42 protein-coding genes and 1 riboswitch are annotated in these 48,389 nt (G+C 71.8%); of the genes, 25 read left to right on the top strand and 17 right to left on the bottom strand.

Features of this window, described 5'->3' with window-relative positions; genetic code table 11:
* Positions 1–104 precede the first annotated feature (104 nt).
* On the bottom strand, positions 105–2,561 hold the full coding sequence (locus tag ACZ7GJ_RS24245; RefSeq protein WP_470754616.1) for a DNA gyrase/topoisomerase IV subunit A: 2,457 nt from the start codon (positions 2,559–2,561) through the stop codon (positions 105–107).
* 308 nt (positions 2,562–2,869) lie between these two features.
* Between ACZ7GJ_RS24245 and ACZ7GJ_RS24250 the strand changes: the two genes are divergently transcribed.
* The 4 genes from ACZ7GJ_RS24250 (at position 2,870) to ACZ7GJ_RS24265 (ending at position 7,642) form a co-directional block, all read left to right on the top strand.
* Positions 2,870–4,222: a M16 family metallopeptidase gene (locus ACZ7GJ_RS24250; RefSeq protein ID WP_470754617.1), complete on the top strand. Its 1,353-nt coding sequence runs from the start codon at positions 2,870–2,872 to the stop codon at positions 4,220–4,222.
* Between the two features lie 20 nt (positions 4,223–4,242).
* Positions 4,243–5,610: a M16 family metallopeptidase gene (locus ACZ7GJ_RS24255; RefSeq protein WP_470754681.1), complete on the top strand. Its 1,368-nt coding sequence runs from the start codon at positions 4,243–4,245 to the stop codon at positions 5,608–5,610.
* Positions 5,611–5,819: 209 nt separating this feature from the next.
* Positions 5,820–5,979: riboswitch (cyclic di-AMP (ydaO/yuaA leader) on the top strand.
* A gap of 12 nt (positions 5,980–5,991) precedes the next feature.
* On the top strand, positions 5,992–6,783 hold the full coding sequence (locus ACZ7GJ_RS24260; RefSeq protein WP_470754619.1) for a M23 family metallopeptidase: 792 nt from the start codon (positions 5,992–5,994) through the stop codon (positions 6,781–6,783).
* Between the two features lie 193 nt (positions 6,784–6,976).
* A complete protein-coding gene (locus ACZ7GJ_RS24265) occupies positions 6,977–7,642 on the top strand; it encodes a GntR family transcriptional regulator (RefSeq protein WP_470754620.1) in 666 nt (221 codons plus the stop codon).
* A 267-nt stretch (positions 7,643–7,909) separates the two neighbouring features.
* Here the strand turns inward: ACZ7GJ_RS24265 and ACZ7GJ_RS24270 are convergent, their stop codons facing one another.
* A complete protein-coding gene (locus tag ACZ7GJ_RS24270) occupies positions 7,910–8,191 on the bottom strand; it encodes an HPr family phosphocarrier protein (protein ID WP_266783732.1) in 282 nt (93 codons plus the stop codon).
* A 185-nt stretch (positions 8,192–8,376) separates the two neighbouring features.
* Between ACZ7GJ_RS24270 and ACZ7GJ_RS24275 the strand changes: the two genes are divergently transcribed.
* The 4 genes from ACZ7GJ_RS24275 to ACZ7GJ_RS24290 are packed head-to-tail and all read left to right on the top strand — an operon-like array spanning position 8,377 to position 13,794.
* A complete protein-coding gene (locus ACZ7GJ_RS24275; RefSeq protein WP_470754621.1) occupies positions 8,377–11,238 on the top strand; it encodes a bifunctional acetate--CoA ligase family protein/GNAT family N-acetyltransferase in 2,862 nt (953 codons plus the stop codon).
* Between the two features lie 47 nt (positions 11,239–11,285).
* Positions 11,286–11,882, top strand: a complete 597-nt coding sequence (locus tag ACZ7GJ_RS24280; protein WP_470754622.1) for a DUF5998 family protein — start codon at positions 11,286–11,288, stop codon at positions 11,880–11,882.
* Complete coding sequence (locus ACZ7GJ_RS24285) at positions 11,882–13,087, top strand: alkaline phosphatase family protein (protein ID WP_470754623.1); 1,206 nt, start codon at positions 11,882–11,884, stop codon at positions 13,085–13,087. The genes ACZ7GJ_RS24280 and ACZ7GJ_RS24285 overlap by 1 nt, the downstream gene beginning before the upstream one ends.
* Before the next feature lie 56 nt (positions 13,088–13,143).
* A complete protein-coding gene (locus ACZ7GJ_RS24290) occupies positions 13,144–13,794 on the top strand; it encodes a thymidine kinase (RefSeq protein WP_470754624.1) in 651 nt (216 codons plus the stop codon).
* A 78-nt stretch (positions 13,795–13,872) separates the two neighbouring features.
* Here the strand turns inward: ACZ7GJ_RS24290 and ACZ7GJ_RS24295 are convergent, their stop codons facing one another.
* The 5 genes from ACZ7GJ_RS24295 to ACZ7GJ_RS24315 form a co-directional block, all read right to left on the bottom strand.
* Entirely contained in the window at positions 13,873–14,121 is a 249-nt protein-coding gene (locus ACZ7GJ_RS24295) for a hypothetical protein (RefSeq protein ID WP_470754625.1), read from the bottom strand.
* A 432-nt stretch (positions 14,122–14,553) separates the two neighbouring features.
* On the bottom strand, positions 14,554–16,644 hold the full coding sequence (locus ACZ7GJ_RS24300) for a DUF11 domain-containing protein (RefSeq protein WP_470754626.1): 2,091 nt from the start codon (positions 16,642–16,644) through the stop codon (positions 14,554–14,556).
* 72 nt (positions 16,645–16,716) lie between these two features.
* Positions 16,717–18,813, bottom strand: coding sequence for a hypothetical protein (locus ACZ7GJ_RS24305; protein WP_470754627.1), 2,097 nt, complete (start codon positions 18,811–18,813; stop codon positions 16,717–16,719).
* A 45-nt stretch (positions 18,814–18,858) separates the two neighbouring features.
* Positions 18,859–20,145 (bottom strand): DUF11 domain-containing protein, encoded by a 1,287-nt coding sequence (locus tag ACZ7GJ_RS24310; protein WP_470754629.1) that lies wholly within the window; start codon positions 20,143–20,145, stop codon positions 18,859–18,861.
* Positions 20,146–20,288: 143 nt separating this feature from the next.
* Positions 20,289–21,074, bottom strand: coding sequence for a VOC family protein (locus tag ACZ7GJ_RS24315; RefSeq protein WP_470754633.1), 786 nt, complete (start codon positions 21,072–21,074; stop codon positions 20,289–20,291).
* Between the two features lie 242 nt (positions 21,075–21,316).
* On the opposite strand from ACZ7GJ_RS24315, the gene ACZ7GJ_RS24320 reads away from it, so the two are divergent.
* Positions 21,317–22,123, top strand: coding sequence for a sulfurtransferase (locus ACZ7GJ_RS24320; protein WP_470754683.1), 807 nt, complete (start codon positions 21,317–21,319; stop codon positions 22,121–22,123).
* A gap of 97 nt (positions 22,124–22,220) precedes the next feature.
* On the opposite strand, the gene sepH is transcribed toward ACZ7GJ_RS24320, so the two are convergent.
* Complete coding sequence (gene sepH, locus ACZ7GJ_RS24325; protein WP_365919603.1) at positions 22,221–23,234, bottom strand: septation protein SepH; 1,014 nt, start codon at positions 23,232–23,234, stop codon at positions 22,221–22,223.
* Positions 23,235–23,774: 540 nt separating this feature from the next.
* On the opposite strand from sepH, the gene ACZ7GJ_RS24330 reads away from it, so the two are divergent.
* Positions 23,775–24,590 (top strand): hypothetical protein, encoded by an 816-nt coding sequence (locus tag ACZ7GJ_RS24330; protein WP_470754634.1) that lies wholly within the window; start codon positions 23,775–23,777, stop codon positions 24,588–24,590.
* Between the two features lie 25 nt (positions 24,591–24,615).
* Here the strand turns inward: ACZ7GJ_RS24330 and ACZ7GJ_RS24335 are convergent, their stop codons facing one another.
* Positions 24,616–25,947, bottom strand: a complete 1,332-nt coding sequence (locus ACZ7GJ_RS24335) for a D-arabinono-1,4-lactone oxidase (protein WP_470754636.1) — start codon at positions 25,945–25,947, stop codon at positions 24,616–24,618.
* Positions 25,895–27,151 (bottom strand): MFS transporter, encoded by a 1,257-nt coding sequence (locus tag ACZ7GJ_RS24340; protein WP_470754638.1) that lies wholly within the window; start codon positions 27,149–27,151, stop codon positions 25,895–25,897. The genes ACZ7GJ_RS24335 and ACZ7GJ_RS24340 overlap by 53 nt, the downstream gene beginning before the upstream one ends.
* A 182-nt stretch (positions 27,152–27,333) precedes the next feature.
* On the opposite strand from ACZ7GJ_RS24340, the gene ACZ7GJ_RS24345 reads away from it, so the two are divergent.
* Positions 27,334–28,503, top strand: coding sequence for a ferrochelatase (locus ACZ7GJ_RS24345; RefSeq protein ID WP_470754641.1), 1,170 nt, complete (start codon positions 27,334–27,336; stop codon positions 28,501–28,503).
* 19 nt (positions 28,504–28,522) lie between these two features.
* The gene (locus ACZ7GJ_RS24350; protein WP_470754642.1) at positions 28,523–29,326 is read left to right on the top strand and encodes an inositol monophosphatase family protein; all 804 of its coding nucleotides are present in this window, start codon (positions 28,523–28,525) and stop codon (positions 29,324–29,326) included.
* 95 nt (positions 29,327–29,421) lie between these two features.
* Here ACZ7GJ_RS24350 and ACZ7GJ_RS24355 read toward each other — a convergent pair whose 3' ends face one another.
* Positions 29,422–29,589, bottom strand: a complete 168-nt coding sequence (locus tag ACZ7GJ_RS24355) for a hypothetical protein (protein WP_365919594.1) — start codon at positions 29,587–29,589, stop codon at positions 29,422–29,424.
* A gap of 246 nt (positions 29,590–29,835) precedes the next feature.
* On the opposite strand from ACZ7GJ_RS24355, the gene ACZ7GJ_RS24360 reads away from it, so the two are divergent.
* The 4 genes from ACZ7GJ_RS24360 (at position 29,836) to ACZ7GJ_RS24375 (ending at position 33,365) form a co-directional block, all read left to right on the top strand.
* Entirely contained in the window at positions 29,836–30,489 is a 654-nt protein-coding gene (locus ACZ7GJ_RS24360; protein ID WP_030008767.1) for a response regulator transcription factor, read from the top strand.
* A gap of 5 nt (positions 30,490–30,494) precedes the next feature.
* A complete protein-coding gene (locus tag ACZ7GJ_RS24365; protein ID WP_470754644.1) occupies positions 30,495–31,739 on the top strand; it encodes a sensor histidine kinase in 1,245 nt (414 codons plus the stop codon).
* Between the two features lie 384 nt (positions 31,740–32,123).
* Complete coding sequence (locus ACZ7GJ_RS24370; protein WP_365919590.1) at positions 32,124–32,420, top strand: DUF4193 domain-containing protein; 297 nt, start codon at positions 32,124–32,126, stop codon at positions 32,418–32,420.
* 12 nt (positions 32,421–32,432) lie between these two features.
* Complete coding sequence (locus tag ACZ7GJ_RS24375) at positions 32,433–33,365, top strand: hypothetical protein (protein ID WP_470754647.1); 933 nt, start codon at positions 32,433–32,435, stop codon at positions 33,363–33,365.
* A 64-nt stretch (positions 33,366–33,429) separates the two neighbouring features.
* Here the strand turns inward: ACZ7GJ_RS24375 and ACZ7GJ_RS24380 are convergent, their stop codons facing one another.
* Complete coding sequence (locus tag ACZ7GJ_RS24380; RefSeq protein ID WP_470754648.1) at positions 33,430–33,885, bottom strand: DUF3093 domain-containing protein; 456 nt, start codon at positions 33,883–33,885, stop codon at positions 33,430–33,432.
* Between the two features lie 58 nt (positions 33,886–33,943).
* On the opposite strand from ACZ7GJ_RS24380, the gene ACZ7GJ_RS24385 reads away from it, so the two are divergent.
* From ACZ7GJ_RS24385 to ACZ7GJ_RS24415, 7 genes are all read left to right on the top strand, one after another.
* Complete coding sequence (locus ACZ7GJ_RS24385; protein WP_365919584.1) at positions 33,944–34,528, top strand: PaaI family thioesterase; 585 nt, start codon at positions 33,944–33,946, stop codon at positions 34,526–34,528.
* Positions 34,528–35,061, top strand: coding sequence for a dUTP diphosphatase (gene dut, locus ACZ7GJ_RS24390; protein ID WP_470754651.1), 534 nt, complete (start codon positions 34,528–34,530; stop codon positions 35,059–35,061). The genes ACZ7GJ_RS24385 and dut overlap by 1 nt, the downstream gene beginning before the upstream one ends.
* A 1-nt stretch (position 35,062) precedes the next feature.
* The gene (locus ACZ7GJ_RS24395) at positions 35,063–35,842 is read left to right on the top strand and encodes a DUF3710 domain-containing protein (RefSeq protein ID WP_470754652.1); all 780 of its coding nucleotides are present in this window, start codon (positions 35,063–35,065) and stop codon (positions 35,840–35,842) included.
* A gap of 184 nt (positions 35,843–36,026) precedes the next feature.
* A complete protein-coding gene (locus tag ACZ7GJ_RS24400) occupies positions 36,027–38,639 on the top strand; it encodes an ATP-binding protein (RefSeq protein WP_470754654.1) in 2,613 nt (870 codons plus the stop codon).
* Positions 38,636–39,322, top strand: coding sequence for a response regulator (locus ACZ7GJ_RS24405; protein WP_365919576.1), 687 nt, complete (start codon positions 38,636–38,638; stop codon positions 39,320–39,322). The genes ACZ7GJ_RS24400 and ACZ7GJ_RS24405 overlap by 4 nt, the downstream gene beginning before the upstream one ends.
* A gap of 24 nt (positions 39,323–39,346) precedes the next feature.
* Positions 39,347–39,766, top strand: coding sequence for an OB-fold nucleic acid binding domain-containing protein (locus ACZ7GJ_RS24410; RefSeq protein ID WP_365919574.1), 420 nt, complete (start codon positions 39,347–39,349; stop codon positions 39,764–39,766).
* Positions 39,767–39,770: 4 nt separating this feature from the next.
* Complete coding sequence (locus tag ACZ7GJ_RS24415) at positions 39,771–40,496, top strand: DUF3159 domain-containing protein (protein ID WP_470754657.1); 726 nt, start codon at positions 39,771–39,773, stop codon at positions 40,494–40,496.
* Positions 40,497–40,563: 67 nt separating this feature from the next.
* Here ACZ7GJ_RS24415 and ACZ7GJ_RS24420 read toward each other — a convergent pair whose 3' ends face one another.
* A complete protein-coding gene (locus tag ACZ7GJ_RS24420; RefSeq protein ID WP_266783666.1) occupies positions 40,564–41,226 on the bottom strand; it encodes a potassium channel family protein in 663 nt (220 codons plus the stop codon).
* A complete protein-coding gene (locus ACZ7GJ_RS24425) occupies positions 41,223–41,891 on the bottom strand; it encodes a potassium channel family protein (protein ID WP_470754659.1) in 669 nt (222 codons plus the stop codon). Before ACZ7GJ_RS24425 ends, ACZ7GJ_RS24420 begins: the two co-directional genes overlap by 4 nt.
* Positions 41,892–42,110: 219 nt before the next feature.
* On the opposite strand from ACZ7GJ_RS24425, the gene ACZ7GJ_RS24430 reads away from it, so the two are divergent.
* Positions 42,111–44,159: an APC family permease gene (locus ACZ7GJ_RS24430; RefSeq protein ID WP_470754660.1), complete on the top strand. Its 2,049-nt coding sequence runs from the start codon at positions 42,111–42,113 to the stop codon at positions 44,157–44,159.
* A gap of 127 nt (positions 44,160–44,286) precedes the next feature.
* Complete coding sequence (locus ACZ7GJ_RS24435; protein WP_470754662.1) at positions 44,287–45,618, top strand: class I SAM-dependent RNA methyltransferase; 1,332 nt, start codon at positions 44,287–44,289, stop codon at positions 45,616–45,618.
* A gap of 77 nt (positions 45,619–45,695) precedes the next feature.
* Here the strand turns inward: ACZ7GJ_RS24435 and ACZ7GJ_RS24440 are convergent, their stop codons facing one another.
* From ACZ7GJ_RS24440 to ACZ7GJ_RS24450, 3 genes are read right to left on the bottom strand one after another with little or no spacing between them, the layout of a single operon-like run.
* The gene (locus ACZ7GJ_RS24440) at positions 45,696–46,433 is read right to left on the bottom strand and encodes a thioesterase II family protein (RefSeq protein WP_470754663.1); all 738 of its coding nucleotides are present in this window, start codon (positions 46,431–46,433) and stop codon (positions 45,696–45,698) included.
* Positions 46,430–47,680, bottom strand: coding sequence for a cytochrome P450 (locus ACZ7GJ_RS24445; protein ID WP_470754664.1), 1,251 nt, complete (start codon positions 47,678–47,680; stop codon positions 46,430–46,432). The genes ACZ7GJ_RS24440 and ACZ7GJ_RS24445 overlap by 4 nt, the downstream gene beginning before the upstream one ends.
* On the bottom strand, positions 47,677–47,988 hold the full coding sequence (locus tag ACZ7GJ_RS24450) for a phosphopantetheine-binding protein (protein WP_470754665.1): 312 nt from the start codon (positions 47,986–47,988) through the stop codon (positions 47,677–47,679). The genes ACZ7GJ_RS24445 and ACZ7GJ_RS24450 overlap by 4 nt, the downstream gene beginning before the upstream one ends.
* Positions 47,989–48,389: the final 401 nt, after the last annotated feature.

Raw genomic sequence — 48,389 nt, forward strand, 5'->3', positions numbered from 1 at the left:
CCCCTCCACACCCCCCCCCCACCCCCCCCCCCCCCCCCCCCCCCCCCCCTGCCCCCCCCCCCCCCCCCCCCCCCCCCCCCCCCCCCCCCCCGCCGGTGTACGTCCTACAGCGCGGCCCCCGCCAGAGCCGCCACGGAGGCGGGCAGCGCGGCGCCCGATCCGTCGCGCCGCGGGTCCACGGCCGGCAGCTCGGCCGGCGTGCCGTTCGCGCTCGCCGCCCGGACCGGGGATGCGCCCGCCCAGGCCAGCACCAGCAGGTCCTCGCCCTTCAGGAACCGCTGGCAGCGCACGCCGCCCGTGGCCCGGCCCTTGCGCGGGTACTGGTCGAAGGGGGTCAGCTTCCCGGACAGCATCGAGTCGTCCAGCGTCCCGTGCGAGCCGGCCACGGTGAACACCACGGCGTCCCGGGCCGGGTCGATGGCCGAGAAGTGGATCACCTTCGCGTTGTCGGCGAGCTTGATGCCCGCCATACCGCCCGCCGGGCGGCCCTGCGGGCGCACCTGGCCCGCCGGGTAGCGCAGCAGCTGGGCGTCGTCGGTGATGAAGACCAGGTCCTCCTCGCCCGTGCGCAGCTCGACCGCGCCGACGATCCGGTCGCCCTCCTTGAGGGTGATGACCTCCAGCTCGTCCTTGTTGGCCGGGTAGTCCGGCACGACCCGCTTGACCACGCCCTGCTCGGTGCCCAGCGCCAGACCCGGGCCGGACTCGTCCAGCGAGGTCAGGCAGACGACCTTCTCGTCCGCCTCCAGACCGGAGAGGAACTCCGAGACCGGGGCGCCGCCCGCGAGGTTCGGCGCGGCGTGCGTGTCCGGCAGCTGCGGCAGGTCGATCACCGAAAGCCGCAGCAACCGGCCGTACGAGGTGACCGCGCCGACGTCCGCCCGGGCGGTGGCGGCGACCTGCGAGACGATCAGGTCGTGCTTCGCCCGGCTCCCGCCCTCGTCCTCGGGCAGCGGGTCGGCGTTCGCCGTACGGGCCAGCAGGCCGGTGGAGGACAGCAGGACCCGGCACGGGGTGTCGGCGACCTCCAGCGGAACCGCCGCGACCGGGGTGCCGGCCGACTCCAGGAGAACCGTACGGCGCTCGGTGCCGAACTTCTTGGCGACCGCGGCCAGTTCCGTGGAGACCAGCTTGCGCAGCTCGGTGTCGGAGTCGAGGATCCCGGTCAGCTCGTCGATCTCGCCGGTGAGCCGGTCGCGCTCGGACTCCAGCTCGATCCGGTCGAAGCGGGTGAGCCGGCGCAGCGGGGTGTCCAGGATGTACTGGGTCTGGATCTCGCTCAGCGAGAAGCGCTCCATCAGGCGCTGCTTGGCCTGGGCGGAGTTGTCGCTGTCGCGGATGAGGCGGATGACCTCGTCGATGTCGAGCAGGGCCACCAGCAGGCCCTCGACCAGGTGCAGCCGGTCGCGCCGCTTGCCCCGGCGGAACTCGCTGCGCCGGCGCACGACCTCGAAGCGGTGGTCGAGGTAGACCTCCAGCAGCTCCTTGAGGCCCAGGGTCAGCGGCTGCCCGTCGACCAGTGCGACGTTGTTGATGCCGAAGGACTCCTCCATCGGCGTCAGCTTGTAGAGCTGCTCCAGCACGGCCTCCGGGTGGAAGCCGTTCTTGATCTCGATGACCAGGCGCAGGCCGTGCGAGCGGTCGGTGAGGTCCTTGACGTCGGCGATGCCCTGGAGCTTCTTCGAGCCGACCAGGTCCTTGATCTTCGCGATGACCTTCTCGGGACCGACCGTGAAGGGCAGTTCCGTGACGACCAGGCCCTTGCGGCGCGGCGTCACGTTCTCCACGGCCACCGTCGCGCGGATCTTGAAGGTGCCGCGGCCGCTCTCGTACGCGTCCTTGATGCCCGAGAGCCCGACGATCCGGCCGCCCGTGGGCAGGTCGGGACCCGGCACGAAGCGCATCAGCGCCTCCAGGTCCGCCTGCGGGTAGCGGATCAGGTGCCGGGCGGCGGCGATGACCTCGCCCAGGTTGTGCGGGGCCATGTTGGTGGCCATGCCGACCGCGATCCCGGAGGCACCGTTGACCAGCAGGTTCGGGTACGCCGCGGGCAGCGCGACCGGTTCCCGCTCCTGGCCGTCGTAGTTCGCGGTGAAGTCGACGGTGTCCTCGTCGATCGACTCCGTCATCAGCGACGTGGCGTCGGCCATCTTGCACTCGGTGTAGCGCATCGCGGCCGGCGGGTCGTCGTTGCCGAGCGAGCCGAAGTTGCCGTGGCCGTCGACGAGCGGCAGCCGCATGGAGAAGGGCTGCGCCATGCGGACGAGGGCGTCGTAGATGGAGGCGTCACCGTGCGGGTGCAGCTTGCCCATGACCTCGCCGACGACACGGGCGCACTTCACGTACCCGCGGTCGGGGCGCAGGCCCATCTCGTTCATCTGGTAGACGATGCGGCGATGGACCGGCTTCATGCCGTCCCGGGCGTCGGGCAGGGCGCGGGAGTAGATCACCGAGTACGCGTACTCGAGGAAGGAGCCCTGCATTTCGTCGACGACGTCGATGTCGAGGATCTTCTCCTCGAAATCCTCCGGCGGCGGGGTCTTCGTGCTGCGGCGGGCCATCGCTGCGCGGCTCCTTAACCAAGAATCGGGATGAGCTGGGTCTCACGGGTGGGACGGGGTCCGGCTGGAAGTGCTGGAAGTACTGGCTGGATCTTGCTGGCTGGGTGCTGCTGAGTCCTGCTGGGTGCTGCTGAGTCCTGCTGGGGTGTCTTTCGACGGTCTGACGCGGACCATTGTGGCCCGAGCCACCGACAACGCCGACTCCGACCCAGGAGTGGGCCGGGAACTTCTCCGGTCGCCGACACGCTTGCATACAGTGGCAGGTCTGACAGAAATCTCTGCATCGCGATCGAAGGGACCACATGCCCATGGGTCACACGGCCACAGCTCAGGCCGGCTCCGGCGGCCTGACAGCGACCGAGCACCGGCTGGCCAACGGCCTGCGCGTGGTGCTTTCCGAGGACCACCTGACCCCGGTCGCCGCGGTCTGCCTCTGGTACGACGTCGGCTCGCGCCACGAAGTCAAGGGGCGCACCGGCCTGGCTCACCTCTTCGAGCACCTGATGTTCCAGGGCTCGGCGAGCGTACCGGGCAACGGACACTTCGAACTGGTCCAGGGTGCCGGCGGCTCCCTCAACGGCACCACCAGCTTCGAGCGCACCAACTACTTCGAGACGATGCCGACCCACCAGCTGGAGCTCGCGCTCTGGCTGGAAGCGGACCGGATGGGCTCGCTGCTCGCCGCCCTGGACGACGAGTCCATGGAGAACCAGCGCGACGTCGTCAAGAACGAGCGCCGCCAGCGGTACGACAACGTCCCGTACGGCACGGCCTTCGAGAAGCTGACCGCCCTGGCCTACCCCGAGGGCCACCCGTACCACCACACCCCGATCGGCTCCATGGCCGACCTGGACGCCGCGTCGCTGGAGGACGCGCGCAACTTCTTCCGCACGTACTACGCGCCCAACAACGCGGTGCTGTCGGTCGTCGGCGACATCGATCCCGAGCAGACGCTCGCCTGGGTCGAGAAGTACTTCGGCACCATCCCCTCGCACGACGGCAAGCAGCCGCCCCGCGACGGCTCCCTGCCTGACGTCATCGGGGAGCAGCTGCGCGAGGAGATCGTCGAGGAGGTCCCGGCGCGTGCGCTGATGGCCGCCTACCGGCTGCCGCACGACGGCACCCGCGAGTGCGACGCCGCCGACGTGGCGCTGACCATCCTGGGCGGCGGCGAGTCCTCGCTGCTGCACAACCGGCTGGTACGCCGCGACCAGACGGCCGTCGCGGCCGGCTTCGGCATGCTGCGCCTGGCCGGGGCGCCCTCGCTGGGCTGGCTGGACGTCAAGACCTCCAGCGGGGTGGAGATCCCCGCCATCGAGGCGGCCGTGGACGAGGAGCTCGCGCGGTTCGCCGCCGAGGGCCCGACCGCCGAGGAGATGGAGCGCGCGCAGGCGCAGCTGGAGCGCGAGTGGCTGGACCGGCTGAGCACGGTGGCCGGCCGTGCCGACGAACTGTGCCGCTTCGCGGTGCTGTTCGGCGACCCGCAGCTGGCGCTGACCGCGGTCCAGCGGGTCCTCGACATCACCGCCGAGGAGGTGCAGGCCGTGGCCGCGGCCCGACTGCGCCCGGACAACCGCGCGGTGCTCGTCTACGAGCCCATCGCCGCGGACGAGGACGACGAGCCCAGCCGGCACGACGAGAACGAGGGGGCGGAGCAGTGAGCGACACCGCAGCCGTCACGATGACCTTCCACCCGCGCCCGCAGGCCGGCGAGCCGCAGCCGTGGGCCTTCCCGGCCCCCGACCGCGGGGAGCTGTCCAACGGCCTGACCCTGTTGCGCTGCCACCGGCCTGGCCAGCAGGTGATCGCGGTCGAGATCAACCTCGCCGCCCCGCTCGACGCGGAGCCCGAGGGCCTCGACGGCGTGGCCACCATCATGGCCCGCGCGCTGTCCGAGGGCACCGACAAGCACTCCGCCGAGGAGTTCGCGGCCGAGCTGGAGCGCTGCGGCGCCACCCTCGACGCGCACGCCGACCACCCGGGCATCCGGGTCTCCCTGGAGGTCCCGGCCTCCCGGCTGCCCAAGGCCCTGGGGCTGCTCGCCGAGGCGCTGCGCGCCCCCGCCTTCGCCGACTCCGAGGTGGACCGGCTGGTGCGCAACCGGCTCGACGAGATCCCGCACGAGCTGGCCAACCCGCAGCGCCGCGCCGCCAAGCAGCTCTCCAAGGAGCTCTTCCCGGCCTCCCTGCGGATGTCCCGCCCGCGGCAGGGCACCGAGGACACGGTCGCCCGTATCGACTCGGCGGCCGTACGCGCCTTCTACGAGGCCCACGTACGCCCCGCCACCGCCACCGCGGTGGTCGTCGGCGACCTGACCGGGATCGACCTGGACGCGGTCCTGGCCGACACCCTGGGCACCTGGACCGGCGACTCCGCCGAGCTGCTGCCGGTGCCGCCGGTGACGGCCGACGACACCGGCCGCGTCGTCATCGTCGACCGGCCCGGAGCGGTCCAGACGCAACTGCTGATCGGCCGCATCGGTCCGGACCGGCACGACCGCGTCTGGGCGCCCCAGGTGCTCGGCACGTACTGCCTGGGCGGCACCCTCACCTCGCGCCTGGACAAGGTGCTGCGCGAGGAGAAGGGGTACACGTACGGCGTGCGCGCCTTCGGCCAGGTGCTGCGCTCCACCGCCGACGGCAAGGGCGCCTCGATGCTCGCCATCAGCGGCTCGGTGGACACCCCGAACACGGGCCCGGCGCTGGAGGACCTCTGGAAGGTGCTCCGGACCCTGGCGGAAGGCGGCCTGACCGACGCCGAACGGGACGTGGCGGTGCAGAACTTGGTGGGCGTGGCCCCGCTGAAGTTCGAGACGGCCGCCTCGGTCGCGGGCACCCTCGCCGACCAGGTCGAGCAGGAGCTGCCGGACGACTACCAGGCGCAGTTGTACGCGCGGCTCGCCGAGACCGGCACGGTGGAGGCGACTTCGGCGGTCGTCAGCGCCTTCCCGGTGGACCGGCTGGTCACGATCCTGGTGGGCGACGCGGCCCAGATCGAGGAGCCGGTGCGGGCCCTGGGCATCGGTGACGTGAGCGTCGTCTCCAACTGACGGCCCGAAAGTACCGGCCCAACTGGGCGGCACGGGAGGGGCTCCGACGGTTCATCCGTCGGAGCCCCTTTTGTCCGTTTAGGGATGAGGTTGCTCGAATGTGCTGTGGCGTACGCAACAAAAAGGCGTGTCTGTTTGGCGATTGACTGATGATCCGCCTAGCGTCGGCCGTGCTGTTCGTCAGTTGTACCCGCCGCGCCCGCGGCACCGGACAGCGATCGCCGAGTCCCCGTCAGGCGCGAGCCTGGGGAGCCGGGGACCCACATCAGTCCCTGGGGTGAATCGGACCGCCTCGCAAGAGGAGGCCCGTAGGAGACCTTCCTGCTCCGAACCCGTCAGCTAACCCGGTAGGCGAGAGGGAAGGAAAGGATCAGCCCCTTCATGGCGTTTGGCAGTCGTGCCGCCGGCAAGCACCGTGGTTCCAGTCGTATGAGCCGCAAGACCGCCGGCTACGCCGGCGTAGCCGCCCTCGCCGCCACCGGCGTCGTCGGCTCCCTGGCCGGTCCCGCGTTCGCCGCGGACAAGGCCCCCTCCATGGAGGACACCGGCCTGAACACCATCGTCGTCGCCGACGAACTCGCGGACGGGATCCAGGCCCAGGCCGACTCCCAGCAGCGGGCCGCGGAAGCCGCGGCCGCCAAGGCGCAGGCCGAGGCCGACGCGAAGCAGCGGGCCGCCGAGGCCAAGGCGAAGGCCGAAGCCCGGGCCAAGGCCGAGCGCGAGGCCGCCGAGCGCGCGGCCCGCGAGGAGGAGCGCAAGCGCCTCAACACCTTCGTCACCCCGCTCGAGGACACCTACGTCAGCACGCAGTACCACGCGGGCGGCGGCATGTGGTCCTCCGGCAGCCACACGGGCATCGACTTCCACGCCTCCTCGGGCACCGAGGTGCACTCGGTCGGCCTGGGCACCGTGGTCGAGGCGGGCTGGGGCGGCGCGTACGGCAACAACATCGTCATCAAGCACGCCGACGGCACCTACACCCAGTACGGCCACATGTCCTCGCTGAGCGTCTCCGTCGGCCAGCAGGTCACCCCGGGCCAGAAGATCGGCCTGTCGGGCTCCACCGGCAACTCCAGCGGCCCGCACCTGCACTTCGAGGCCCGTACCGGCGCCGACTACGGCTCGGACATCGACCCGATCGCGTACCTGCGCCAGCACGGCGTCACCGTCTGACCCGCACCGCACACCTCCGCGAAGGCCCCGGCTCCCAGAGCCGGGGCCTTCGCGTTGTGTGAATGTTTCGTATTTCCGGCCGTCCTCGGAAATTATCGTGTGTTGCAATAGAGTTGCAGTGCGCGGACATGCGCACTCGCGCGCACATACACATCAATGACGGCGGCAGTCGGAAATAGGCGGAGGTCCGGTCTTGCGTATTCCCGCGCAGGCGGTATGCACAGCAATCCGTGACGACATCGTCTCCGGTGTCTTCGGGCCGGGCAGCCGGCTCACCGAGGAGGTGCTGGCCCGCCGCTACGGAGTCTCGCGCGTCCCGGTGCGCGAGGCGCTGCGCACGTTGGAGTCCGAGGGGTTCGTCACCACCCGGCGGCACGCGGGCGCCTGTGTGGCCGAGCCGACCGAGCAGGAGGCCGCGGACCTGCTGGAGGTGCGGATGCTGCTGGAGCCGCTGGCCGCAGCCCGGGCCGCCCGGCGGCGCAGCGAGGCCCACCTCAAGGTGCTGCGCGGGCTGGTCAGGCTGGGCCAGGAGCGGGCGCGGCGGGGCCAGGGGGAGGACCTGCGCTCGCTGGGCGGCTGGTTCCACGAGACGCTCGCCCAGGCCTCCGGCAGTCCGGGGCTGATCGCGCTGCTCACCCAGATGCGGCACAAGATCGCCTGGATGTACTCGGTGGAGGCCCCGGCGCGTCCGGTGGAGTCCTGGGCGGAGCACGGGGCGATCGTGGACGCGGTGGCGCGCGGTGACGCCGAGCGGGCCCGGGCGCTCGCCGCGGTCCACGCGGAGCGGGCGGCCGGGGCGCACCGGCTGCGGGTGAGGACTTCGCAACCTGCCGTAAACATGGCGAGCGGTCCGCATTAACAAACGCCGTATACAAAGGACGGATATTCGCGCGGCCCCGGTAATTCGCGGGTCCGTGCCACGTCGTGTCCTGCGGCGCCGTGCCGTGTCGTGCCGCGCAATTCCGGCGCGAATCGGCGGCCGTAATTCCGCTATTCGCGGCGCATTGTCGGGGAGCGCGGTTCGGGGACCGCCGCCGGCCCGTGCCCGCCGCTCGGAAAGCAGTGAAGCCGTGGCCGCCGGTGTTCCGGTGGCCACGGCTTCGCCGTACGGGTCGAACCCGAAGGGTCAGACGGTCTCGGGGAGCTCCTCGAGGCCCTCGGCGACCAGCTTCGCGAGGCGGTCCAGCGCCGCCTCGGCGCCCTCGGCGTCGGACGCGAGGACGATCTCCTCGCCGCCCTGGGCGCCCAGGCCCAGAACCGCCAGCATGGAGGCGGCGTTGACGGGGTCGCCGCCGGCCTTCGCGATGGTCACCGGGACGCCGGAAGCGGTCGTCGCGCGGACGAAGATCGAGGCGGGACGAGCGTGCAGGCCCTCGGCCCAGCCGACGTTGACGCGGCGCTCTGCCATGGTGATGCCCTTCAGGTTCTTACGGTTGTCTAGACCAGTCTCTCACGACGCCCGGAATGCTCCGACCGACCTTCGGCCCGAATCTCCCTGCCGTTCGACCTTCCCCAGCTTGCACTGATTTGCGTCAGCTTGCCCGACGCGCCGCGCCAGGGCCACCTGAGCGGGAGGACCCTTAAGGTGGCCCCATGACCACCGAGTCGGACCCCTCGTACCCGGCACACTGGGAAGCGGACGTCGTCCTGAGGGACGGCGGCACCGCCCGCATCAGGCCCATCACCACCGAGGACGCGGGCCGCCTGGTCAGCTTCTACGAGCAGGTCTCGGACGAGTCGAAGTACTACCGCTTCTTCGCCCCCTACCCGCGGCTCTCCGACCGTGACGTGCACCGCTTCACCCACCACGACTTCGTGGACCGGGTCGGCCTCGCGGCGACCATCGGCGGGGAGTTCATCGGCACCGTCCGCTACGACCGCATCGGCCCCGACGGCCGTCCGGCCACCGGGCCCGCCGACGAGGCCGAGGTGGCCTTCCTCGTACAGGACGCCCACCAGGGCCGCGGCGTGGCCTCCACCCTGCTCGAACACATCGGGGCGGTCGCCCGCGAGCGTGGCATCCGGCGCTTCGCCGCCGAAGTGCTGCCCGCCAACAACAAGATGATCAAGGTGTTCACGGACGCCGGCTACCAGCAGAAGCGCAGCTTCGAGGACGGCTCCGTCCACCTCACCCTCGACCTCGAACCCACCGCCGAGTCCCTCGCCGTGCAGCGCGCCCGCGAACAGCGCGCCGAGGCCCGCTCGGTGCAGCGGCTGCTGACCCCGGGCTCCGTGGCCGTGATCGGAGTCAGCCGCTCCGGCAGCGGAGTGGGCGCGGCGACCCTGCGCAACCTGCGGGACAGCGGCTTCCACGGCCACCTCTACGCCGTCAACGAGGCCCGCGCCCCCGGCATCGAGGGGGACCTGCTGGACGGCGTACGGGCCTACCGGGCACTCGGCGACATCGGCGCGCCCGTCGACCTCGCGGTGGTCGCGGTCCCGGCGGACCGGGTACCCCAGGCGGTGGCCGACTGCGGCGAGCACGGCGTGCAGGGGCTCGTCGTACTCTCCGCCGGATACGGCGAGAGCGGCGCGGCGGGGACGGCCCGCCAGCGCGAACTGGTGCGCCAGGTGCGCTCGTACGGGATGCGGCTGATCGGCCCGAACGCCTTCGGGGTGATCAACGCGGCCCCCGAGGTGGAGCTGAACGCCTCGCTGGCCCCCGCGCCGCTGCCCAAGCGCGGCCGGATCGGCCTGTTCACGCAGTCCGGGGCGATCGGGATCGCGCTGCTCTCGGGGCTCCTGCGCCGCGGCGAGGGCCTGTCCTCCTTCGTCTCGGCGGGCAACCGCGCCGACGTCTCCGGCAACGACATCCTCCAGTACTGGTACGACGACGAGGCGACCGACGTCGCGCTGCTCTACCTGGAGACCCTGGGCAACCCGCGCAAGTTCACCCGGCTCGCCCGCCGGACGGCGGCCGTGAAGCCGGTCGTCGTCGCCAAGGGCGGCCGCCACACCCCCGCCGGGCACGTGGTCCCCGACACCCGGCTCCCGGACGCGACGGTCTCGGCGCTGCTGCGGCAGGCGGGCGTGATCCGCGTCGACACCGTCACCGAGCTGGTGGACGTCGGCCTGCTGCTGGCCGCGCAGCCGCTGCCCGCCGGACCGCGGATCGCGATCCTCGGCAACTCCGAGTCCCTCGGCGTCCTCACCTACGACGCCTGCCTGACGCAGGGGCTGCGGCCGCTGCCGCCGCTGGACCTGACCACGGCGGCCTCGCCGGCGGACTTCCGCACGGCCCTGGCCGCCGCGCTTGCCTCCGACGACTGCGACGCGGTCGTCGTCACGGCGATCCCGTGGGTCAGTGAGCGCGCGCTGGCCGACGATCTCGCCGACGCCCTGCGCGAGGCCGTGGCCGAGGTGCCGGGCAAGCCCGTCGCGGTGGTGCACGTGGAGCTCGGCGAGCTCGTCGAGGCCCTGTCCGCGGCGCGCGCCACGGCCCCCGCCCCCGGCCCGCAGGACGGGACGGCTGCGGTGGCACAGCCAGCGACCGGTGCCGCTGCCTCAGCCGGTGCCGCACCGGCTGCCGTGTCCGCGGCCGCGCCCGCGGCCCCGCCCGCCGACTCCCGCCCGCCCGAGGACCGCGACCGCATCCCCAGCTACCCCGCCGCCGAGCGCGCCGTCAAGGCCATCGCCGAGGCCGTGCGCTACGGCCAGTGGCGGCGCGCCATCGCCGAGCCCGGCCAGGTTCCCGAGTACGAGGACATCGACGAGACCGGAGCCGCCGGGCAGCTCGCCCGCCTGCTGGCGGACGTGGCGGAGGACGAGGTCCTGACCCTGGGCGATCCCGACGCCCGCGAACTGCTCGGACGCTACGGGATCCGCGTCTTCGCCACCCTCCCCGCGCCCAGCGCCGACGCCGCGGCCCGCGCCGCGCAGGTGCTCGGCTATCCCGTGGCGCTCAAGACCACCGCCCCGCACCTGCGCCACCGCGCGGACCTGGGCGGCGTACGCCTCGACCTCACCACCGAGGCGGAGCTGCGGCGGTCCTACGACGAGCTGACCGAAGCCCTCGGCAAGCCCGCCGAGCTGCTCCCCGTCGTCCAGGCCATGGTGCCCCGCGGCGTCGACACCGTCGTGCGGTCCGTCATCGACCCCGCCGCCGGGGCCGTCCTCTCCTTCGGCCTCGCCGGTGCGCCCTCCGAGCTGCTCGGCGACACCGCGCACCGGCTGGTCCCGGCCACCGACCGGGACGCCGCCGGCCTCATCCGCTCCATCCGCACCGCCCCGCTCCTCTTCGGCTGGCGCGGCAGCGACCCCGTCGACACCCCCGCCCTGGAGGATCTCCTGCTACGGCTCTCCCGGCTCGTGGACGACCACCCCGAGGTCGTCGGAGTCTCGCTGGAGCCCGTGGTCGTCGCCACCGAAGGCCTCTCCGTGCTCAGCGCCACCGTCCGCCTCGCCCACGCCCCCGCCCGCAGCGACCTCGGGCCGCGAACCCTGCCCAGCTACTGACGTCCGGCGCGGCCGGGGTGCCCCGTACGGGCCTTAGGATGGACCTCATGGCGAAATCCGGTACGACGACCCAGGGGCTGCGCACGGCGATCGAGCGCAGCGGCTACTACCCGGCCCTCGTGGCCGAGGCCGTGGAGGCCGCAGTGGGCGGCGAGCCGATTTCGTCGTACCTGGTCCACCAGGAGACGACCTTCGACTCGAACGAAGTGCGCCGCCACGTCACGGTGCTGGTCCTGACCGGCAACCGCTTCATCGTGAGCCACACCGATGAGCAGGCCGCCGACGCCGGGTCCCCGTCCCCGTACGCGACCACCTCCACCGAGTCGGTCAAGCTCTCCAGCATCTCCTCCGTGGTGCTCAGCCGCGTCGTCGCCAACCCGGAGTCCTACACTCCCGGCACCCTGCCGCGCGAGGTCGTCCTGACCATCGGCTGGGGCGCGGTCTCCCGCATCGACCTGGAGCCGGCCGCCTGCGGCGACCCGAACTGCGACTCCGACCACGGCTACACCGGCAACTCCACCGCCGACGACCTGAGCCTGCGCGTCAGCGAGGCGGGCGACGGCCCGGAGGCCGTGCGCCAGACGCTCGTCTTCGCGCAGGCGCTCAGCGAAGCAACGGCGGCGACCTCCCCTTCCGCCCGCTGATGGCGTACTCCGCGGCGCAGAACTGGGCGGACGAGCCCGAGCTCCTGGACCTCACCGGCGCCCCCGTGCCGCAGTACGGCAGCGGCTCGCTCGCCGACCTGCTGCCGACGCTCGTGGCTGGCCAGGGCGTCCCCGGTTTCACCGCCTCCATCGCCGAGCTCACCCCGGCCGACCGCAACTGCGTGTTCCTCGTCGACGGCATGGGCTGGGAGCAGATAAAGGCCCACCCCGCCGAGGCCCCGTACCTCACGTCCCTGCTCGCCAGCTCGCGCGGCGGCACCGGCCGCCCGATCACCGCGGGCTTCCCGGCGACGACCGCCACCTCGCTGGCATCCGTCGGCACCGGCCTGCCGCCCTCCCGGCACGGCCTGCCCGGCTACACCGTGCGCAACCCCGCCACCGGCGAGCTGATGAACCAGCTCCGCTGGCACCCGTGGACCTCGCCGAAGCCCTGGCAGCCGTACCCGACCGTCTTCCAGCAGGCCGACGCGGCCGGCGTGGCCACCGCGCAGGTGTCCTCGCCCGCGTTCCAGACCACCCCGCTCACCAAGGTCGCGCTGAGCGGCGGCACCTTCCTCGGGCGCATGACCGGCGAGGAGCGCATGGACCTCGCGGCCGAGCGCCTCGCGGCCGGCGACCGCTCGCTCGTGTACACGTACTACAGCGAGCTCGACGGGGCCGGCCACCGCCACGGCGTGGACTCCGACGCCTGGCGCGGCCAGCTGATGTACGTCGACAGGCTGGTGCAGCGGCTCGCGGAGCAGCTTCCGGCGCGCACCGCGCTCTACGTCACCGCGGACCACGGCATGGTGGACATCCCCTTCGACGAGGACTCCCGGATCGACTTCGACGACGACTGGGAGCTGGGCGCGGGCGTGGCCCTGCTCGGCGGCGAGGGCCGGGCCCGGCACGTGTACGCCGTCCCGGGCGCCGAGGCCGACGTCCTCACCGTGTGGCGCGAGGTGCTCGGCGACCGGTTCTGGGTCGCGAGCCGCGAAGAGGCCCTGGAACTGGGCTGGTTCGGCGCACCGGGGGAGTGCGACGAGCGCGTCCTCGGCCGCATCGGCGACGTCGTCGCGGCCGCTCAGGCCGATGTGGCGATCACCGCTTCGCGGGCCGAGCCCAACGAGTCGGCCCTCGCCGGCATGCACGGCTCCATGACCCCGGCCGAGCAGCTGGTCCCGCTGCTCGAAGTCCGCACCTGATCCTCCCGACCTCCCCGACCTCCCCCGTCCGCGACCCGAAAGGTCTTGTACTCCCCATGCCCGAGCTGGTGTTCTTCTCCGGAACGATGGACTGCGGAAAGAGCACTCTGGCGCTCCAGATCGGCCACAACCGTTCGGCCCGCGGGCTCCAGGGTGTGATCTTCACGCGCGACGACCGGGCGGGCGAGGGCAAGCTCTCCTCGCGCCTGGGCCTGGTGACGGAGGCGGTCGAGGCCGGCGAGGGCATGGACCTGTACGCGTACCTGGTCGACCAGCTCTCCAAGGGCGGCAAGGCCGACTACGTCATCGTCGACGAGGCCCAGTTCCTCGCGCCGGAACAGATCGACCAGTTGGCGCGCACCGTCGACGACCTGGGCCTGGACGTCTTCGCCTTCGGCATCACCACGGACTTCCGCACCAAGCTCTTCCCCGGCTCGCAACGCCTGATCGAACTGGCGGACCGGATAGAGCAGCTCCAGGTCGAGGCCCTGTGCTGGTGCGGCGCCCGAGCCACCCACAACGCCCGTACGGTGGGCGGGCAGATGGTGGTCGAGGGCGCCCAGGTCGTCGTCGGCGACGTCAACGGCCCGACGGAGGAAATCGGCTACGAGGTCCTCTGCCGCCGCCACCACCGCAAGCGCGTGACCTCGGCCGCGGCCCACGCCGGCGCCCTCTCCCCGGACGTCCTACCGGTCAACCACGCCTGACGCGCCCCCTGCTTCGACTCTCTTCGGATGGCTTGCACACGCGGCAGCGCGCTTTGGTCTCGCGCATGGAGCCTGGCTTCAATGTCCGGCGTCCCGTGGGTCTTCCGGCATCTCCTCTTGGGTCGTTACACGCCAGGCTTCGCGCGCCCGATGCCATGCCGCGAACAATCGTGGAAGCCGATCGAGAACCTCTGTCAATCCGTAGATGACGATGGCAACGACGCTGACCGTTCCCAGAACCCCAAGGACAAGCAAGTCACTCAATGCTTCGAACTCTCTATCAGAGTGGTCGAAGCGCGGCCCATCGGCGGGAAGCAGCTCGACCACGTTTCGGGCATGGTCGAACCGACCTTCCGCCGGCACAGAAACTCAGTTCAGGGCTCGAAAGCCCTGTCTTGCGGGTACGACTGGCACTGCAGTATGCGGAACCAAGCCCCGCACGGGGCTGTAGCAGGTCAGCGAAAGGAGATGCCGGTCCCCTGTTCGTCTGGATCCTGCTCTTCCTGGCACCCCAGCATGAGCTGGGCCGCCCAGGGCGCGGACAGGCGAGCGGTGCACGCCTGAGATTGATCCGCACGGTATCAGCGTGCAGCGGTGTATCCAGAGGGCTGATCACATTGGTGCGATGCCCGTCTGAATGTGGCCGTTCCCTGGTCTATGAGGAGCCGGGTTGGCGCCGAAGCTGCCCAGGCGAGACCCGGGCGGCCGGCAGGGCGGGGGCCCTGCCGGCCGTCCGGGGTCGTCACGCGGTCCGCGGGGTCACGGGGTGGACTTGCCGACTTCCAGGTCCGCGGTGGGGTCCTTGACCGTGCCGCCGGGCGGGCCGGCGGCGGCGCTCGTGTTGTTCGCCGGCCTCGGGTCGGCCGTCAGCGAGTCGACGGCGGCGGTGTTGCGGATGTCGGAGCCGTTGCCGGTGTACTCCGGGTCCAGCTTCACCTTGATCACCCAGGTCACCGAGGCCCCGGGGGCCAGGCGCGGCAGCGGGCCGCAGGTGACGGTCCGTCCGGAGGTGCACGCGGCGTCGCCCGAGACGAAGCTCAGCGCGGTGGGCAGCGTGTCGGTGACGGTGATCTGCTCGGCCTGCGAGGGGCCGTTGTTGGTGACGGTCAGGGCGTAGTCGAAGGTCTCGCCCGGGGCCACGGGGGTGGTCTGGACGGGCCTCTTGGTGATGGCGAGGTCCGCGGCGGGATCCGTGACGTGGCCGCCGGGCACGGTCGCGGTGCTGCTGTCGTTCTCGCTCGCGGGGTCGATGTTGTCGGCCGTCACCTGGGCGGTGTTCTTCAGGTCACTGCCGTCGCCGCTGTAGGCGGGGTCGACCTTGACGGTGAGCAGGTACTCGACCGTCTCGCCGACCTTGAGCGGGCTGGTGCGCCTGCACGACACCAGGTGCCCGGCGACGGTGCATCCGGCCGGGGAGGACGTCACGTACGAGAGGCCCTCGGGGAGGCTGTCGGTGAGCTTGACGTTGAACGCGTCAGCCGAGGGGCCGTTGTTGGTGACCCGGATCCGGTAGTCGAAGGTCTCGCCCGGCACCGGCGGCCGGGAGCCCACGGCCTCCTTGGTCACCGCCAGGTCCGCGGTCGGCTTGTTGACGGTGCTGCCGGGCAGGCCCGCGGGGCTGCTCGTGTTGTTCTCGGTGTGCGGGTCCTTGGTCTTCGAGGTGGCGGTCGCCGTGTTGCGGACGTCGGAACCGTTGCCCGTGTAGTTGCTGTCGAGGCGGACGGTGAACCGCCAGCTCCGCGACGCCCCCGGCTCCAGTACGGCCAACGGGCCGCAGCCGACCGTACCGTCGGCGGCCGAGCAGCCGTCGGGGGAGGAGACGAATGCGAGCTGCGCGGGCAGCGTGTCGGTGATCGTGGTGTCGACCGCCCGGGAGGGGCCGTCGTTGTGCGCGACCACCACGTACTCGAAGGTCTCCCCGGGGGCGATCGGCGTGTCGGTGGCCGGCCTCTTCGTCGCCCACACGTCGGCCTGCGGGGTGGTGACCCCGCCCGGCGGGAGCACGGCGTGCGAGGTGTTGTCGGCGGGCTCCGGTTCCTTGGACGCGGAGGAGGAGGTCGCGGTGTTGCGCAGGTCGCTGCCGTCACCGGAGTAGGCGGCGTCCAGCTTCACCTTGAAGGTCCACACCACCTCGGCGCCCGGGACGAGCCTGGCCAGCGGACCGCAGCTGACGGTCCGTCCGGAGGCCGTGCACGGGTCCGCCGAGGACACGAAGGTCAGCCCGTCGGGCAGCGTGTCGGTCACCACGACGTTGCGCGCGTCGGAGGGGCCCTTGTTGGTCGTACGGATCTCGTACTCGTACTCCTGGCCGGGAACCGTCGGCCCCGCGCCCAGCGGGGTCTTGACGGTGGCCAGGTCCGAGACCGGGTCGAACGGCCCCGGGGGCAGCACCGGATCGGGCTTGTTGTTGGCGGGATCGGGGTCGGTGGCGTCCGAGGTGCCGGAGGCGCTGTTGCCCAGGTCGGAACCGTCGCCCTGGTACGAGGCGCTCAGCCGGGCATGGAAACTCCAGCTCCTGCTCTGACCGGCGCCCAGCTGGGGTTCGGGCCCGCAGGTGACGGTCTGGCCGGTGGCGGTGCAGCCGTCGGAGGAGTCCACGAAGGAGATCCCGTCGGGGAGCTTGTCCGTCGCGGTGACGTTCCGGGCCACCGACGGGCCCTTGTTCTTCGCGGTGAGGGTGTAGGTGATGAGGTCACCGGGGGCCTTGGCACGCCGTGCCGTCACCTCGACCGTGTGCCCCCCTCCGGGCAGGGCCGCCGCGGGGGCCGGACCTGCCCACAGTGCCGCGGCGCAGAGCAGCGGGGCCAGGGCGGCCCGCACCGCCGGCCGCCGGCCTGGTGTCGTCGTCATCGCGCATCGTTCCGTTCGTGCGTGCGAGGACCGTACAGAGCGCTGTACGGGGGATCGGGAGGGGGGACGGCGTCAGCCGGCGGTGGCGCGTTTGGCCAGTTCGATGTCGGCACTCGGCGGACTGACGCGTCCCCCGGGAGTGCCCGCCGAGCCGCTGTTGTCGAGCGGGTTCGGATCGGCGGTGTCCGCCCGGGCGGTCGCGGTGTTCCGCAGGCCCGTACCGTCGCCGGTGTACGCCGCATCGAGTCGGACGGTGAAGGTCCACGAACGGACCCCGCCCGGTGAGAGCACCGCCGCCGGGCCGCAGGTGACGTCCCGGCCGACGGCGGAGCAGCCGTCGGCCGAGGAGACGAAGGCGAGCGCCGTGGGCAGCGGGTCGGTGACCGTGACCTGCCGGGCCACGGACGGGCCGCCGTTGCGTACGGTCACCGTGTACGTGAAGGCCTCCCCGGGCGCGACGGCGGACCGGCTCTCGGCCGCCTTGGTCAGCGAGAGGTCGGCCCGCGCGGCGGCCACGCCACCGGGTGGCCCGGCCGCCGCGCTGGTGTCGTTCGCGGTCTGCGGGTCGGTGACGGAGTGCCGGACCGAGGCGACGTTCCCGAGATCGGACCCGTCACCCTCGTAGGCGGCGTCCAGCCGCACGCGCACCGTCCAGGAGGTGCTCGTCCCGGCGTTCAGCGAGTCGCGGACCGGGCACGACAGCCGCTGTCCCGAGGCGGTGCACCCGTCGGGGGAGGAGACGAACCGCAGCGGCCCGGGCAGGGTGTCGGAGAGCCGGACCGAGGCCGTGTGGGAAGGCCCCAGATTGCGGGCCGTGATCCGGTAGTCGAACTCCTGGCCCGGGGCCACCGGCCCGGACCCGAGTCCCTCCTTCTCCGCGGCCACATCGGCGTGGGCCGTCACCACGGTGTCGGAGGCCGTGGCGCTGTTGTCGGCCGGATTGGTGTCCTTGCGGTCCGCGGGCGCGGTCACGGTGGCCGTGTTGGCCAGGGTGGTGGGCTGGGCCGGCGCCGTACCGGTGATCGTGTAGGTGACGGAGCCGCCCCGCTTGAAGTCGGCCGTGGTGTCCAGGACGTTCCCGCTGCCGGAGGCCCGGCCGCAGGTGCCGCCGGTGCCGGCCCGGCAGGTCCAGGTCACGCCGGTCAGGCCGGGCACGGTGTCCCGTACCGCAGCGCCGGTGACCTCGTTGGCCTGGCTGTTGGAGACGGTGACGGTGTAGGTCACCGGCCCGCCGCCGGCGGGCACGCTCGCGGGGGATCCGGTCTTCGCGATGGTCAGGTCGGCCGGCACGTTGATCTGGAGGTCGTCGATCTCGTGCATGTTCGTCGCGGCGCCGGTGCTCGCGGAGAAGCCCACCTTGAGGCTGGCGGGCAGCGTCGGCTGGCTGGTGATGGCCGTGACGTCGTAGTCGGTGACGAGCCGGGTCATGGCGGTGTCGGGGCCGCTGTCGGACCACACCGACAGCAGCATCTTCGAGCCGCTGGGCAGGAGCGAGACGCGCACCGTACGCAGCTTCGCGCGGCTGCCGGTCTCCACGGTCCCGCCCGGGCCGTCCGCGGACGTGGCGTAGCGGTACCCCGTCGAGCCGTTGCCGCCGCCGCGCACCACGATCTTGTTGGGCTGGACGCCCGGCCCGCCGTTGCCGACCGAGGCCGAGGAGAAGTTCCCGAACTCGTCCAACCCGATGCCGAGGTAGGCCCCCGGTACGCCCGAGCTCGTGCACCGGGACGCAATCGGGCCCGAGCAGGTGTAGCCGAGGCTGCCTCCGGACGGGCCGACCCCGTCGGCCGCTGCGCCGTCGGTCAGGTAGAACGACAGCCCGTCACCCCTCTTGCCGTCGTAGGCGGTTCCCCCGTAGGTGGCGTAGCTGAATTCGGCGGCGATGCCGAGGCTGGAGGGGAAGGAGTCCTTCATCTTCCAGGTGCCGGCCTGATTGGTGCTCGCCGATGTCAGCCGCAGCCAGCCGGATCCGGCCGGGTAGCTCGCGCTGCCGCTGGCGGTGCCCAGGTTGGTGGAGCTGTCGAACGGCTCGTCGACGGGGAAGGCCAGTGCGCGCGGCCCGGGTCCCTCGGTTGCCGTCGCCGGGGGCGGCGACGGCAGTGCCAGCGCAGCTGCGCACAACAAGGGGGCGGCGGCCCTGCGCCACCGGGCACTCCAGGGCATGGTCATACGGGAACGTTCCTCGTCTGCTCGCTCTGCGGTTGCACCTGCCGGTCACGCCCGGGCGCGGAAGACCCTCCGCAGCAGCGCCCCGCCGGCCACCAGCGCGGCCGAGGCCCACACCAGCCACCCCGGCACCGCGGTGCCGGAATCAGCCAGGTCGCCCTGGCCTGCGTGGTGCTGGCCGCCGTGGTCCTGGCCGTCGTGGTGCTGGCCGCCGTGCTGCTGCGGGTCGCCGTGGTGGTCCTCGCGACCGCCGTGCTCGTCCTTGCCGTGGTGGTCCTCACGGCCGTGGTCTTCCGGTCCGCCGTGGTGGTCCTCGCCCCCGTCGGACGCCAGACACAGCCGGCCGCCGTCCGGCCCCGTGGTGTCCGGTGCGTTGGCGTTGTCCGAGAGGTCCGGATCGAAACTGGAGGAGGTGACGCGGGCGACGTTCTCGATGGGCGTGCACGGCTCCGCCGGGGGCTGGGCCCGGTCGCCCGCGACGACGCGTACCGTGATCCGGAACTGAGCCGTCCCACCGGCCGCCAGGCGCTCCAGGGGCGGACACACCACCAGCCGGCCCCCGCCCGCGGGGACCTCGCAGTCGTCGGGCGAGGAGAGCAGGGTCAGCGAGGCCGGCAGCCGGTCGGTGACCTGGACCTGCCGCGCCGTCGCCGGGCCCTGATTGCGCACCGTGATCAGGTACGTGAACTTCTCGCCCAGCCAGACGTGCTCGCGGCCCCTCGCGAGCAGCGCCTTCTTGTGGAGCGACAGGTCGGCCGTCCGCGCGCTGGGCGGAATCTTCAGGCCCGTCGTCGATGCCGTGTTGTTCCGGGAATCCGGGTCCTTCGTCGCCGCGTCGACGACCGCCTCGTTGACGATGTCCGCGCCGTCCCCGCGGTAGTCGGCCGCGAGCCGCACCGTGATCACCCACGCGTGGGACGCGCCCGCCGCCAGCGTGTCCAGCGGCCCGCACACCGCCGTCCGGCCGCCGGCGGTGCAGCCGTCGGGGGAGGCGACGAACTCCAGGGAGGCCGGCAGCCGGTCGGTCACGCGGACCTGCCGGGCGGTGGAAGGCCCGCGGTTGGTCACCGTCACGACGTAGTCGAAGGTCTCCCGCGCCGCCGCGGCCGTGTTCTCCCGGGCCTCCCGGACCTCCCGGGCGAGCACCCCCGACACCGCCAGATCCGCGCTCTCCGGCTCGCTCTCCGGCTCCGGTGCTGCGGCCACGGACGCCGACGCGGACGGCGACGGGGTCGCACCGGAGCCCCCCGACGACGACACCGACGCCCACGCGGGAGCCAGGGGCAGGCACCAGCAGGCCGCCACCGCGCTGAACGCGGTCAAGGCACGTCGCATCGATCGCCCTTCGGAGAAGCTGACCCGTCACGGAAGAACAGTGCGGTCAGCTATTCACACAAATGGGCACAGGGGGGCGACCTGATTGATCACTTCTGACTAATGGGTGACCAGGTTCAGTCTCTCGGTCGTACGTCGGCGCGTCAGCGCCGACTGCGGACCAGAGTGAAGACCGCGCCCTCGGGGTCCGCGACCGTGGCCAGTCGTCCGCTGAGCCCCTCGCGCGGCGGCTGGACGACGCGTCCGCCGAGCCGGACGACCTTGGCGGCGGCCGCGTCGGTGTCCTCGACCTCGAAGTACGTCATCCAGTGCGGGCCCCGGTCGTGCGGCAGCGACCGCCCGACGCCGTGCACGGCGGCGACCGGCCGGCCCTGCAGGAGCAGCGTCAGATAGTCGAAGTCGGCGGAGGCGGTGGCGTGCGCCAGGGCCTCGTGGCCGAAGACGTGCTCGTAGAACTTGCCGACCGTCGAGGTGTCCTGGGTGACCAGCTCGTGCCAGACCGGCGTGCCCGGGGCGCCCTGCATCCCGCTGCCCAGGTGGGTGTCCGCCTGCCAGAGCCCGAAGACCGCGCCCAGCGGATCGGAGCAGATCGCCACCCGCCCCGCGATGCCGGCGTCCAGCGGGCCCACCGCCACGGTGCCGCCGCAGGAGCGGATCGATTCGGCCGTCGCGTCGGCGTCGTCCGTGGCGATGTACGTCGTCCAGGCCACCGGGAGGTGCCGGTCCGGCGGCATCTCGCCGATGCCGGCGACCTCCTGCCCGTCGAGCATGGCCCGTACGTACTTGCCCAGTTGCTCGGGGCCCGGCTCGTACTCCCACCCGAACAGGTCGGTGTAGAACTCCTCGGTGTTTCCGAGGCTGTGCACCATCAGGCTCGCCCAGCACGGCGTGCCGGGCGTGCGCCGCGTTGCTTCCACTGCCTCGGTCATGTCAGCCGTCTCCTCCGTCGAGTCGCGTCCCGGGGTGATGCTTCCACTCCCGGGCGCCGGGCGCGCCCCGACCCGGCCGCGTTTCACTTGAGCCGGGCAGAGATGACCGAATCAGTGCGGCCCGTCGATGTCCGTCTTGTTACACGGGGCGTTTGGCGGGGAGGAAGATGGGCCGCATGACAGCTACTCCCGTGACCCCGCAGACGCCCGCGGACCCCGCGATCCTCTCGGCGTCCGAACTGATGGGCGCGCTGGCCGACGCCCGGCCGCCGGTACTCCTCGACGTCCGCTGGCAGCTCGGCGGCCCCGATCTGCGGGCCGAGTACGAGGCCGGGCACCTGCCGGGCGCCGTGTACGTCGACCTCGACCGCGAACTGGCAGGTCCGGCGGGGTCCGGCGGCCGGCACCCGCTGCCGGACCCGGAGGCCTTCGGCGCGGTCATGCGCAGGGCCGGGGTCCTCTCGGGGGCACCGGTGGTCGTGTACGACGGCGGCCAGGGCTGGGCGGCCGCCAGGGCCTGGTGGCTGTTGCGCTGGACGGGTCACGGGGACGTACGGGTACTGGACGGGGGCCTGGCCGCATGGAAGGCGGCGGGGGGTGCGGTGACGGCCGACCCGGTGTCTCCGGCGGAGGGCGATTTCAAGCCAAGTCCGGGAGCTCTGGGGCTGCTGGACGCGGACTCCGCCGCGGCTCTGGCGCGTACGGGCACCCTGCTGGACGCGCGGGCGGGGGAGCGGTACCGCGGGGACGTCGAGCCGATCGACCGGGTCGGCGGGCACATCCCCGGCGCGGTGTCGGCGCCGACGGTGGAGAACGTCGGCCCGGACGGCCTCTTCCTCCCGGCACCGGCGCTACGGGCCCGCTTCGCGGAACTGGGCGCCTCGGCCGGGACTCCGGTGGGGGTGTACTGCGGCTCAGGCGTCTCCGGAGCGCACGAGGTGCTGGCCCTGACGGTGGCGGGCGTTCCGGCGGCCCTGTACGCGGGCAGCTGGTCGGAGTGGTCCTCGGACCCGGAGCGCCCGGTGGCCACGGGCCCGCTGCCCCAGTAGCGGGGGCACCCGGCGCCGGGGCGGCGCACCGCGGCACCGCCCCGGCTCGGGGGCCCTGCCGCGGTCACCGCCGCTCGCGCTGCTCCTGCTGCTCCCGCTACTCCTGCTTCTTGCGCCGGGTACCGAAGACGATCTCGTCCCAGCTCGGTACCGCCGCACGGCGGCCCGGCCGGACTCCGTCGGCCTCCGCCTGGCGGTCCGTGGTACCGGTCAGGCGGTCGCGGTGCCCGGCGACCGTGCGGGGCATCAGGACGTCCGCGTACGCTGCGCCGGCGCCGGCCGAGGCCGCCGGGGGTTCCTCCGCCTCGGGCTCCTCCGCCTGCGGCTCGGGACGCTCCGGGACCACCATGTCGCCGCGGAAGCTGGGTACCGCCTCCAGCAGGCTCGTCAGGGTGTCCCGCTCCTCCTCCGGGTCCGGGGGAGGAGGCGGGGCGGGGCGCTCCAACTGCCGGTCGAGCGCGCGGTCCAGCGGCCGGTCCCGCGGCAGCCTGGCGATCCTCGGCACGAACGGGAAGCTCGGCTCCGGCGTCGCCGGCAGGTCGTCGGACTCGCCGATCAGGGAGCGGGCCTCGTCGTCCACGGCCACGACCAGCCGGCGCGGCGGGTCGTAGGTCCAGCTCGCCGAGTGCGGCTCGCCCGCCACGCGGTAGACCAGCAGGACCTCCCAGGTGCCGTCGTCGCGGCGCCAGGAGTCCCACTGCACGGATTCCTTCTCGGCGCCGCGCAGCGTCAGGCGCTCCTGCACGGCCTCGCCGAGCTGGGGTCCGGTGTTCTCGCCGGGGCGGCGCACGGGGGTCTTCCGAGCCCGCTCCGCCATGAACGCGCGCTCGGCGAGCACGGGGCCCTCGAAGCGGCGTACGCGGTCGACGGGGATGCCGGCGAGCTGGGCGACCTCCTCCGCGGAGGCACCGGCCCGTATGCGGGCCTGGATGTCGCGGGGGCGGAGGTGGCTCTCCACCTCGATCTCGATCTGGTTCAGGCGCGCACGGTCGTTGCGTACGGCAGCCCGTAGACGCTCGTCGATCGGAAGCGTGTACTCCGTGCTGTCCGCAGCCTTGAGCACCAGTCGTGTGCCGTCATTTGAGACGGCCACGACACGCAGTTCGGGCATGGGGACCTCCCGGGTGGTGCCTGCCGACGTCACGTGCGTCGCTGCTTCCGCTAGTCGAGTGTGGCCTGCCCGGGTGCAGCCTGCCACAACCTTGCCGAGTTAAACCGGCGTGTCGGGCATGCGCCCTTGATCGCCGTTATGGCACGGTTACCTGTTGGGCACGCACAGTGACCGAACGATTACTGTGCGCAGCAGGAACCCGTGCAATACCGCGGCAACACCGGTCTTTGAGTGCCGTTCTCCATCAGCCGGCCCCCTCTCCCGAGTCCGGACATCCGTAAGGAAGGACGGCCCCAGGGCTCGCCACAGTACTCCATTCGGGCCACCTGGGTGGACCGCCGCGCCGCCGAACTTGTCCCGGACGGCGGGAGTTGGGCTGCCCTCCGTCCGGCCGGTGTCCGGCCGGACCTGGAAGCGCGCCCGTTTTCGGGTGTCTTGCTTCACAGAATCACCAGAAATGGAACTGTGTGCTTCGGTTGGTTCGTCAGTCATTGCTGAGAAGCGGTGACATGGACGAGGCAGGGCGCACAGAGGTTGGGGATGGGTCACAAGACGACGCAGGGCACCGAACGGACCGAGGGCGCCGAGGGGGCGGAGGGGAAGAAGAAGCTGGATCTGAGCGTCGCCCAGATCGCCGGCTCCTCCCTGGCCACCGTCGCGGCGGCCCTGCTCGCCTCGCAGATGGGCGTCTACGGGACCATCCTCGGCGCCGGTGTGGTGAGCGTGGTCGCCACCGCGGGCGGGCCGGTCATCCAGCACTTCTTCAAGCGCACCGGCGACCAGTTGCGCGAGACCGCCCGTCCCAGGGCCCGTCAGGTGCCGGTGCACGCCGAAGCGCCGGGCGGGGAAGGGGGAGGGGAAGGGGAAAGCGCCGCCCTGCCCTCGGAGGAGTTCGGCGAGGCCACCGTGCACGGCACCCGCGTGCGGGGCTGGAAGCGCACGGCGGTCGCCTCCGGCGCGGCCTTCGCCATCGCGCTCGGCGGCCTCGGGACCTACGAGGCGGTGGCGGGGACCTCCATCAGCTCCGGCGGCGGAACCATCCTGTCCGGCGGCACGCGCAAGGCGGGCAACGACAAGCCCGCGTCCCCCGAGAAGGAGACCGGCACCGGCGGAAGGGACGGAAAGGACGCGAAGGACGGCAAGGACGGGAAGACCCCGGAGTCCGGGACCTCCCCGAGCCCTTCGCACTCGCACGGCGGCCGGAGCCCGAGCCCCGACCCGAGCCCCTCCCGCTCCGGCGGTCCGACGCCGAACCCGACCCCGCCGAAGCCCACCCCGACCCCGAGCCCGGACACGACCCCGGCGCCGGACACGGCCCCCGGGAGCAGCCCCCAGACGCAGCGGACGCCCTCCTGAGCCGGGCTCGGGAGGGCGCCCGGGCTCACTCGCCCAGGACCCTGCGCAGGTAGTCGTTGCCGAACACCCGCTCCGGGTCGAGCCGGTCGCGCAGCGCGGTGAACTCCCCGAAGCGCGGGTAGACCTCGGCGAAGTACTCCGCGTCCCGCGTGTGCACCTTCCCCCAGTGCGGCCGCCCGCCGTGCTCGGTGAAGATCCGCTCCGCGGCCGTGAAGTAGGCCTGGTACGGAGTGCCCTTGTACATGTGCACCGCGATGTACGCGGTCTCGCGCCCCGAGGCCGTCGACAGGGTGATGTCGTCCGCCGGAGCCGTCCGCACCTCCACCGGGAAGCTGATCCGCAGGCCGGAGCGGTCCACCATGGCCTTGAGCTCCCGCAGCGCCCCGACCACGCGCTCGCGCGGAAGGGCGTACTCCATCTCCACGAACCGCACCCGCCGCGGACTGGTGAACACCTTGTACGGGATGTCCGTGTACGTCCGCGCCGACAGTGCGCGGCTGGCGATCCGGGCGATGGCGGGTATGGCCGCCGGGACCGCGCGGCCCAGGGAGTTGGCGGCCTGGAAGACGCCGTTGGACAGCAGTTCGTCCTCGACCCAGGCGCTGACCGCTCCGGGCGGGGCGGCCGGGCCCTGGCTGCGGTTGTTGCGCTTGGTGTTGCAGTTGCCGGTGTGCGGGAACCAGTAGAACTCGAAGTGCTCGTTCTCCGCGTGGTGCTGGTCGAACTCGGCCATCACCCGGTCGAAGCCCATGGGCTCCTCACGGGCCGTCAGGAAGAAGATCGGCTCCACCGCGAAGGTGATCGAGGTGACGATGCCGAGCGCCCCGATGCCCAGCCGGGCCGCCGCGAAGACCTCGGGGTTCTCCTTCTCGGAGCACGTCAGCAGCCTGCCGTCCGCCGTGACCAGCTCCAGGCCGCGGATCTGGGCGGCGATGGAGGCCGAGTCGCGGCCGGTGCCGTGGGTGCCGGTGCTCGTGGCGCCGGAGACCGTCTGCTCCATGATGTCGCCCATGTTCGTGAGCGACAGGCCCTGCCGGGCCAGGGCCTGGTTGAGGTCCTTGAGGACGGTGCCCGCGGCCACCGTGACGGTGCCCGCGTCCCGGTCGACGGACCGTATGCCCGCCAGCGCCTGCGGGCGCAGCAGCACGCCGTCGGTCGCGGCGGCCGCGGTGAAGGAGTGGCCGGTGCCGACCGCCTTCACCCGCAGCCCGTCCTCGGCGGCCCGGCGGACCGCTTCCTGAAGCTCCCCGACCGAGGCCGGGGTGACCACGCGTGCGGGCGCGGCGGTGACGTTCCCCGCCCAGTTACGCCACGCGGTCGGTGCCGCGCCGCTCTTGCCTGCTGTCGCCGTCCCCATCAGTAGCTGGCTCCTCCCCTTGCGCCGGCCTCGTCAGCCGGCGGTAACCCGCGAACGCAACCGCCGCCGCGGCCGCTCCCGCCGAGAGGGAGACGACGTACCCGGTCTGCGCGCCGGCGGAGTCGACGACCCAGCCGGTCACGGAGGACCCCAGCGCGATACCGACCGCGAGGCCGGTGCTGATCCAGGTCATGCCCTCGGTCAGCTTCGCGTGTGGCACGTGCGCCTCGATCAGGGCCATCGTGGTGATCATCGTGGGAGCGATGGCGAGGCCCGAGACGAAGAGCGCCACGGCCAGAAACGGAAGGTTCCCGGCCAGTAGGAGGGGGATCATACTCACGGCCATCGCACTGATGCCCAGTACCCACCTGGGTTCGGCCTTGCCCTTGAAGTGCAGCAGGCCGAAGACGATGCCGGCGAGGCAGGAACCGAAGGCCCAGATCGCCAGGAATATGCCGCCGAGGGACTTGTTGCCGTGCTCCGCGGCGTAGGCCAGCGTCGAGACGTCCACGGACCCGAAGATGGCTCCGGTCGCCACGAAGGTCCCCACCAGGACCTGGAGGCCGGGGGAGTTCATGGCCGAGGAGTGGTCCGTGTGCTCGTGGCGGGGATGGGGCTTGGGCTCGGTGCCGGTCAGCGCCGTCAGCCACCAGACGCCCGCCAGCAGGCAGACGAGCGCGACCACGGGGCCGGCCTCGGGGAACCAGCCGGCGGACAGGGCCGCGGCGAGCGGCGGGCCGACGATGAAGCAGAGCTCGTCGACTATGGACTCGAACGAGTAGGCCGTGTGCAGCTGGGGGGTGTCGCGGAACAGGGCCGTCCAGCGCGCGCGGACCATCGAGCCCACGCTGGGCACGCAGCCGGCTATGACCGCGAAGACGAAGAGGGTCCAGCTGGGCCAGTGGTAGCCCGCGGCGACCAGCAGGCCGGTGATCGCCGCAGAGGCGACCAGGGTCGCCGGTCGCAGCACCCGCCGCTGTCCGTGCTGGTCGACCAGCCGCGAGACCTGGGGGCCCACGGCGGCCGCGGAGATCGCGATGGTCGCGGTGATCCCGCCCGCCAGGGCGTAGCTCCCGCCGAGCTCGGTGATCATGGTGAGGACGCCGATGCCGACCATGGACAGCGGCATGCGGCCGATCAGGCCGGCGGCGCTGAACCCCTTGCTTCCGGGGGCGGCGAAGATCGCGCGGTAGGGACTGGGCAAGGTGCGCCCTCCGTAAGGGACGTCGTTGGCCCATACAGGTTACGACTGCCGACAAGGCACCCGCATGGTGGAAGGACGTCGAGAAGCCGACAGGAAGTAAGGGTGACCTTACCTGCGATCCGGTGCGGGGTCGGGACCAGGCCGGTTCCCGGCAGCCGGTGCCGGGTGGCAGGATTCGAGACATGTCTGACCAGCTCCGTGCCCCCCAGGCGCCCGTGGCCGAAGGCCTCGCGGCCCCCTACGACGCCCTCCTGCTGCTGTCCTTCGGCGGCCCCGAGGGACCCGACGACGTCGTGCCGTTCCTGGAGAACGTCACGCGCGGGCGCGGCATCCCGCGCGAGAGGCTCAAGGAGGTCGGACAGCACTACTTCGGCTTCGGCGGGGTCAGCCCGATCAACGGGCAGAACCGGGAGCTGCTGGACGCGCTGCGCAAGGACTTCGCGGAGCACGGGCTGGACCTGCCCGTCTACTGGGGCAACCGCAACTGGGCCCCGTACCTGACCGACGTGATGCGCGAGATGGCCGCCGACGGCCGCCGCCGCATCGCGGTCCTGGCGACCAGCGCGTACGCCTCGTACTCGGGCTGCCGGCAGTACCGCGAGAACCTCGCCGACGCGCTGGCCGCGCTCGCCGAGGAGGGCGTGGCCGAGCTGCCGAAGGTGGACAAGCTGCGGCACTACTTCAACCACCCCGGCTTCGTGCAGCCCATGATCGACGGGGTGCTGGCCGCCCTGGAGTCGCTGCCCGCGGAGGTCCGCGACGGGGCCCGGCTGGTCTTCACCACGCACTCGATCCCGACCGCGGCGGCGGACGCCTCCGGCCCGGTCGAGGACCACACCGAGGGCGGCGAGGGCGGGGCGTACGTCAGGCAGCACCTGGACGTCGCCAAGGTGATCGCGGACGCGGTGCGGGCCGAGACGGGCACCGAACGCCCCTGGGAGCTCGTCTACCAGTCGCGCAGCGGCGCCCCGCACATCCCCTGGCTGGAGCCGGACATCTGCGACCACCTGGAGGCGCTGCACGGAGCCGGCGCCCCGGCGGTGGTGATGGTGCCGATCGGCTTCGTCTCGGACCACATGGAGGTCCTGTACGACCTCGACACCGAGGCCACGGCCAAGGCCGCCGAACTGGGGCTGCCGATCGCCCGGTCGGCGACGGTCGGGGCCGACCCGCGGTTCGCCGCCGCGGTACGGGACCTCGTGCTGGAGCGGGCCGCGGCCGAACGCGGCGAGAGCGTGGAGCGGTGCGCCCTCGGACTGCTCGGGGCGAGTCATGATCTGTGCGCCGTGGGCTGCTGCCCGGCGCGGGGGCCCCGGCCGGCGGCCGCGGGTGTGGACAGTCCGTACGCGTAGGGAAGAGGGACGAGGGACCGTGATCTCCGAAGAGCTGAAGGTCGAACTGCTGGACGTGGGCCTGGAGGCCGCGCGGCGGGCCGGGGAGCTGCTGCGGGACGGGCGCCCGGCCGATCTGGCGGTCGCCGCGACCAAGTCGAGCCCGATCGACGTGGTGACCGAGATGGACATCGCCGCGGAGAAGCTGATCACCGGGATCCTCGCCGAACGGCGGCCCGAGGACGGGCTGCTGGGCGAGGAGGGCGCGGACGTCCCGGGTACGAGCGGGGTGCGCTGGGTCGTCGACCCGCTGGACGGCACCGTGAACTACCTCTACGGGCTGCCGAACTGGGGCGTGTCCATCGCGGCCGAGTACCTCGGGGAGACCGTGGTGGGCGTCGTTGCGGCGCCGATGCGCGGGGAGACCTGCCACGCGGTGCTCGGCGGCGGGGCCTGGATGGGCGACGCGCGGCTCGCCTGCCGGCCGGCCGCGCCGCTGGACCAGGCGCTGATCGCCACCGGTTTCGCGTACGTCCAGACCCGGCGCGCCCACCAGGCCGAGGTCGCGCGGCGGATCATCCCGCTGGTACGCGATATCCGGCGCGGCGGGTCGGCGGCGCTGGACCTGTGCGACGTCGCCGCCGGGCGCCTCGACGGCTACTGGGAGCGCGGGCTGAACCCGTGGGACCTGGCCGCGGGCGAGCTGATCGCGCGCGAGGCCGGCGCCCTGACCGGCGGGCGCGCCGGGGAGCCGGCCTCGGGGGAACTGGCCCTGGCGGCCGGACCCGCCGTGTTCGCCGCGCTCCAGCCGCTGCTGGAGGAGGCCGGGGCCTGGCACGACTGAGCGGCCGGCCGGCGCCGCGCATGGGGGAACCCCGGCTGCCGAGGGTGGGCGGCCGGGGTTCGGGGTGGTGAGGGGTCGTGGTTCGGGAGGTGCCGTCAGCAGACGGATACCGGTACGCCGTGTTCCGCGGCGAGGCGCTGGAGGTCTTCCAGTTCCGCCTGTTCCACGTCCACGAGGAATTCGTCGCCCGTCTCGCGGGCCTGCCTGAGGTCCGACTGCGTGGTCCTGATGCGCTGCAGGAGACCCGCGGTGAATGCGTCCATGGTGGGTGCGCCCCCTCTTCGTGGGTCGGCGGCGGCACGTGGCAGTCCGCCGTCAGGGATGTTTGGGGTGTGGAGTCGTCCTCCCCTGCACCCTGGGCCCAGAAACCTCGCAAGGCGAGGGAATCCTCACTTCCGCCCCGCACGGGGGCCGCCGCAGGGCGCCTTACAGCCGGTTTACGGCTGAAACGGGCAGGATGGAGGACGCCATACACGTGTGCCCTCCAGGGCTCAAAGGAAGGAAACGACGTGCGCGTACTCGTCGTCGAGGACGAGCAGCTGCTCGCCGATGCGGTGGCCACCGGACTGCGCCGGGAGGCCATGGCCGTGGACGTCGTGTACGACGGTGCCGCGGCGCTGGAGCGGGTCGGGGTGAACGACTACGACGTGGTCGTGCTCGACCGCGACCTCCCGCTCGTGCACGGTGACGACGTCTGCCGGAAGATCGTCGAGCTCGGCATGCCCACCCGGGTGCTGATGCTGACCGCCTCGGGCGACGTGAGCGACCGGGTCGAGGGCCTGGAGCTGGGCGCGGACGACTACCTCCCCAAGCCCTTCGCCTTCACCGAGCTGACCGCCCGCGTGCGGGCGCTCGGCCGGCGTACCACCGTCGCCCTGCCGCCCGTACTGGAGCGCGCCGGGATCAAGTTGGACCCGAACCGGCGCGAGGTGTTCCGCGAGGGCAAGGAGGTGCAGCTGGCGCCGAAGGAGTTCGCGGTGCTGGAGGTCCTCATGCGCAGCGAAGGGACCGTGGTGTCCGCCGAGCAGCTCCTGGAGAAGGCATGGGACGAGAACACCGACCCGTTCACCAACGTGGTGCGCGTGACGGTCATGACCCTGCGCCGCAAGCTCGGCGAGCCGCCGGTCATCGTGACGGTGCCGGGCTCCGGGTATCGGATCTGACGGCGGTGGCATCGACCCCGGCGCCACCACCGGCGCCACCGAAACCGACCTGGGACCCCGGCCAGCCCGAGGGTCCTTTCCCTTGGCTGCGGCCGACCATCCGCATACGGCTCACGCTGCTGTACGGCGGGATGTTCCTGATCGCGGGCATCCTGCTGCTGTCGATCATCTACCTGCTGGCGGCGACGGCCCTGCGGGAGGGCAATGCGCTCCCGTTCAAGATCGTCGGCGGCCAGAAGGTCGAGGTCACCAGCGCCACCTGCTCGGGCGTGGGCATCGACCAGTCCATCGACCAGTTCAACGCCGCGATCGGGCAGTGCATCCTCGACCAGCGCAAGCACGCGCTGGACGACCTGCTGAGCCGGTCGCTGATGGCCCTGCTGGGCCTGAGCATCATCGCCTTCGCCTTCGGCTACGCGATGGCCGGCCGGGTGCTCTCGCCGCTGGGCAAGATCACCCGTACCGCCCGCCGGGTGGTCGGCTCCGACCTGACCCGGCGCATCGAGCTCGACGGTCCGGACGACGAGCTCAAGGAGCTCGCCGACACCTTCGACGAGATGCTCGACCGGCTGGAGCGGGCCTTCACGGCGCAGCAGAGGTTCGTCGCGAACGCCTCGCACGAGCTGCGCACGCCCCTGGCGATCAACCGCACGCTGCTGGAGGTGCACCTCTCCGACCCCGGGGCCCCGGTGGAGCTCCAGCAGCTCGGCAAGACCCTGCTCGCCACCAACGAGCGCAGCGAGCAGCTCGTCGAGGGCCTGCTGCTGCTCGCCCGCAGCGACAACCAGATCGTCGAGCGCAAGCCCGTGGACCTGGCGGAGGTCGCCTCGCGCGCCCTGGACCAGGCGCGCGGGGAGGCCGAGGCGAAGGGCGTGGAGATCCGCGGCGAGCGCGCGCTGGCGGTGGTCCAGGGCAACGGCGTACTGCTGGAGCGGATCGCCCTGAACCTGGTGCAGAACGCCGTCCGGTACAACGTCCCGGAGGGCGGCTGGGTGGAGGTCACGACCGAGTCCCAGCACGGCCAGGCGGTCCTCCTGGTATCGAACACGGGTCCCGTTGTTCCCGCGTACGAGGTGGACAACCTTTTCGAGCCCTTCAGGCGGCTGCGTACGGAGCGTACGGGCAGCGACAAGGGTGTCGGGCTCGGTCTGTCGATCGCGCGCTCCGTGGCCCGCGCACACGGCGGACGGATCCAGGCGATCCCCCGCGAGGGCGGTGGCCTCGTGATGCGTGTCACTCTTCCCTTGTGACCCGGTACGCGCTTGTTCGCTGTCGGCTGAACGTCAGAGGCGTGAAGGTGGCGGCTCCTGTGTGATCGATCACATGGACGAGTGTCGGGTCATGTGCGGTCAGTGACCCCTGGGGAGGCCGGAAAGCCCGGGAAGTCCGGGTTTCCGGCCCCCTTGATGGCGGGAAATACACGGGGTGGCGTTTGTGCACGTCGGCCCCAAGACCGTGTACGGTCCCGCTCGACATCGCAGCCAAATGCTCCTCGGGGCGGGCGGCTGGGTGTCGATTGAGTAACAGACCTTGATGTGAGGCAAAATCTCCGCCTCAGGTCGGGCACAAGTCCGGCCTCTCGCGCGTTACGTGCGCTGAGACACCCGCTAAATCCCAGAGGGGGAGAGCGAACTATGGCAACGGACTACGACACCCCACGCAAGACCGACGACGACGTCGACAACGACAGCATTGAAGAGCTGAAGGCCCGGCGCAACGAGAAGTCGTCCTCGGTCGTCGATGTGGACGACTACGACGCGGCGGAAGGCATGGAGCTTCCCGGCGCAGACCTCTCCAACGAGGAACTGGCCGTCCGCGTCCTTCCCAAGCAGGCGGACGAGTTCACCTGCATGACCTGCTTCCTGGTGCACCACCGCAGCCAGCTGGCACGTGAGAAGAACGGTCAGCCGATCTGTCGCGACTGCGACTGAGAGGCGTCGGCCGTGACTGGCTCGACACCATTTCGAAAGCGCCGCTTTCGGAAACCTGGTGATCCGGCGGAGACGCAGGTGGGAGCCACGGGCCCGGAAACGGGCCCTGGAGCCCCCGGCGACCCCGCCGTGCCCTCCGACACCGCCCCGGCGGTGCCGTCGGCCACGGAGGCCGACGAGGAGTCCCGGCACCGGCACGGGGCTCGTCGGCTGCAAGCCCTCAAGAACGGTGTACGCAAGGGCGGCGAAGGTGCCAGGGCCGCCGCCCTTTACATCACCGACCGCATCATCGAGAACGCACCGCGCGTTCCGGTTCGGGACCTCGCGACCCTGCGCGCTCAGTTCCCGGGCCTCGGCCCGGATCAGCTTGCCGACAAGCTGATCGCGGGCGCCGCCAATGCCACGTCGACCGTCGGCGCGGGCATCGGCGCGGCGGCCATGCTGCCCGTACCGCCCGCGATGCCGGCCGAGCTGGCCGCCGAGATCACCGCGGTCGCGGCGATCGAGCTCAAGCTCGTCGCCGAGCTCCACGAGGTCTACGGGCTGCGGCCGCCCGGCTCGCTCAAGGAACGCAGCTTCGCCTGCCTGACCGCGTGGACCGAGGAACGCGGTGTGGACCTGACCAAGCCGACGACGCTGAACGCGGCGCTCGGCGGTCAGATGAAGCGCGAACTGCGCCAACAGATCATGAAGCGGATGTTCCGCAACCTGCCGAACCTGATGCCGTTCATGGTCGGTGCGGCCGTCGGCGCGGTCATGAACCGCCGAGACACCCGCAAACTCGCCGAGAAGGTACGTGCGGACCTGCGGGCACGCGCCGTGCCCTGGGACGCCCTGCCGCAGCTCCCGCCCCTGGAGCAGCCCTCCCAGCCCCTTCCCGAGGCCACCAGGGCCGCCCTGGAGGGTCCGGCCGGCCGGGGGGAGAGCCCCGGGGGGTCCTCCTAGGTCGTGTCGCCGAAGTCCCGTCTGGCCGCCCTTCGGGCGGCCGACGCCACTTTGACGACGCTCCCTAGGCCTTGGCGGCGCGGATCGCCGAGGCCAGAGCCTGCGGCTCGCGCGTGGAGACGTACACGTACGGGGTCGGGTCGGCCGGATCGGTCACCTCGACGCGGACGGCCGTCGGGACGTAGCTGCGCATCAGCATGAAGGCGCGGGTGTCGGCCTTGTACGTACGCCAGGCGCGGGCCTCCTCGGCATCGAGGATCTCCGGCTCGCCCAGCGCCGCCACCGGGATGCGGGCCTCGCCGGCGGCCAGGGCGCCGTTCACCACGCGCACGCGCGCGGACCCGTACGAGCTCACCAGCAGACCCGTCAGCGCGCTGCCCCCGACCAACCCGGCCAGCAGCGGCAGCGTCCCCAGCGGCAGCAGCATCAGCGCGCAGGCGAGGCCGGCGAGTACGGCGATGCCCCACCAGGAGCGGGGGGCGGTCAGGCGTTCGTCGTGGTGCGCGGAGGAGAGCTGCATGCCGCCAAGCCTGCCACGAGGCGACCGCCGGGTAGCCGCGCGGGTAAGGTCTGCGGCTGTGAGTGGACGAAACACAGCGTTGACGCCTCCGGCCGATGCCACCGCACCGGTCCGGCACCCCGATGCCCCGGCACCCGGTGAGCTCCTCGGTGCGCACTACGAGCACTGCTTCGGCTGCGGCGACGGCCAGCCGCACGGGCTCCACCTGGCGGCCCGCGCGGGCGAAGGCGTGCGCGTCACCGCCGAGTTCACCGTCAAGGCCGCCCACCAGGGCGCTCCGGGCCTGGCCCACGGCGGTGTGCTCGCCACCGCGCTCGACGAGACGCTGGGCTCCCTGAACTGGCTGCTGCGCGTCATCGCGGTCACCGGCCGGCTGGAGACCGACTTCGTGCGCCCCGTCCCGGTGGACACCGTCCTGTACCTGGAGGCCGAGGTCACCGCCGTCGCCGGGCGGAAGATCTACTCCAGCGCCGTCGGTCGAATAGGTGGTCCGCAAGGGCCCGTCGCCCTGCGCGCGGACGCCCTCTTCATCGAGGTGAAGGTCGACCACTTCATCGACAACGGACGGCCCGAGGAGATCCGGGCGGCGATGGCCGACCCGGACCAGGTCAGGCGCGCACGCGCCTTCGAGGTGAACCCCTGATGTACGAGAACAACACCGGTCTCGACGTGGCCATCAGGCGCGTCGACCCGGAGGTGCCGATCCCGGCCTACGGTCACCCCGGTGACGCCGGCTGCGATCTGGTCACCACCGTGGCCGCAGAGCTGGAGCCGGGCGAGCGGGCGGTACTGCCCACCGGCGTCGCCATCGCGCTGCCCGACGGGTACGCGGCGTTCGTGCACCCGCGCTCGGGCCTGGCCGCACGCTGCGGGCTCGCGCTCGTGAATGCCCCGGGGACGGTGGATGCCGGGTACCGTGGGGAGATCAAGGTGATCGTGGTCAATCTCGACCCGCGCGAAAGCGTCCGGTTCGAGCGTTTCGACCGCATTGCCCAGCTGGTTGTCCAGCGAGTCGAGAAGGTGCGCTTCCACGAGGTGGCGCAGCTTCCCGACTCGGCGCGGGCCGAGGGGGGTTTCGGCTCCACCGGTGGTCATGCGGCCGTGGCCGGATCCGGCGCTGGTCAGCAGGGTGGGAATGGCTACGCTTCGGTCGTATCCGACCGGGAAGGACAGTGACGTGTTCGGACGTCGCAAGAAGAACGACTCCGTCAAGGACGGCGGCGCGGCCGAGCAGGTCGTCGACGGCGTGGCTGATGAGCAGGACGACGCCACGGAGCTCGACTCCGGCGAGCCGCGCAGGGTGAACCTGCCGCCGGCCCCGCGGCCCGACGGCCCGTGGGACGTCGCGGAGGTGCCCGGCAAGCCCGAGGACGGCCGGGTCGACCTCGGCGGCATCCTCGTACCGGGTGTCGAGGGCATGGAACTGCGCGTCGAGGTCGCCGGGGACGCGATCGTCGCCGCGACCGTGGTCCTGGGCGACAGCGCCGTGCAGCTCCAGGCTTTCGCGGCGCCCAGGAAGGAAGGCATCTGGGGCGAGGTCCGCGAGGAGATCGCCGAGGGCATCACCAAGCAGGGCGGCATCATCGACGAGGTCGAGGGTCCGCTGGGCTGGGAGCTGCGCGCACAGGTGCCCGTACCGCTGCCGGACGGACAGACCGGCGCCCAGCTGGTCCGCTTCGTCGGCGTGGACGGCCCGCGCTGGTTCCTGCGCGGTGTCATTTCCGGCCAGGGCGCGGTGCGCCCCGAGTCGGCCGGCGTGCTGGAGCGGATCTTCCTGGACACCGTCGTGGTCCGCGGCGACGGCCCGATGGCCCCGCGCGACCCGATCGTCCTGAAGCTGCCGAACGACGCGCAGATGGTGCCGGACGGCGTGCAGACGGAGGACCAGGAGGGCTCGCGCTTCTCCGGCGGCATGGGCCAGCTGGAGCGCGGTCCGGAGATCACCGAGGTCCGCTGACCCCGGGCGCGGTGACCGCGTACGCAGTTTTTCGGCCGGTGGGCCGTACTCCCGAGGGGGTACGGCCCACCGGCGCGTCCGGGTGCGCCGGGGCGCGTACGCGGGCGTCAGGGTTGCGTCAGGGATGACCGCGCGGGTGGTCATCGGTGCGTGAACGGCGGGGGCGTCCCGGAGAATGGGGCACATGGGACGCGGCAGGCTAAGGATCTATCTCGGCGCGGCACCCGGGGTCGGCAAGACGTACGCGATGCTCTCCGAGGGCCACCGGCGCGTCGAGCGGGGCGCCGACTGTGCCGTCGGCTTCGTGGAGCACCACGGGCGGCCGCGGACCGAGGTCATGCTGCACGGCCTGGAGCAGGTGGAGCGCAAGGAGCTGTCCTACCGGGGCGCCACCTTCACCGAGATGGACGTGGACGCGGTGCTCCACCGCAGGCCCGCCGTCGCGCTGGTGGACGAGCTGGCGCACACCAACGTGCCGGGTTCACGCAACGCCAAGCGCTGGCAGGACGTGGAGGAGCTGCTGCGGGCCGGGATCGACGTGATCTCGACCGTCAACATCCAGCACCTGGAGTCCCTCGGCGACGTCGTGGAGGCCATCACGGGCGTCCGGCAGCGGGAGACCGTACCGGACGAGGTGGTGCGGCGGGCCGACCAGATCGAGCTGGTCGACATGTCCCCGCAGGCGCTGCGCCGGCGGATGGCGCACGGCAACATATACAAGCCCGACAAGGTCGATGCGGCCCTGTCCAACTACTTCCGCCCCGGGAACCTCACCGCCCTGCGCGAGCTCGCGCTGCTGTGGGTGGCCGACCGGGCCGACGAGTACCTCCAGCAGTACCGGGGCGAGCACAACATCCGCTCCACCTGGCAGGCGCGCGAGCGGATCGTGGTGGGCCTGACCGGCGGTCCCGAGGGCCGTACGTTGATCCGGCGGGCCTCCCGGATGGCGGCCAAGGGCTCCGGCAGCGAGATCCTGGCCGTCTACATCGCCCGCAGCGACGGGCTGACCGCGGCCTCGCCCAAGGAGCTCGCGGTGCAGCGGACCCTGGTCGAGGATCTTGGAGGAACGTTTCACCATGTGATCGGCGACAACATCCCCGACGCGCTGCTCGAATTCGCCCGCGGCATCAACGCCACCCAGATCGTCCTCGGCTCCAGCCGCCACCGCTCCTGGCGGTACGTCTTCGGCCCCGGCGTCGGGCTCACCGTCGCCCGCGACTCCGGTCCCGACCTCGACGTGCACATCGTCACCCACGAGGAGGCGGCCAAGGGCCGCGGCCGCGGGCTGCCCGTGGCCCGCTCGGCCGCCCGGCTCGGACGGCCCCGCATCGTGGCCGGCTGGGTCGTCGGGGTGGTCCTGCCGCTGCTGCTCGCGGTGCTGCTGACCCACGTCGACGCCGATCCCGGGCTCGCCAACGAGATGCTGCTGTTCCTGGCGCTGACCGTGGCCGCCGCCCTGCTCGGCGGGCTGTACCCGGCACTGGCCTCGGCGGCCGTGGGGTCACTGCTGCTGAACTACTACTTCGCCCCGCCGGTGCACCGGTTCACCGTCGCCGACCCCAAGAACATCGTCGCCATCGCCGTCTTCTTCTGGGTGGCCGCCTCGGTCGCCTCCGTGGTGGACCTGGCGGCCCGCCGCACGCACCAGGCCGCCCGGCTGCGCGCCGAGTCCGAGATCCTCTCCTTCCTGGCGGGCAGCGTGCTGCGCGGGGAGACCGCCCTGGACGCGCTGCTGGAGCGGGTCCGCGAGACCTTCGCCATGGAATCGGTGGCCCTGCTGGAGCGCGAAGCCGAGGTCGAACCCTGGAAGCGGGCCGGCAGCGTCGGCCCGAGCCCGGTCGACCGGCCCGAGGACGCCGATGTGGACATGCCCATCGGCGATCACATGGCACTGGCCCTGTCCGGGCGGGTGCTGCCCGCCGAGGACCGCCGGGTGCTCGGCGCCTTCGCCGCCCAGGCCGCCGTCGTCCTGGACCGCCAGCGGCTCGTCGGGGAGGCCGAGGAGGCCCGCCGGCTCGCCGAGGGCAACCGGATCCGCACCGCCCTGCTGGCCGCCGTCAGCCATGACCTGCGCACGCCGCTGGCCTCCATCAAGGCCTCCGTGACCTCCCTGCGCTCCGACGACGTGGAATGGTCCGAGGAGGACCGGGCCGAACTCCTGGAGGGCATTGAGGCCGGCGCCGACCGGCTGGACCACCTCGTGGGCAACCTCCTGGACATGTCCCGCCTGCAGACCGGCACCGTCACCCCGCTGATCAGGGAGATCGACCTCGACGAGGTTGTCCCGATGGCACTGGGCGGCGTACCGGAGGACAGCGTGCTGCTCGACGTCCCCGAGACCCTGCCCATGGTGGCGGTGGACCCGGGGCTGCTGGAGCGGACGGTGGCCAACGTGGTGGAGAACGCCGTCAAGTACAGCCCGCCGGGAGAGCCGGTGCTGGTGGCGGCCAGCTTCCTGGGGGACCGGGTCGAGGTACGCGTCGTCGACCGCGGGCCGGGCGTGCCCGACGAGGCGAAGGACCGCATCTTCGCCCCCTTCCAGCGGCACGGGGACGCGCCGCGCGGCGCCGGAGTGGGCCTCGGGCTCGCGGTGGCCCGCGGCTTCGCCGAGGCCATGGACGGGACCCTCGCCGCCGAGGACACCCCCGGCGGCGGACTGACCATGGTGCTGACCCTGCGGGCCGTGACCCGCGGTCGCGCGGCCACGGCGGTCACCGTGGACGGGGAGGGCCGGAGCACCGGCCACCCCGTTGATTTCGATCTCGACCCGATACGACAGAAGGCAGGACCTCAATGACCCGGGTGCTCGTGGTGGAAGACGAGCCGCAGATCGTGCGAGCCCTCGTGATCAACCTGAAGGCGCGCAAGTACGAGGTCGACGCGGCCGCCGACGGGGCGAGCGCCCTGGAGCTCGCCGCGGCCCGCCACCCCGACGTGGTCGTCCTCGACCTCGGCCTGCCCGACATGGACGGGGTCGAGGTGATCAAGGGGCTGCGCGGCTGGACCCGCGTACCGATCCTGGTCCTCTCCGCCCGGCACAGCTCAGACGAGAAGGTCGAGGCCCTCGACGCGGGCGCCGACGACTACGTCACCAAGCCGTTCGGCATGGACGAGCTGCTGGCGCGGCTGCGCGCCGCCGTACGCCGGGCCGAGCCCGCCGCCGGGTCCGTGGAGGACGAGGTGGTCGTGGAGACCGACGGCTTCACCGTCGACCTCGCCGCGAAGAAGGCGGTGCGCGAGGGGCGGGACGTACGGCTCACGCCCACCGAGTGGCACCTCCTGGAGGTCCTGGTCCGCAACCGCGGCAAGCTCGTCAGCCAGAAGCAGCTCCTGCAGGAGGTGTGGGGGCCCTCGTACGGCACCGAGACGAACTACCTGCGGGTGTACATGGCGCAGCTGCGCCGCAAGCTGGAGGCGGACCCCTCGCACCCGCGGCACTTCATCACGGAACCGGGCATGGGATACCGCTTCGAGAGGTAGCGGGCACGCCGGTACGCTTCCTGTATGAGTGCTGAACCGCGTCCCGAGAAGCTCGCCAAGCCGGCCAGGCCGGCGGGCCGGTTCCGCCGGATGATAGAGCGGCTGTCCACCTCGCAGGAGGAGCTGCATTCGGCGGAGCTGCAGGAGGACGCAGAAGCCGCGGGGTGCACGCGGATCTGCGACTGCCACGACCGGCAGATAGTCAAGGTGACCGGGACCCTGCGGACCGTCACGCTGCGGCCGAGGGCGGGAGTCCCCGCCCTGGAGGCGGAGCTCTTCGACGGCTCGGCCGCGCTGGACGTCGTATGGCTCGGGCGTCGCTCGATCGTGGGAATCGAACCCGGCCGTCGCATGATCGCCTCAGGGCGGATCTCGATGAGCCACGGCCGTCGGGTGCTCTTCAACCCGAAGTACGAACTCCGACCGCTCGGACAGGAGCAGTAATCCGGTGACGTCACTCGACAGACCGACCACCCCAGAACCCGCCGCACCCGCCGAGGCTCCTTCCGAGGACCAGAAGGCGGTGACCCAGGCGGCCTTGTTCGACGCCTTCGGGGGCATCCGGGGCACCGTGGAGACGATGCTTCCCGGTCTGCTCTTCGTCATGATCTACACGGTCAACAAGGACGTGAAGCTGTCCGCCATCGCGGCGGGCGCGGTCGCGGTCCTGCTGGTGATCGTGCGGCTGCTGCGCAAGGACACCGTGAAGCACGCCTTCAGCGGGGTCTTCGGTGTGGGCGTCGGCGTCGCGTTCGCCCTGTTCACGGGCAGCGCCAAGGGCTTCTACCTGCCCGGCATGATCTACGGCGCCGGCCTCGGCGTGGCCTTCACGCTCTCCGCGCTGGTGGGCTTCCCGCTGCTGGGTGTGGTCCTGGGACCGGTCTTCAAGGAGAACCTGTCCTGGCGCACGCGCAACCCCGGGCGCAAGAAGGCGTACACCAAGGCCAGCCTGGCCTGGGGCCTGATCTTCCTCGCGAAGTACGCGATCCTCTTCCCGCTGTACTGGTGGGGCGACGCGACGCAGCTGGGCTGGGTGCTGATCGCCCTGAAGCTCCCGCCGATGGTGCTGGCGGTGTACTTCACCTGGGTCTTCCTGGCGAAGGCCCCGCCTCCGATCGACGTGATCGCGGAGTGGGAGGCCAAGGACGCGGCGGCCCGGGAGCAGGGGGCCTGACGCTTGTACGCCGAAGGGGGCGTGAGGACCGGCCCGGTCCTCACGCCCCCTTCGGCATACGCAAGCCTCAGTGGCGGGCCTGGAGGAGGTCCTCCAGCTGTTCCTCGCGGGCCTGGGCGGCCACGAAGAGCAGTTCGTCGCCCGGCTCCAGGGTCTCCTCCCCGTGGGGGGTGAGGACCCGGTTGCCGCGGATGATCGTGACCAGCGAGGTGTCCTCGGGCCAGGCGATCTCGCTGATCTGGGTGCCCGCGACCGAGGAGTCGGCCGGCAGGGTCAGCTCGACGAGGTTGGCGTCGCCGTGGCTGAAGCGGAGCAGCCGCACCAGGTCGCCGACGCTGACGGCCTCCTCGACCAGGGCCGACATCAGGCGCGGCGTGGAGACCGCGACGTCGACGCCCCAGGACTCGTTGAAGAGCCACTCGTTCTTCGGGTTGTTCACGCGGGCGACCACCCGCGGAACTCCGTACTCGGTCTTGGCGAGCAGCGAGACGACCAGGTTGACCTTGTCGTCGCCGGTCGCGGCGATGACGACGTTGCAGCGCTGGAGCGCCGCCTCGTCCAGCGAGGTGATCTCGCACGCGTCGGCCAGCAGCCACTCGGCCTGCGGCACCCGCTCCACCGAGATGGCGGTCGGCGCCTTGTCGACGAGGAGCACCTCGTGGCCGTTCTCCAGCAGCTCACCGGCGATGGAGCGGCCCACCGCGCCGGCTCCGGCGATCGCGACCCTCATGCGTGTGCCTCCTCAGGCCCTTCGGCGAAGGCCGCCTCGACCTTGTCGATCTCGTCCGTGCGCATCATCACGTGGACGAGGTCGCCCTCCTGGAGGACCGTCGCCGACGTCGGCAGCATCGCCTCGCCCAGTCGGGTGAGGAAGGCGACGCGCACGCCCGTCTCCTCCTGGAGCTTGCTGACCCGGTGGCCGATCCAGGCGGTGGAGGTGTGCACCTCCGCGAGCTGGACACCGCCGCTCGGGTCGCGCCACAGCGGCTCGGCGCCCGAGGGCAGCAGCCGGCGCAGCATCTGGTCGGCGGTCCACCGCACGGTCGCGACGGTGGGGATGCCCAGGCGCTGGTAGACCTCGGCGCGCTTGGGGTCGTAGATGCGGGCGGCGACGTTCTCGACGCCGAACATCTCACGGGCCACGCGCGCGGCGATGATGTTGGAATTGTCACCGCTGCTGACGGCCGCGAAGGCGCCCGCGTCCTCGATGCCGGCCTCCCGCAGCGTGTCCTGGTCGAAGCCGACCCCGGTGATGCGGCGGCCGCCGAAGGACGCTCCCAGCCGGCGGAATGCCGTGGGGTCCTGGTCCACTACGGCGACCGTATGCCCCTGCTGTTCCAGGGTCTGCGCGAGGGCGGAACCCACTCTTCCGCAGCCCATAATGACGATGTGCACGGCCGTCCTTCCGGCTGTCAGCGGCTCGCTGGTTTCCAGCCTCATTGCTGCTCTGGCTTAACAGGGTCTCAGACCATGGCCCAAGCTACACACGGGCGGTCACCAGTGTGACCATTTGCGCTGGAGGGGGTGGCGCATTGCCCTCGATGCGGCGCCACTTTGCCCCGTATACCGGCGGGGGGTTCGTCAGGCCGATTTCGAACGCTTACGATCCTCTGCGTGTCCAAACTGACCGACGTGCCCAAACGGATCCTGATCGGCCGGGCGCTACGCAGCGACCGCCTCGGGGAAACACTCCTCCCCAAGCGGATCGCCCTACCCGTCTTCGCCTCCGACCCGCTCTCCTCGGTGGCATATGCCCCCGGCGAGGTCCTGCTGGTCCTGTCGATCGCGGGTGTGTCGGCGTACCACTTCAGCCCCTGGATCGCCGTCGCGGTCGTGGTGCTCATGTTCACCGTGGTCGCCTCCTACCGCCAGAACGTCCACGCGTACCCGAGCGGCGGCGGTGACTACGAGGTCGCCAACACCAACCTCGGCCCCAAGGCGGGCCTCACGGTCGCCAGCGCCCTGCTGGTCGACTACGTCCTGACCGTCGCCGTGTCGATCTCCTCCGGCGTGGAGAACCTGGGCTCCGCCGTCGATTTCGTCATCGAGCACAAGGTGCTCTCGGCGATGATCATGATTCTGCTGCTCACGCTGATGAATCTGCGCGGCGTGAAGGAGTCCGGAAACCTCTTCGCCATCCCGACGTACATTTTCGTCGGCGCCGTATTCGTCATGATCGCCTGGGGCGCCTGGCGCGGCATCGTCGTCGGCGACACCATGCGGGCCCCCACGGCCGACCTGGAGATCAAGGCCGAGCACCAAGGGCTGGCCGGCTTCGCGCTGGTCTTCCTGCTCCTGCGGGCCTTCTCCTCCGGCTGCGCGGCCCTGACCGGTGTCGAGGCCATCAGCAACGGCGTCCCCGCCTTCCGCAAGCCCAAGAGCAAGAACGCGGCCACCACCCTCGCCCTCATGGGCGGCCTGGCCGTCACCATGTTCTGCGGGATCATCGGCCTGGCCATGGCCACCGACGTGAAGATGTCGGAGAAGCCCGCCACCGACCTGCTGGAGAACGGCGTCCCCGTGGGCGCCGACTACGTCCAGCACCCGGTGATCTCCCAGGTGGCCGAGGCCGTCTTCGGCAACGGCAGCTTCCTGTTCGTCGTGCTCGCCGCCGCCACCGCGCTGGTCCTGTTCCTCGCCGCCAACACCGCGTACAACGGCTTCCCGCTGCTCGGCTCGATCCTCGCCCAGGACCGCTACCTGCCGCGCCAGCTGCACACCCGCGGCGACCGGCTCGCCTTCTCCAACGGCATCGTGCTCCTCGCGGGCGCGGCGATGCTGCTGGTGTGGATCTACGACGCCGACTCGACGAAGCTGATCCAGCTCTACATCGTCGGCGTCTTCGTCTCCTTCACGCTGAGCCAGATCGGCATGGTCCGGCACTGGAACCGCCACCTGGCGTCCGAGCGCGACCCCGCCGCCCGCCGCCGGATGCACCGCTCGCGGGCGATCAACACCTTCGGCGCCTTCTTCACCGGCATGGTGCTGGTCGTCGTCCTCGCGACCAAGTTCACGCACGGCGCCTGGGTCGCCCTGCTCGGCATGCTGATCTTCTACGGCACGATGAGCGCGATCCGGAAGCACTACGACCGGGTCTCCGAGGAGATCGCCGCGGCCGAGGGCCCGAGCGACGACAGCGTGCGCCCCTCCCGGGTCCACTCGATCGTCCTGGTCTCCAAGGTCCACAAGCCCACCCTGCGCGCCCTGGCCTTCGCCAAGCTGACCCGCTCGGACACCCTGGAGGCGCTCAGCATCAGCGTCGACCCGGCCGAGACCAAGGCGCTGCGCGCGGAGTGGGAGCGGCGCGGCATCAACGTCCCGCTGAAGATCCTCGACTCCCCGTACCGAGAGATCACCCGGCCGGTGGTGGAGTACGTCAAGGGCCTGCGCAGCGAGAACCCGCGCGACGCCGTCAGCGTGTACATCCCCGAGTACGTCGTCGGCCGCTGGTACGAGCACCTCCTGCACAACCAGAGCGCACTGCGGCTCAAGGGCCGGCTGTTGTTCACCCCCGGTGTGATGGTCACCTCGGTGCCCTACCAGCTGGAGTCCTCCGAGCTCGCGAAGCGGCGGGCGAAGAAGCGGGCCGAGTGGAGCGCCCCGGGCGCCGTCCGCCGCGGCCCCGTCGACACCCCGCGGCCCAGGGACCCCGCCGCGAAGTAGCGTGGTGAACGGCCGGACGAGATCCACGTAAACTGGTGGGTCGGCTGTCCGGCCGTTCTTCGCGTCGGCCTCCTCAGCCTCTTCAGCCTTCCTTTCGCACCTTCCTTAGCCTTGGAGCTTCCCCACCATGACCGAGCAGAACGAGAAGCAGTCACTGGTCGGGGAGGAGTACGAGGTCGAGGTCGGCCCCGTCGCGCACGGCGGGCACTGCATCGCCCGGACCTCCGACGGACGGGTCCTGTTCGTCCGCCACACCCTGCCCGGCGAGAAGATCGTCGCGAAGGTCACCGAGGGCGACGTCGACTCCCGCTTCCTGCGCGCCGACGCCATCACCGTGCTGGAGGCCTCCAAGGACCGCGTCGAGGCGCCCTGCCCGTACGCCGGCCCCGGCAAGTGCGGCGGCTGCGACTGGCAGCACGCCAAGCCGGGCGCCCAGCGCCGGCTCAAGGGCGAGGTCGTCGCCGAGCAGCTCAAGCGGCTCGCCGGGCTCACCCCGGAGGAGGCCGGCTGGGACGGCACGGTCATGCCGGCCGAGGGCGACAAGCTTCCCGCCGGGCAGGTCCCGCAGTGGCGCACCCGCGTGCAGTTCGCCATCGACGAGGACGGCAACGCCGGCCTGCGCAAGCACCGCTCGCACGACATCGAGCTGATCGACCACTGCATGATCGCGGCGCCGGGCGTCAGCGAGCTGGGCATCGAGAAGCAGGACTGGCCCCAGATGGCCACCGTCGAGGCCATCGCCGCCTCGGGCTCGAACGACCGCCAGGTCGTCCTCACCCCCCGTCCCGGCGGCCGCCTGCCGCTGGTCGAGCTGGACAAGCCGGTCTCGGTCCTGCGCGTCGAGGAGAAGGACGGCGGAGTCCACCGCGTCCACGGCCGCCCCTTCGTGCGAGAGCGCGCGGACGGCCGTACGTACCGCGTCGGCATGGGCGGCTTCTGGCAGGTCCACCCGCAGGCCGCCGACACCTTGATCAAGGCCGTCATGCAGGGCCTGATGCCGCGCAAGGGCGAGATGGCCCTCGACCTCTACTGCGGCGTCGGCATCTTCGCGGGCGCCCTGGCGGAGCGCCTCGGCGACACGGGCGCGGTGCTCGGCATCGAGTCCACCAAGCGCGCGGTGGAGGACGCCCGCCACAACCTGGCGGACTTCCCGCGGGTCCGCGTGGAGCAGGGCAAGGTCGAGGCGATCCTCCCGAAGACCGGCATCACCGAGTGCGACCTCGTCGTCCTCGACCCGCCCCGCGCGGGCGCCGGCAAGCAGACGGTCCGCCACATCGCGGGCCTCTCCGCCCGCCGCATCGCCTACGTGGCCTGCGACCCGGCGGCCCTGGCCCGCGACCTGGGCTACTTCAAGGACCACGGTTACAAGGTCCGCACCCTGCGCGTCTTCGACCTCTTCCCGATGACCCACCACGTGGAGTGCGTGGCGATCCTGGAGCCGATCGCTAAGGGCGCCTGACCTGCGTTTTTGTCGAGTTTGCGAAGGGGAGGTGCCGGGGCGAAGGCGGCAGGCAGCTCTTGCGGGCTGCGCCGCTGTCAGCGCTGGCGGGTCAACAGCTTCAGCAGTTCGTCCGGCGCGTTCATGAAGTCGTAGTGGCCGCCGTCGACGACCCGGAACTCGACCGAATCCGAGTATTGGCGCCACCCCTCCAGCTCGTCGGGGCTCACGTCGGGGTCGTCGCGCCAGTGCACGACGACGATGGGGCAGTCGACCTTGACCGGTTCCGTCCGCTGGTACGCACCCGCGGCGGCGTGATCACGGAGCAGCACGAACATGCCCATGTCGATCATGTCCGGCCGGGGTTCGATGCCCCGGCCGCGGATGAACGACGCCAGCTCGGCCCGCAGCTCGGGCTCGGCCATGGTGAGCATCCGGTCGCGCGAGGCGTCGTGCGGCGCCGGCTGGCCGGACACGAAGAGGCGCTCCGGCCCTGGCAGACCGAGTGCGGCAAGCCGGAGCACGGTCTCGTACCCCGCCAGCGCGCCCGCGCAGTGCCCGAAGAGGGCGAAGGGCCGGTCGAGCAGCGACTCCAGAGCTTCGGCCAGCCCTGCGGCCAGGTTCTCGTAGGTGCCGTAGTGGGGGTGGCCCAGTCGGTTCTCGCGGCCGGGGAACTGCACCGGGCAGACCTCGGCGTCGTCGATCGCGGCCGGCCAGGCGCTGAAGGCCGACGCGCCGCTCCCGGAGAAGGGCAGGCAGAAGAGCCGGGCGGGGTGCTCGGTGGTCCTCGGCCGGACGAACCATGGGGAGGTGGCGGTGGTGGGACCGGTTGTCATGGCCTCTGTCGTTTCGTGCCGACGATGGGGAGGTGGGTCATTCCGGCGATGAAGTACGAGCGAAGATGCTGTGGTTCGCCGGCGAGCTCGATCGACTCGAACCGCTGGAGGAATTCCTCGAAAAAGATGCGCAGCGTCATCCGGGCCAACGGTGCGCCGATGCAGAAGTGCGGACCGAACCCGAACGCGGCCTGGCGCTTCGCGCCGTCCCGCGTGATGTCGAACGTGTGCGGATCGGGGAACAGGGCCTCGTCGCGGTTGGCGGATCCGATCCACGCCACGACCGCGCCGCCGGCCGGGACGGTGCCCCCGCCGATCTCGACGTCGTCCACCGCGTACCGCATGAAGTTGCAGGCGGCCGAAGTCCAGCGCAGCCCTTCCTCGACCAGGTTCGGTACGAGCGACAGGTCGGCCGCTGCCTTGTCGAACTGTTCGGGGCGCTCGATGAGTGCCTGTACGGTGCCCGAGACGGTGTGCGGCGTCGTCACGTTGGCGCCGAGGAGGATGCTGTAGCCGTCGAGGGCGATCTCCTCGTCGGACAGCGGCTCGCCTCCCGGGCGGACGCACATGAGGTGGCGGAGCAGGCTGTCGTCCTCGCTGCTGTCCGTTCGCCGCGTCCTGACCCATCCTTTGACGTAGGTGACGAGCTCGTGGTGGGAGATGGCCAGCGTCGCGGCTTCGTTGCCCATCTTGAAGTGCGGGTCCGAGGGGGCCTTCACCATCGCCGTCAGCTGGACGAGTTCTTCCCAGTCCTTCTCCGGTATTCCGAGCAGCGGGCCGGTGACCATGGCGGGGAGGAGCAGCGCCTTCTCGGCCAGGTCGAAGGCCTCACCGTCGAGAGCCGGGGCCAGGAAGCGCACGATCGTCCGTCGGATCCTGTCCTCCCAGGACTTCACCGCGCGCGCGGTGAGTTTGGAGCCGAGCGGCCTGCGGACCTCGGTGTGCCGGGGCGGGTCGGTGGACGTGATCAGCACTCCGGCCGCGACGTCGTCCGTCCCGAGGTGGGTGATCACGGTGCCGCGCTCAGAGGTGAACTCCAGGTGGTCGCCGAGCACGCGGCGCACGTCGTCGTACCGGGTAACGGACCAGAACTCCCGGCCGTCCGGCAGGACTTGGTGATGCAGGGGCGCCTTGGCCCGCATCAGGTCCCAGACCGAGTGCGGATCGCCCGACGTATAGAGGGCCAGGTCGAACAGGTCGACCCCGGCGAGGTCGATGTCGTGGCCGGGACCCGGCGTCAGTCTCACGCCGAGGTCCTGCCCTGCTCGATCAGCCCGGCGACGCGCACCGGAGTCTGCGCCAGGTAGAAGTCGCGGACGGACAGCTCGACGCCGTAGACCTGTGACAGCCGCTCGATGATCCTGATCCCGCTCAGTGAATTGCCGCCGAGCGCGAAGAACTCATCGTCCGGCCCGACCGCGAGGACGCCCAGGCATTCCCCCCATAACTTCGAGATCTCCCGCACGAGTGACTGCGGCGCACCGGCAGGGGCGATCGGCCCCTCCGGTACCTCGCTCTGTCCACCCCGCCGGTGGACCTGCGGCGACGATTCCATTGCCCGCCCCTTCCATGCCCACGCCGAACGGAAGTTCCCGCCCTGCGCATTGTCTTACGGAATTCCACCGAGGAGCCCACTGGGGGCTGGCCGAGTGTTTCATTGACCGCCGTCTGTGGCGCCCCGCACCAATGGCGTCCGATATCCCCTGACGGGTGGCGAAATGACTCGTACCGAAAGCAGCGGAGCCAGTACGGCGGCCCGAGAGATCCCAAGGGGAAGTGTGCGCCGACCGCAGCCCCGGACGTTGCCTGTGTCGCCAAGCTAAATCACCCGGGAAGCGCAGGGCAAGGGATGGCAGCGTGCCGGCGTCACGGGGGGGGGGGGGGGGGGGGGGGGGGGGGGGGGGGGGGGGGGGGGGGGGGGGGGGGGGGGGGGGGGGGGGGGGGGGGGGGTACGCC

Source organism: Streptomyces sp. NPDC037242, from assembly GCF_055604165.1.

Coding starts and splice junctions, on each gene's coding strand:
- ACZ7GJ_RS24245 (WP_470754616.1), bottom strand. CDS start 2,561: ATGGCCCGCCGCAGCACGAAGACCCCGCCGCCGGAGGATTTCGAGGAG.
- ACZ7GJ_RS24250 (WP_470754617.1), top strand. CDS start 2,870: ATGGGTCACACGGCCACAGCTCAGGCCGGCTCCGGCGGCCTGACAGCG.
- ACZ7GJ_RS24255 (WP_470754681.1), top strand. CDS start 4,243: ATGACCTTCCACCCGCGCCCGCAGGCCGGCGAGCCGCAGCCGTGGGCC.
- ACZ7GJ_RS24260 (WP_470754619.1), top strand. CDS start 5,992: ATGGCGTTTGGCAGTCGTGCCGCCGGCAAGCACCGTGGTTCCAGTCGT.
- ACZ7GJ_RS24270 (WP_266783732.1), bottom strand. CDS start 8,191: ATGGCAGAGCGCCGCGTCAACGTCGGCTGGGCCGAGGGCCTGCACGCT.
- ACZ7GJ_RS24275 (WP_470754621.1), top strand. CDS start 8,377: ATGACCACCGAGTCGGACCCCTCGTACCCGGCACACTGGGAAGCGGAC.
- ACZ7GJ_RS24280 (WP_470754622.1), top strand. CDS start 11,286: ATGGCGAAATCCGGTACGACGACCCAGGGGCTGCGCACGGCGATCGAG.
- ACZ7GJ_RS24285 (WP_470754623.1), top strand. CDS start 11,882: ATGGCGTACTCCGCGGCGCAGAACTGGGCGGACGAGCCCGAGCTCCTG.
- ACZ7GJ_RS24290 (WP_470754624.1), top strand. CDS start 13,144: ATGCCCGAGCTGGTGTTCTTCTCCGGAACGATGGACTGCGGAAAGAGC.
- ACZ7GJ_RS24300 (WP_470754626.1), bottom strand. CDS start 16,644: ATGACGACGACACCAGGCCGGCGGCCGGCGGTGCGGGCCGCCCTGGCC.
- ACZ7GJ_RS24305 (WP_470754627.1), bottom strand. CDS start 18,813: ATGACCATGCCCTGGAGTGCCCGGTGGCGCAGGGCCGCCGCCCCCTTG.
- ACZ7GJ_RS24310 (WP_470754629.1), bottom strand. CDS start 20,145: ATGCGACGTGCCTTGACCGCGTTCAGCGCGGTGGCGGCCTGCTGGTGC.
- ACZ7GJ_RS24315 (WP_470754633.1), bottom strand. CDS start 21,074: ATGACCGAGGCAGTGGAAGCAACGCGGCGCACGCCCGGCACGCCGTGC.
- ACZ7GJ_RS24320 (WP_470754683.1), top strand. CDS start 21,317: ATGGGCGCGCTGGCCGACGCCCGGCCGCCGGTACTCCTCGACGTCCGC.
- sepH (WP_365919603.1), bottom strand. CDS start 23,234: ATGCCCGAACTGCGTGTCGTGGCCGTCTCAAATGACGGCACACGACTG.
- ACZ7GJ_RS24330 (WP_470754634.1), top strand. CDS start 23,775: ATGGGTCACAAGACGACGCAGGGCACCGAACGGACCGAGGGCGCCGAG.
- ACZ7GJ_RS24335 (WP_470754636.1), bottom strand. CDS start 25,947: ATGGGGACGGCGACAGCAGGCAAGAGCGGCGCGGCACCGACCGCGTGG.
- ACZ7GJ_RS24345 (WP_470754641.1), top strand. CDS start 27,334: ATGTCTGACCAGCTCCGTGCCCCCCAGGCGCCCGTGGCCGAAGGCCTC.
- ACZ7GJ_RS24355 (WP_365919594.1), bottom strand. CDS start 29,589: ATGGACGCATTCACCGCGGGTCTCCTGCAGCGCATCAGGACCACGCAG.
- ACZ7GJ_RS24370 (WP_365919590.1), top strand. CDS start 32,124: ATGGCAACGGACTACGACACCCCACGCAAGACCGACGACGACGTCGAC.
- ACZ7GJ_RS24380 (WP_470754648.1), bottom strand. CDS start 33,885: ATGCAGCTCTCCTCCGCGCACCACGACGAACGCCTGACCGCCCCCCGC.
- dut (WP_470754651.1), top strand. CDS start 34,528: ATGTACGAGAACAACACCGGTCTCGACGTGGCCATCAGGCGCGTCGAC.
- ACZ7GJ_RS24400 (WP_470754654.1), top strand. CDS start 36,027: ATGGGACGCGGCAGGCTAAGGATCTATCTCGGCGCGGCACCCGGGGTC.
- ACZ7GJ_RS24405 (WP_365919576.1), top strand. CDS start 38,636: ATGACCCGGGTGCTCGTGGTGGAAGACGAGCCGCAGATCGTGCGAGCC.
- ACZ7GJ_RS24410 (WP_365919574.1), top strand. CDS start 39,347: ATGAGTGCTGAACCGCGTCCCGAGAAGCTCGCCAAGCCGGCCAGGCCG.
- ACZ7GJ_RS24420 (WP_266783666.1), bottom strand. CDS start 41,226: ATGAGGGTCGCGATCGCCGGAGCCGGCGCGGTGGGCCGCTCCATCGCC.
- ACZ7GJ_RS24435 (WP_470754662.1), top strand. CDS start 44,287: ATGACCGAGCAGAACGAGAAGCAGTCACTGGTCGGGGAGGAGTACGAG.
- ACZ7GJ_RS24440 (WP_470754663.1), bottom strand. CDS start 46,433: ATGACAACCGGTCCCACCACCGCCACCTCCCCATGGTTCGTCCGGCCG.
- ACZ7GJ_RS24450 (WP_470754665.1), bottom strand. CDS start 47,988: ATGGAATCGTCGCCGCAGGTCCACCGGCGGGGTGGACAGAGCGAGGTA.